Genomic DNA, 41,224 nt, shown 5'->3' on the forward strand with positions numbered 1-41,224 from the left:
TCGCCCTCACGGGCATGCTGGCTGCGGGTGAGTTCGGTCCAGGCCATCGTGGTCTCCGTTCAGTGTCGTACCCGAACAGAAACACAACCTCCTGAACTCACTCAATTAGTTTCAAATCGGGCTCTGACACCAATGGCCGAGGATGGCCCTGACGTTCAGCAGGTCGAAGTGCCGATGCGCGACATGAACCGGGTGATGGCAGAGCTGAAACCCAGCGTGCTGATCTGCGATATCGAGGGCGCCGAGGCAGAGCTGTTGCCAAAGATGGACCTGTCCTCGCTGCGTGCGGTGCTGATCGAAACCCATCCGCAATGGATCGGCAAGGCAGGCATCCGCAAGGTCTTTCAATGCCTTGATGCCGCGGGTCTGGTGTTCTTCCCGCGCTGGTCGCATGGCAAGGTCGCCGTGTTCCGGTCCGACTGGTAGGACCATGCGGTATCTGGCCATCCTGACCCTGCGAAACGAAGGTGCCTTTCTGCTCGAATGGCTGGCCCATCACCGCGCCGTGGGGTTCACTGATTTCCTTGTCTTTTCAAACGACTGCCAGGATGGCACCGACAGGATGCTGGACCGGCTCGATGACCTTGGCCACCTGACCCATGTGCGCAACGACGGCCCCTACGGCAAGGGTGGCATCCAGTTCAGCGCCCTGAAGCTGGCGGACCGGCACCGGCTGGTGAAAAAGGCCGACTGGATCATGGCGCTGGATATCGACGAGTTCGTCAATATTCACGCGGGCCGTGGTCAGTTGGGCGACCTCTTGGAAGCGCTGCCAGAGGCCGACGCCATCCCCCTGACATGGCGGCTGTTCGGTAGTGGCGACACCCTGCGCTATGAGGACACGCCGGTGACGGAGCAGTTCACCCGCTGCGCCCCCGAGGTGATCCACTGGCCCTGGCGCGCGGCGATGTTCAAGACGCTTTATCGCAACGACGGCACCTATCGCAAAACCGGGGTGCACCGCCCGCGCGGGGTAGAGGACGACAGTGCGCTGGAACAGTTCCGCTGGTTCGATTGCGAAGGGCGAGAACTGGGGCCGCAGTTCAAGACCCGCCGCCTGTTTTCCGACTACGGCCAGCCCAACCACCGGCTGGCGCAGCTGAACCACTATGCGCTTGGCGCGATGGAAAGTTTCGTCCTGAAGGCAGACCGAGGCCGCGCGGTGCATTCGGATCATATGCTCGATGTGGATTACTGGGTCGAACGCAACTTCAACACCGATGAAGATACCTCCATTGCCCGCTACAGCGAGGCGCGCGCCGCCATTCAGGCGCTGCTGCTGGAGGATGGCAAACTCGCCCGCCTGCACGAAAAAGCCGTGGCCTGGCGTCACGCCCGGTTCCGCGAGCTGATGTTGCAGGAACCGTTTCGCGCCCTCTTTGCCCGGCTATTGATGACCCCGCCCTCGCGCCCGATCAACGCCGTCACCGCGCGCACCCTGGCCGGGTTCGCAACATTGGGACGCTGGGCCGAACAGGCACTCAGCGACCCCGCGCCACAAGCGCCCCCGGAGCAGTCGGCAGACCGGGCCAACGGAGAGGCCGAGCCGCCCGGAGGAAACGGCACGGACTGACCCGCGCGGAGCCGGAAAACTGGCATGAGTTTTTCTCAATTTTGCCGCATTCCACCCCTAGTTTCAGACCCAACTACCGGTCCGTCAAAGGCCCGGAGGCAGAGGATCATGGGCATGCAGGACGGTTCAGACGCGCTTGAGACAGATCTTTCCGGGCTGAAACCGGCCCAGTGGAAAGAGCGGCTTGCTATGCTCAGCGAGGAACTGGGTATGTTCCAGCCTCTGGGCGCGCGCCACTGCGCCGCCTTCATCGATCAGGGCAACACGCTTCTTGTGAGCTTTGAAACCATCCAAGGCATCCAGAGCCTGTCCGAACTGGCGCAACCGCTGGGCTTTGATCTGGTCCGCAATCTTGGCTGGTCGCATCTGTGCATGATTTCGGATGGCGACACCTGGTTCCGCGACGAACAGGTCTTTGGCTTTGTCGACCAGCTGATCGACGACGGGTTTTTCGAGGAATTCGACAATGTCGTATTCTACGGCGCCGGCCCCTGCGGCTATGCGGCCAGCGCCTTTTCGGTGGCGGCCCCCGGCGCAACCGTGGTGGCGATCCAGCCGCAGGCGACGCTGGATCCGCGCATGACCGAATGGGATGAACGGTTTATCGAGATGCGCCGCACCTCCTTCACCGACCGCTATGGCTACGCGCCCGATATGCTGGACGCCGTCGATCATGCCTTTGTCCTGTATGATCCGCGCGAACATCTGGATGCGATGCACGCCGCCTTGTTTGCCCGCCCCAATGTCACCCGCCGCCGTCTGCCGGATTTTGGCGAGGCGGTGCAGACGCGGCTGATCGAAATGGATGTGCTCTATCAGATCCTGTCGATGGCTGGTTCGGGCAAGCTGACCGATCTGGCTTTGTCACGCGTTCTGCGCGCCCGGCGCAACAACACGGCCTATCTGCGCAACGTCATGGCACACCTCGACAAACGCGACCGGCCTTATCTGATGACCCTGCTGTGCCGCAACGTGACCGCGCGCCTGCGCGCGCCGCGGTTCCGGCAACGGCTGCAGAACCTGCGCAAACGCGCCGCCGAGGGCGATTTCACCCTGCCGCCGGAGCGCTGATCCCAACGCGCCCCTCGCCGTCTGATAGAATAGTTATGCCCAGCACTCGGCACCGGTGACAGATCGTCCTGTGGCGGGCTTCTTTCTTCCCCTTTCTGCGTGCCTGTGCTAACGCGGCGCCATGACACAGACCACGCCCCAGACGCTGACCCTCACCCGCCCCGATGACTGGCATCTGCACCTGCGCGACGGCGCCATGCTGCAGGCCGTGCTGCCGGAAACTGCGCGCCATTTCGGCCGCGCCATCATCATGCCCAATCTGGTGCCGCCGGTGGTAACCGGGGCGCAGGCCGCCGCTTATCGCGATCGCATCCTGGCCGCGCTGCCAGGCGACATGTCCTTTGAGCCGCTGATGACGCTCTATCTGACCGAGGACACAGATCCCGGCGATATGGCTGCGGCCCATGCCAGCGGGTTGATCAAGGCGGTGAAACTCTACCCCGCCGGGGCCACCACCAATTCGGCTTCGGGCGTGCGTGATTTCGACAAGGTGCGTCCGGTGCTGGAGAAAATGGCCGAAATCGGCTTGCCGCTCTGTGTGCATGGCGAGGTGACCGACAGCGACATCGACATCTTCGACCGCGAAGCCGTGTTCATCGACCGGGTGCTGGACCCGGTGCGCCGCGCCACACCGGGCCTGCGCGTCGTGATGGAGCATATCACCACCGCCAACGGCGTGGACTATGTGAAGGCTAACGCGGCGGACCTCGGCGCGACCATCACCACCCATCACCTGATCATCAACCGCAACCACATCCTGGTTGGCGGCATCAAACCGCATTATTACTGCCTGCCGGTGGCCAAGCGCGAAGAACACCGCCTAGCCCTGCGTGCGGCGGCGACCTCGGGCGATGCGCGGTTCTTCCTCGGCACGGATTCGGCGCCGCACACCGATCCCAACAAGGAAAGCGCCTGCGGCTGCGCCGGCTGTTTCACCGCCACCAACACCATGGCGCTGCTCGCCCATGTGTTCGAAGAGGATGGCGCGCTGGACAAGCTGGAAGGCTTTGCCTCGAAAAACGGCCCGGCCTTTTATCGCCTGCCGGAAAACGACAGCACCATCACCCTGGTCAAACAGGACGCCCCCGCCGCCTTCCCCGAGAAGATCGAAAGCGGCGAAGGCCCGGTGACCGTGTTCGATCCCGGCTTCCCGGTGCATTGGACGGTTCAGGCGTGAGCGCTGGCCTGACCCATGCCAAAATTCCCCGGACCGCATGCGGTCCGGTTCGCGCCCGACCCGTCCCCAATGGCGGGCGCGCAAACCTGCGTGGCATCGCGGCTGCGCATGGGGAAAGACATTCAATTTGCGGAGCTGCCACATGATCCCCTCCTCCTACCCCTCTGCCGAAGAAATCGCCCGCCTCTCTGCCAGGATGCTGCTGGAAATCGGCGCGGTGAACTTCAACACCGATACGCCCTACACGCTGGCCTCCGGCCTGCCCTCGCCCAGCTATATCGATTGCCGCAAGCTGATCTCCTTCCCGCGCATCCGCTCCACGCTGATGGACTTCATGACCGTCACCGTGATGCGCAATGCAGGCTTTGAAGCCTTCGACAATATCGCGGGTGGTGAAACGGCCGGCATTCCCTTTGCCGCGCTGGTGGCCGAGCGTATGGCGCTGCCGATGACCTATGTGCGCAAAAAGCCCAAAGGGTACGGCCGCAACGCCCGCATCGAAGGCGCGATGAGCGAAGGCGAGCGGGTGCTGCTGGTCGAGGATCTGACCACCGATGGCGGTTCGAAACTGTCCTTTGTCGATGCGATCCGCGAAACCGGCGCCACCTGCGGCCACACGGCGGTGATCTTCTACTACGACATCTTCCCGGAAACGACCAAGACGCTGGGCGATCACGGGGTCGAGCTGCATTACCTCTGCTCCTGGTGGGACGTTCTGGCCGAAGCCCGCGCGCAAGAAGCCTTCAGCACCGAAACGCTGGATGAGGTGGAGAAGTTCCTCAAGGACCCGCGTGCCTGGCAGGATGCGCATAAATCCGCCTAAAACGCGCAGGCAGGCCTGGCCTGCCGTTTAAGCCCTGATCCAGCACGCCAGTTCGAAAGAACAAACCTCGCGTGCTGGATACTTTATTTGGGCGCGCAACCGTGCCATGCTACCCGATATTGCGCCTCCCCCTGCGGGCGCCTTAAACGCTCCCCAGGGGCGGACAGCTATCCACAGGATGTCCACAGGGATTTCCAGATGGCTTTGCGACACCAAATCGACCTATCTATCCGGACCGAACGAAGAGAGCCGTGATGAACGAACTGACCCCTTTTGATGGCGACCAGCCCCCCGCGCCCATGCCCGAGCCTGATGCTCCGCAGCAGGCCAGCGGCATGGAGGCCAACGAGCTGCCCCATTCGGTCGAAGCCGAACAGCAGCTTCTGGGGGCGATCCTGACCAACAACGACGTCTACGACCGCGTGGCGTCGATCATCAATTCCACCCATTTCTACGACCCGGTTCACACCCGCATCTATGAAATCGCCGCGGCGCGGATCTCCAAGAACGCGCTGGCCTCTCCGGTGACGCTGAAAGCCTTCATGGAAGATGATGAAGGGCTGAAGGAGCTGGGCGGCCCGGCCTATCTGGCAAAACTGGCCGGGGCCTCGATCTCGGCCTATGCGGTGCGCGACTATGCGCAGATGATCTATGATCTGGCGATCCGGCGCGAACTGATCGCGCTGGGGCAGTCGATCTCTGACAAGGCGCGCCGGGTGGATGTGTCGTCAGAGCCGAAAGAACAGATCGTCGAAGCCGAACAATCGCTCTATCAGCTGGCCGAACAGGGCCAGACCGAAAGCGGCTTCAAATCCTTCCTGAAAGCGGTGACAGAGGCGGTCAACGTCACCAACGAAGCCTATCAGCGCGGCGGCGGCATGGCCGGGATTTCCACCGGTCTTGATGATCTCGACAAACAGCTTGGCGGTCTGCACCCGTCGGACCTTCTGATCCTCGCGGGACGTCCCTCGATGGGCAAAACCTCGCTTGCGACCAACATCGCCTTCAACGTCGCCAAGGCCTATAAACGCGGGGTGAAACCCGATGGCAACGAAGGCGCCGTCGATGGCGGCGTGGTCGGCTTCTTCTCACTCGAGATGAGCGCCGAACAGCTGGCGGGCCGTATCCTTGCCGAAGCATCCGAGATTTCCAGCCACAAGATCCGTCAGGGTGACATGACCGAAGGCGAATTCCGCCGCTTCGTGCAGGCCGCCAAGGATCTTGAAAGCTGCCCATTGTTCATCGACGACACCCCCGCCCTGCCGATTTCGCAGCTGGCCGCCCGCGCCCGCCGCCTGAAGCGGACCCACGGGCTGGACCTTCTGGTGATCGACTACCTGCAGCTTTGCCGCGGCATGTCCGACAACCGGGTGAACGAGATTGCCGAAATCTCGATGGGGATGAAGGCCATCGCGAAAGAGCTGAACATTCCGGTGGTGGCCCTGTCGCAGCTGTCACGTCAGGTCGAAAGCCGCGACGACAAACGCCCGCAGCTGTCGGACCTTCGGGAATCGGGATCGATCGAACAGGATGCCGACGTGGTGATGTTCGTGTTCCGCGAAGAATACTACAAGGAACGGGAAAAACCCGGCGATCACGAGCTGGACAAGATGGAAGAGTGGAAACAGGCGATGGAGCGTCTGCACGCCAAGGCCGAGGTCATCGTCGGTAAGCAGCGTCACGGTCCCATCGGCACGGTCGAATTGTCGTTTGAGGCGCAGTTCACCCGCTTTGGCAACCTCGCCAAATCCTGGCAGCAGCAGCCGGACGGCTACGAATAAAGCAGGCTTTCCCAAAACAGCACAGCCAGAGGACACCCAATGCGCATCCATGATTTCATGCAGGCCTACAAACAGGTCTGGGAGGCGCAGGATTCCGATGGCTTTGCTGCGTTATTCACCCCCGACGGGCAATATTGGAACACGCCCTTTCAGGTGCAGACCGGCCCCAACGAGTTGGCCCGTTACTGGGATCGGATCAAGCTGCAACAGGGTATATGCCTGACACCCTCGGTTCTGGCCGAAACGCCCACCGGGGGCATCGGCCACTGGAACGTCACCTATCAGGTCGCCAGCGAGGAATTGTTCCAGATCTGGGCAAAATCCACTGGCACCGGCCTGCCCGACCGCCAGCCCGGCGATCCCCTGCCCCGGATGGAGCTGGACGGCACCCTGGTTGCCGATCTGAACGAGCAAGGGCTTGCCACCTGTGTGCGGATTTTCTGGCACTCCAACGCCTCCATGCGGACAGCGGCAAAAGACCGCGACTGACCGCCTGAATGCCCTGCCACAGGCGGGAGCACGCCAAGGAGGCCGCGCCTAGGCCAAAGCAGGGCGAATTCCACTTGACCCCTGCGGCGCGCATGTCATGAACGGGGCATGAGCACGGCAAGACTGACAATCAATCTGGATGCGCTGGTGACAAACTGGCGGAACCTGAACACCAAGACCAACTGCGAGACCGCCGCAGTGGTCAAGGCAAATGGATACGGCCTCGATTCAGGCCGCGTCGCCACCGCTCTGGCCAAGGCCGGAGCGCGCAATTTCTTTGTGGCCATCGCCGAGGAAGGCGTCGCCCTGCGCCGCGCCCTGGGCCCCGGTCCGGGGATCTCGGTCTTTTCCGGTCATATGGAGGGCGATGCAAAACTCCTGCGCGACTTCCAACTGACTCCAATGCTGAATTCGCTCGATCAGATGCTGCGCCATTTCGAGGCGCTGCCCGGCCACCCGTTCGGTGTGCAGCTGGACTGCGGCATGAACCGGCTGGGCATGGAGCCCGGCGAATGGGGCGCCGTGCGTGATATCGCGCTGGGGCAGAACCCGGTGCTGCTGATGTCGCACCTTGCCTGCGCGGATGAGCCGGACCACCCGATGAACCCGCAGCAATTGAAAGCCTTCCAGGAGATGACCGACGGTATCGAAGTGCCCCGGTCCCTGTCGGCTACCGGCGGCATGCTGCTGGGCCGTGATTACCATTTCGATCTCTGCCGCCCCGGTATCGGTCTTTACGGCGGTCGCCCATTTGGCGATGCCCTGCCCGTGGTACAACTGGACCTGCCGGTCATCCAGATCCGCGACCTGATGCCCGGTGAGACCGTCGGCTATGGCAACACCTGGACCGCGCCGCGCCAATGCCGCATCGCAACCGTCGCGGCGGGCTATGCAGATGGTCTGCTGCGCCGGATGACCGATGGCGACATCAAGGCCTACGCCGGAGCCACGCCCTGCCCCGTTGTGGGCCGCATTTCCATGGATCTGATCACCATCGACGTCACCGATCTGTCCGAGGATCCCGCCGTTCTGACCCTTCTGAACGAGCAGCAGACCGTCGACGCGCTGGCCGATGCAGCCGGTACCATCGGGTATGAGATCCTGACCTCTCTTGGCGCGCGCTACGCACGGACCTACCAAGGATGAGCCCGCTCGCCCTTCTTGCCCGTATCGGTCGCCTGGTTCTGCACATGCTCGCAGTTGTCGGCCGGGTCGCGCTTTTTGGGCTCTCGACGCTCAGCCACATGATCCGCCCGCCGTTCTACGGCAAGGAAACGCTGCAGGCGCTTCTGCACATCGGCTGGCTGTCGCTGCCGGTGGTTGGGCTCACCGCGATCTTTACCGGCGGCGCGCTGGCGCTGCAGATCTACGCAGGTGGCGCGCGCTTCAATGCCGAGGCCGTGGTGCCCCAGATCGTCGCCATCGGCATGGTACGCGAACTTGGCCCGGTGTTGGTCGGCCTGATGATCGCTGCCCGCGTCACCTCCTCCATCGCGGCGGAGATCGCCACCATGAAGGTGACCGAGCAGATCGACGCACTGGTGACGCTCTCAACCAATCCGATGCAATACCTCGTTGCCCCCCGCGTGCTGGCGGCCTTCCTGACCGTGCCATTGCTGGTGGGTATCGGCGACATCATCGGTATCGCTGGTGGTTACGCGGTGGCGGTGCACAATCTCGATTTCAACGCGGCGGCTTACCTCAAGAACACCGTGGATTTCCTGGAAACGCTCGACATCGTCTCATCGCTGGTCAAAGGCGCGGCCTTCGGCACCATCGCAGCGCTGATGGGCTGCTATTACGGCATGCAATCGGGCCGCGGCGCCCAGGGCGTCGGCAGCGCCACCAAAGGATCGGTCGAGGCTGCTGCCATCCTGATCCTGGCCGCCAACTTCCTGCTGACGGGGGTCTTCTTCTCGGTATGATCAAGCTCGACAACGTCCACAAGGCCTTCGGCTCCAACCAGGTTCTGCGCGGTATGACGCTGGAGGTTCCCAAAGGCACCTCAATGGTGATCATCGGCGGCTCCGGCACCGGCAAATCGGTGGCGCTGAAATGCGTTCTCGGCCTTATCAACCCCGACAGCGGCAGCATCCTGGTCGATGGCAAACCGGCGGATGCAGGCGACCGCGATGCCTTCCTCGCCCGCTTTGGCATGCTGTTTCAGGGTGGTGCGCTGTTTGACTCCCTGCCCGTCTGGCAGAACGTCGCCTTCCGCCTGATGCGCGGCGCGCTGAAACGCCCCGCAGAGGAAGCCCGCGAGATCGCCGTCGAGAAACTGCGCCGCGTCGGCCTCAAACCCGATGTCGCCGACCGCCTGCCGGCCGAACTCTCGGGCGGCATGCAGAAACGCGTCGGCCTCGCCCGCGCCATCGCCGCCGAGCCCGAGATCATCTTCTTTGATGAGCCCACCACCGGCCTTGATCCCATCATGGCAGGCGTCATCAACGATCTGATCCGTGAAATCGTGGTCGAAATGGGCGCCACCGCCATGACCATCACCCACGACATGACCTCGGTGCGTGCGATTGCCGACAATATCGCGATGCTGCATGACGGGGTGATCAAGTGGACCGGCCCCGTTGGCCAGATGGATGACAGCGGCGATCCCTACCTCGACCAGTTCATCCACGGCCGCGCCGAGGGTCCGATCGAGGCCGTGCGCTGAACATCCCCGCCGAAAGATATTCTCTCCAATCAAGGCCAGCGCCTGCCCCTGGGTGGGCGCAATAAGCGCCCTCCCGTGGGGAGGGTCGGGCGCTGGCCGGGCCACAGGTGCCCCGGCCGGGGAACGCTCAACACCTTTCCCCTTCCAAATCGGCGGCAAAGGGCACACATCTAGGCAAAGCCACCGAACCGGACCCACATGATCCTGCGCCTTACCACCCTCTCGCTCCTGATCCTCTACCCCATCGCCTGGTTTGCGCCCCTGATGCGCGCGGGCCTCTTGCCGATGTTCGGCCTATCCGAAATCAGCGTCATCACCGGCCTGCAATCCCTCTGGGGCAGCGACGTGATACTGGCGCTGCTGGTGACCTTCTTTGCCATCTTCGCGCCCTACCTCAAGACCATCGGCCTTGCGCTGGTGCAATGGGACCTGCTCGACCCCCGCGCCCAGCCGGTGCTGCATGTCCTGGGGAAGCTCGCGATGGCCGATATCTTCCTCATCGCGCTCTATATCACCATTGCCAAAGGCATCGGCTATGTCACGATAGAGACCGGCTGGGGCCTCTACATGTTCTCCGCCTGCATCCTCGCCTCCATCGCCCTCGGCCTCCTCACCGAACGCCACCTCCGATCAGATCCGGGTCAATGACGGCGCCCCGCGCCGCCTTGCGCAGCAAGGTCGCAGATCATTGACGCGGATCTGATCACTCACACACTCGAAATCGCGCCTTCAGGGCAGACCTGCCCCTGAAGCGCTTCCCCAGCAAATCTTTCGCGCCGCGACAGCGGCGCCCCCTTACCCAACGGCACCGCTGCCGCGGTGCATTCCCGATCCGATGGCACCGCTACCGCGGTGCCGTGCCCAACCGGAGCGGATCCCCAAAGGGGATCGCGCGACGGGCGGGAGCACCGCCTTCCAGGCTTGAACAAACCCTGAACATGAGGCAGAACAGCCGCATGGCAAAATCATCTTCCTTCTCCTGCTCGGCCTGTGGCGCCAGCTTCTCCAAATGGTCCGGCCGCTGCGAAGGCTGCGGCGAATGGAACACCATCACCGAGGACAAAGGCCTTTCCTCCGGCGGCCCGGCCAAGAAATCTCTCGGCATGCGGCGCGGCAGGACCATCCCCCTCACCGATCTCGCGACCGAGGAAACCCCGCCCCCGCGCAGCCATTCCGGCGTTGGCGAACTCGACCGGGTGCTGGGCGGCGGGCTGGTCGCGGCCTCTGCCATTCTGGTCGGCGGTGATCCCGGCATCGGCAAGTCGACCCTGCTCCTTCAGGCCGCCGCGCGTTTTGCCGAGGCAGGCGTCAAAACCGTCTATGTCAGCGGCGAGGAAGCCAGCGCCCAGGTACGTATGCGCGCGCAGCGCCTTGGTTTGGCGCAGGCGCCGGTGAAACTGGCTGCGGAAACCAACCTGCGCGATATCCTGACCACGCTGGAGGCGGAACGTCCGCAGCTCGCCATCATCGATTCCATTCAGACCATGTGGGCCGACCACGTCGACAGCGCGCCGGGATCGGTCAGCCAGGTCCGCGCCGCCGCGCATGAGCTGACCACCTTTGCCAAATCCAACGGCATCTCGATCATCATGGTCGGCCATGTCACCAAGGAAGGCCAGATCGCCGGCCCGCGCGTGGTCGAACATATGGTCGATACCGTGCTTTATTTCGAAGGCGAGCGTGGTCATCAGTTCCGCATCCTGCGCGCGGTGAAGAACCGCTTTGGCCCCGCGGATGAGATCGGCGTCTTTGAAATGACCGGTGCGGGCCTTTCGGAGGTGATCAACCCCTCGGCTCTGTTCCTTTCCGAACGGGGCCAACCCTCACCCGGCTCAGTCGTCTTTGCCGGCATCGAAGGCACCCGCCCCGTGCTGGTAGAGCTTCAAGCGCTTGTTGCCCCCTCGCCGCATTCACAGCCGCGCCGCGCCGTAGTGGGCTGGGACTCATCGCGACTTGCCATGATCCTTGCCGTGCTGGAGGCGCGCTGCGGCATCCCCTTTGCCGGATTGGACGTCTATCTGAACGTCGCGGGCGGCATGAAGATCTCGGAACCCGCTGCCGATCTGGCGGTGGCAGCAGCCTTGCTCAGTGCCCGCGAGGATACGCCACTTCCCGCCGATACCGCAATATTCGGAGAAATCTCACTATCTGGTGCCCTCAGACCGGCGCCTCAGACCGAAAACCGGTTGAAAGAGGCGCAAAAACTTGGTTTCACCTCAGCCATTGCCCCCGGCGGCGGCAAATCCGTATCCGTGAACGGCCTTTCCCAGCGCAAGGTCAGTGACCTGACCGGTTTTGTTGGCGAATTCTTCGGGGCCGGCTAAAGTCGCCGAAAGAATTAAATTACGGGCTAACGGGCGAGGGACATGGAAGGTTTCACCATTATCGACGGGGTCGTGGCCCTGGTCATCATCGTATCGGCACTGCTGGCCTATTCACGCGGGCTGGTGCGCGAGGCGATGGCAATCGCGGGATGGGTCGCCGCTGGCGTGCTGGCCTTCATGTTTGCGCCGCAGGTCGAACCGCTGATGGCGGAAATCCCGGTTCTGGGTGAATTCATCGCCGACAGTTGCGAACTCTCGATCATCGCAGCCTTTGCCGCCGTCTTTGCCCTGGCGCTGATTGTCGCCGCCTTCTTTACTCCGCTCTTTGCCTCGCTGGTACAACGTTCGGCCCTAGGTGGGCTGGATCAGGGTGCAGGCTTCTTCTTCGGGGTGCTGCGCGGCATCGTTTTGGTGGCCATCGCCTTCTTCCTCTATAATGTGGTGATGACCGGTCAGAGCTTTACCATTGTTGACGAAAGCCGCTCTGCCGTGGTTTTCGAACGCATGATCGGCAAGATCGAAGCGCGCAATCCCGAGCAGGCTCTGGGTTGGGTGACCCAGCAGTACGAAGCCCTGATCGGCGCTTGCGAAGGCTGACACGCGACCATCGCAGCACTGTGAACAGGTTTGAAAAGGCGCCTTAGGGGCGCCTTTTTTGTTTATTATCAGATCTGTAAGCCACCCACCCAAACACAGATTGCGCCGTCGGCCCATCTTGCCCGCCCGTACGCGACTCGATTCGAGTGTAACCGTGGCCGCAGGAATCACGCCCCAGTCACATTTTCGAATTTCACCCGCTGACAAGGGCTAAACGTTAACAAAACCTGTCTCCTCACGGGTAATTCGTTAACAATCCCGCCCAAAATCTCGGTTTTGTCCCCAGAAAATCGTTCAAATTCTAAATTGGCCGCACCCTTGCCCCATTTTCGGCCCAATTCGGGGGCCACATAGGCTCAACGACAGGCAGAAAGCCACTATCACTCAGAAGGGACACGACATGTTTCTGGATCATTTCAACTCTTTCGCTGACTACCAGCCGGTGGACATGCTGTTGGATTTTCCGATGTTCCAGAGCGCGCCCCTGCAGGACACCCCGGCCCAGAGCCGCAGCGGCGGTTTCCTGCCCTCGACCCTGGTTGAAACCGACCGTGGCTTCGTTCAGGCCCGCGACGTGAAGCCCGGCGACATGATCTACACCTATGATGGTGGCGCGCAGGAAGTGAAAGACGTGAGCCACGCGGTGCCGCGCCTCACCACCCTGATGCATGTGCCCGCTGGCGCCCTTGGCAATGACACCGACCTTCTTCTGCCGGCCGATCTGACCGTTGCGCTGGAACTGGACGCGGCCGAGCGCCTGTTCGGTGTGCCGCTCATCACGGCCAAGCTGATCTCCCTGTCCGGCCACAAAGGCATCAAGGCAGCCGCGCCGGAAAGCATCGGCCGCATTCACATCACCTGCGACGAAGAAGAACTGCTCTGGGCCGAAAGCGGCATGCTGGTTCTGGCCGGTGACGGTGGCTTTGACGGCGCCTTCTGCGAACTGTCGCTCAGCGAAGTGCGCCAGGTTCTGGCCAGCGAAGACGGCCGCGCCCTGGCCCTGACCGGCATGGGCAGCGAAGACGCACGCTTTCCCGCGCCCTTCGACGATATTTTTTCCCCAGCTCTGGCGGCCTAAAGCGCCAGTGTTACCCCGGCTTTCGACCACAGGATGCTGCGGTTTGCCACGGATGTCGCCCCAGACTTCGCCTTTTATCCGGGCAGTAACCGGGCGCGACAAATAAAGCTTTGCCGAATTCAATTGTGATCCTTTGATGACATCCGCTGCCTAAGGCACTATGTGAGGGCCATCACTCAATCCCGGATTCGGAGCCACACGCCTTGCCGATGCCGCAGATGCCACCCGCACACCCCTTTGATGACGACAAACTCCGCGAAGAATGCGGTGTGTTTGGCGTCGTAGGCGTTCAGGACGCCGCCAATTTTGTCGCCCTCGGCCTGCACGCCCTGCAGCACCGCGGCCAGGAGGCAGGCGGGATCGTCTCCCATGATCCTGTCGAGGGCTTTAACAGCGTCCGCCGCTTTGGCTATGTGCGCGACAACTTCACCTCGCAGGATGTGATGGCCACGGTGCCCGGCCCGCTGGCCATCGGCCACGTGCGCTACTCCACCGCCGGCTCCAAAGGCCAGACCGCGATCCGCGACGTGCAGCCCTTCTTTGGCGAATTCGCCATGGGCGGCGCCGCCATTGCCCATAACGGCAATATCACCAACGCGAACGCCCTGCGCCGCGAGCTGATCGAGCGGGGCTCGATCTTCCAGAGCTCCTCGGACAGCGAATGCATCATCCACCTGATGGCGCGCTCCATGGGGCGGTCGATCCCCGACCGCATGGAAGAAGCCCTGCGCAAGGTCGAAGGCGCCTTTTCCGTCGTCGCCATGACCCGCACCAAGCTGATTGGTGTGCGCGACCCGCTGGGCGTGCGCCCGCTGGTCCTCGGCAAGATTGGTGATGGCTACGCGCTCAGCTCGGAAACCTGCGCGCTGGATATCATCGGTGCCGAGTTCATCCGCGAGATCAAGCCGGGTGAGATGGTGGTGATCAACGACGAGGGTGTGCAAAGCCACTTCCCCTTCCGTCCCCAGCCGTCGAAGTTCTGCATCTTCGAACATGTCTACTTCTCGCGCCCCGATTCGATTCTCGGTGGCCGTTCGGTCTATGAAACCCGCGAGGCGATTGGGCGGGAACTTGCCAAGGAAAACCCGGTCGACGCCGACCTCGTCTGCCCGGTGCCCGACAGCGGCACACCGGCGGCAATCGGCTATTCGCTGGAATCGGGGATCCCCTATGCGATGGGGATCATCCGCAACCAGTACATGGGCCGGACCTTCATCGAGCCGACCGAACAGATCCGCAATATGGGCGTGCGTCTGAAGCTAAACGTCAACCGCGCCCTGATCGAGGGCAAGCGGGTCATCCTGGTGGACGATTCCGTCGTGCGCGGCACAACATCGCGTAAGATCAAGGAGATGATCCTGGATGCCGGCGCCAAGGAGGTGCACTTCCGCATCGCCTCTCCGCCCACTGCGTGGCCCTGTTTCTACGGTGTCGACACCCCGGACCGGGACAAGCTGCTCGCTGCCTCGATGAGCGAGGAACAGATGGCCGAGCACCTGGCCGTGGACAGTCTCAAGTTCATTTCGCTGGATGGTCTGTACCGCGCCGTCGGTCAGTTCCAGGGCCGCGACAAAGCATGCCCGCAATACTGCGACGCCTGCTTCTCGGGTGAATACCCGGTCACCCCGTCGGATATGATCGACCGGGGGTTTGAAATGAAGCCCGCAGCAGAGTAAGAGAGCCGCGAACAAATAATGGGGGGGCGCTGATCCGTGTGATCGGCGCCCTTTCCTATGGTCCCGGACAACCGTCCGGACGGCACAAGCCGAATACCACGACCCGAAGACCACGAAAGGCCATTCCTTGGACGCCCATCTTGCCCGAATGCTGACCTCTGCGCGCCAGTGCCGTTGTTGCGGCGCCACCTTTGCGCAATTGCTGAGCCTCAGTTGCGACCGGCCGGACGTCTGCCCCGATGATCTGGTGGTACAGGACAACTCCGCGGTGCTGGAAGAACGCGGCGATGTGCTGACCGAGGATTTCTGCCGCTATGGCAAACTACGCTTTGTGCGCGCCGTTCTGGCCCTGCCGCTGGCCGACAGCCGTGGCGCCGAATTCCTGCTGGGCACATGGGCCAGCCTCAACGAGGATGACTTTGACGCCTATCTCGACCTGTTCGACATGCGCGAAACCGAAAGCATGGGCAGCCGCCCGGCCTGGCTTGCCAATGCCATTCCGCCCGAAAGCGGCGCCCCGGTGGCCTGCATGCTGCATATGCGCCCCGAAGGCGAATACCCCGAACTGCAAGTCTCGGAGTCCAACAACGCTCTGGCCCGGCTGCAGCAGACTGGCGTACAGCTCGAAGAACTGTTGGAGCTTCTCTACGCCTATGGCCACGACCTGCCCTCTCTCGTCTATGACTCCTGATCCCTGATACCCCCCGTGGGGCGGCCCAGCACCACGACGCGGCCATCCGCCGTTACTGGCCCGCTGCCCGGACCCATGCCGGGTCCATCCGGGCGGACGACTTCCACCAAGCTTGCAAAGCAAACACTCCGAATGACAAAGACACGTACATCGACACCGGCCCAGGTGGCCGCAACCGCAACGCAGCACGTAGAGGCCCCCGAGGGCCGCATCGCCCTCCTTGGTATTTTCGGCTCCGAAGACAATCTGTCGGCGCTGGTGCAGTTTCCCGGTGGGCGCACCCGCAAGGTGACCACAGGGCAGCGCCTCGGTCGGTCCGAGATCATCGCCATCGACAAGCGCGGCCTGCTAATCCGCTCCGGCAATACCACGGTGCAGATGACCATGCCCGGCAGCTAATCTGCCGCGCATCAGCCCCTTGACCCGATGCCTCAACAGGCCCAAAAGGCGGACATGACACAGAAACTTGCTCTTATCACCGGCGCATCGCGCGGCCTTGGCGCCGCTCTGGCCGAGGCGCTTGCCCCGACGCATCACATCGTTGCCGTGGCCCGCACCACCGGCGCTCTGGAAGAGCTAGACGACCGGATCAAGGCCAAGGACGGTAGCGCCACGCTGGCGCCGATGGACATCACCGTCCCCGAGGCCATGGCGACTCTCTGCCGCGGCATCCACGACCGTTGGGGCCAGTTGGGCCTTTGGCTGCATACCGCCATCCACGCAGCCCCGCTCAGCCCGGCGCCCTTTGTAGCGCCCAAGGACTGGGAAAAATCCGTTGCGGTGAACGCTACCGCAACCTCGGTGCTGATCCCCTATGTGGCACCGCTGCTGGGCCCGACCGGGCGGGCGGTATTCTTTGACGATCCGCGCGGTGGCGAGAAATTCTTTGGCGCCTATGGCGCAACCAAGACCGCGCAGATGGCGCTGGCACGCAGTTGGCAGGCCGAAAGCGTCAAAACTGGTCCGCGGGTCGAGATCTTGCAGCCGCAGCCGATGCCCACCGCCCTGCGCGCGCGTTTCTTCCCCGGTGAAGATCGCGAGGCGCTGACACCAGTACAGGACGAGGCCGCACGCCTGCTGCCCCTGATCCTGAACGATAACTAAGCGACAGCATCAGCGGGAACCAGCCACAGCGCGGCTCCCGCCCCGCTCTCTCATATCACAGATATTCGGATCGGCGTTGGGCCGTGCGCCGCGGCGCGGTTGCGCATGATCGCGTCCGCTCCTCCTGCCCCGCAGGCGTCAGCCTGCCGGGCCCAACTGTGCGGGGGAATTCGCAGAATGCTCCCAAAGCAGGCGGGAGCGCCCCCTTTGCGGATCAAACCAGACCTATCCAACGGCAAGCTGTGGCGCCTTTGCCCCGCTCTTCGGTTAGCGCACAGGCCTCCAGTGAAAGGCTTGCCCCCTCATTCCCCACGTCTTATTCAGATCAAAACCAAGACAGGGGAACGTGATGCGCATTCTGGTTACCAACGACGACGGGATCAACGCTCCGGGGCTGACGGTTCTGGAAGCCATTGCGCATGAGGTTGCCGGACCAGATGGGGAAGTCTGGACCGTTGCCCCCGCGTTCGAGCAATCCGGTGTCGGTCACTGCATCAGCTACACCCGCCCCTCGATGCTGAGCCAGCTGGGCGAGCGCCGCTTTGCCACCGAAGGCTCTCCCGCCGACTGCGTACTGGCTGGTGTGCACGTGGCGATGGAAGATGTGATGCCGGATCTGGTCCTGTCGGGGATCAACCGCGGCAACAATTCCGCCGAGAACGCGCTTTATTCAGGCACCCTTGGCGGCGCGATGGAAGCAGCCTTGCAGGGCATTCCGGCGATGGCGCTATCGCAGTATTTCGGGCCGCATAATGCGCAGCTCGACAATCCTTTCGAAGCCTCTGCCGAACATGGCGCCGCGCTGATCCGCGACATTCTGAAGGCCAGCCCGCAGGAGCCCACCGAAGGCTACCGGCTGTTTTACAACATCAACTTCCCGCCGGTGCCCGCCGCCGCCGTCAAAGGCGCCCGCGCCGTGGCCCAGGGCATGCGCCATGGCACCCGGTTTTCGGCCCAGGAGCAGCAATCGCCGAACGGGCGGCGCTATGTCTGGATCAAGGGCGGCGATCAGCACGTGCACACCGCGCCGGACACCGATGCTTCGGTCAATCTGGACGGCTATATCTCGGTCACCCCGATGCGCGCGGACCTGACCGCCCATGACGCCCTCCACGCGCTCAAGGTTCTGGAATGACCGCACCCGATCCCGAAACCAAGATGCAGTTCCTTTTTGCGCTCCGCTCGCGCGGGGTCACCGATAGTCAGGTCCTTGAGGCCATGGAACAGATCGACCGTGGCCCTTTTGTGCGCGGGATCTTTGCCGAACGCGCCTATGAGGACATGCCTCTGCCGATCGCCTGCGGCCAGACGATTTCGCAGCCGTCGGTTGTTGGACTGATGACGCAGGCGGCGCAGATTTCGCCGCGTGACACGGTTTTGGAGGTCGGCACCGGCTCTGGTTATCAGGCGGCAATCCTGTCAAAACTGGCGCGCCGGGTCTATACCATCGACCGCCACGCCCGGCTGGTGCGCGAAGCCCGGGCCCTGTTTGATGCGCTGCACCTGCCCAATATCACCTCGCTGGTGGGCGACGGCAGCCACGGTCTGCCGGATCAGGCGCCGTTTGACCGCATCATCGTCACCGCCGCCGCCGAGGATCCGCCCGGCCCGCTGCTGGCGCAGCTGAAACCCGGTGGCATCATGATCGTTCCGGTGGGCCAGTCGGACACGGTGCAAACGCTGATCCGGGTGCGCAAGTCCGAAACCGGCCTTGAATATGACGAATTGCGCCCGGTTCGCTTCGTGCCCCTTCTTGAGGGCCTGGGAAAAGACACGTAGATAGAGGAAAAGCCACCGCATCAGGGCAATGCCTCCTTTCCCGGATCCTGCTCTGTCGCAGTGAACAACAAAAGACGCCGACGTTGCGGCCCTGCCCGGAGCTTCCTGATCCGAACCGGCACGGGCGCCAGCTCCAAATGACGTGTTCCGAGGAGAGCGAGATGACACAGAACGCCCCCATCCTGTCCCGACGCGTGGCAAAGACCCTGGCGATATTGCCAGTCGCTGCCCTACTTGCCGCCTGTGATGGGCCGCTGGATTATGACCTGAGGGGGCAGATCGGCGCCTTCAACACCACTTCAGCAGCCAAAAGCGCCACCAGCGACCGCCCGGCTCCGGATGCGCGCGGGTTGATCACCTATCCCTCCTATCAAGTGGCCGTCGCCCAGCGCGGCGATACGGTGGCTGATGTGGCAACCCGGATCGGCCTGCCCAGCGGTGAAGTGGCACGCTTCAACGGCATGCAGCCCGGCGATACCCTGCGCAAAGGCGAGGTTCTGGCCTTGCCGCGCCGCGCGCCCGATGCGCCGGTAACGGCAGGAACCGCCCAGCCCGGCGGCGTCGACATCGCCTCGCTGGCTGGACAGGCCATCGACCAGGCCCCCGAAACATCGCCCAACCCCGGATCGGTCACCACGACCGAGCTGAAACCGACGCCCCGCCCGGCCCCGACCGAGGTGCAGGACGGCCCCGAGCCGGTGCGTCACAAGGTGGTGCGCGGTGAAACCGCCTATACGATCTCGCGCCTTTATCAGGTGCCGGTCAAGGCGCTGGCCGAATGGAACGGTCTGGGCAGTGATTTCTCCATCCGCGAAGGTCAGTATCTGCTGATCCCGCTGAAGGATCAGAGCGCGCCGACACAGCCTGCCGCAGAAACCACCCTGCCCGGCGCAGGCAGCGCCACGCCAACACCGCCGAGCGCCACCAAACCGCTACCGGATGAGGATATCGCCCCGGCTGCGGAAGAGGTCGCCCCGCTGCCCAAGGTCGAGGTGCCGGAGCCGACGCGCAAGAATGACGCCGCCATGGCCTATCCCCTGCAGGGCAAGATCATCTCGACCTACTCCAAGGGGCGCAACGAAGGCATCGATATCGCCGGGGCGCCGGGCGCTGCGGTCATGGCTGCAGATGCCGGTACCGTCGCCGCGATCACCAAGGATTCAAAGAACATCCCGATCATCGTGGTGCGTCACTCCAACAAGCTGCTGACGCTCTATGTGAATGTCACGGATATCTCGGTGAAGAAGGGCGACAAGGTCACCCGTGGCCAGCCCATCGCCAAACTGCGCGATGGCGACGATGCCTTCCTGCATTTCGAGGTCCGCAATGGCTATGAAAGCCTGGATCCGCTGCCTTATCTGAACTGACTCCTGTCCCGCCGCGTCAGCCCCTGCGCGGTCAGTCTTCTTCGGACTGACCGTCCTCCCGGTTGCCCGCGAAGCGCTGCATCTGCGCAAACTCAGGCAGCCAGCTTTCCCGGCGCCGGGTCCAGAGCTCATACTCCGGCACCAGTTGATCCGGCGCGTCCAGCGCGCCGAGATGCAGCTCAATCTCATCATCCGTGCGGGCAAAGACGGATGAGCCGCAGCGCGGGCAGAAATGGCGCCCCTCATAGGCGTGGGTCTCTCCGGTGACAGACACCGCTTCTTCAGGAAATACGGCGGCCGCATAGAACAGCGCGCCGTGGTGTTTGCGGCAATCAAGGCAATGGCAGATCCCCACCCCGCGCGGCCTGCCCCGCGCGGTGATACGCACCGCGCCGCACAGGCACCCGGCGGAAAACTCTGCCTGCGCCCCCGCCACGGCTCAGCTCAGCGTGACGCCATGACGCCCGGCCAGATCGGTGAAATACTGCCAGGCCACCCGCCCCGAGCGCGCACCGCGCGTCGCCTGCCATTCGATGGCCTCAGCGCGGATCACCTCGGGATCGGCGGTGACCCCATAGGCGGTGCAGTAGCCTTCGATCATTTCAAGGTATTCATCCTGATCACACGGGTGGAAGCCCAGCCACAGTCCGAACCGATCGCTGAGCGAGACCTTTTCCTCCACCGCTTCGGAGGGGTTGATGGCGCTGGAGCGTTCGTTTTCGATCATGTCGCGCGGCATCAGGTGACGCCGGTTCGATGTCGCGTAGAACACCACATTCTCCGGGCGCCCTTCGATACCGCCATCCAGCACAGCCTTCAGGCTTTTGTAGTGCTGATCATCATGACTGAACGACAGATCATCGCAGAACAGCACAAAACGTTTCGAGGAGCCGCGCAGATGGTTCAACAGCCGCGCCACTGAAGGCAGATCCTCGCGCTGCAATTCCACCAGTTTCAGATCCGGGTGTTCCGCGACAAGGCTGCCATGTATCGCTTTGACAAGGCTGGATTTTCCCATACCCCGCGCGCCCCACAACAGGGCGTTATTGGCGGCGGAACCTTGTGCGAAGCGGCGGGTGTTTTCCAGCAGCGTATCGCGCGAACGGTTGATCCCCACCAGAAGATCCAGATCGACGCGGTTCACCGTTTCGACCGGCGCCAGACGGTCCGGGGCCACGTGCCAGACAAAGGCCGGAGCGGCATCGAAGTCCGGGGCCGCCAGCGGTGCGGGCGACATCCGCTCCAAAGCCTCGGCAATGCGCGTCAATGCATCCTCGTTCATCGGGTCCTCCGTATCGATTGTTGCGCATGACAAACCATGTTCCGCCCCTAGCAACAAGATGCTTTGCCGGGTGGCGGCGCGGTAAAGGGGGCGACACATGCGCGCCGCCCCCTCTCTTCTCTCGGTTCTGGTGCCCATTTCGGGCTTCTTACCTGCTGCCACGCTGCCTCATGCTCGCCCAGCCTCTTACGGTGCGGCCGTTGTTTCAGGCCGCCTCGGCTTTTTCCATTTCCTCGGAAAAGCTCTTGAAGAACTTGGCAGCCAGCTTCTTGGCCGTGCTCTGGATCAGGCGACTGCCGAGCTGTGCCAGCTTGCCGCCGATATCGGCCTTGGCGGTATAGGTCAGCAGGGTGCCGCCATCCTGTTCGGTCAGCACCACCTCGGCACTGCCCTTGGCAAAGCCCGCCGCTCCGCCATTGCCCTGACCTGTCAGCGAGAACCGCTCGGGCGGGGCATCGGGGGAGAGTGTCACTTGCCCTGAGAACTTCGCCTTCACCGGTCCGATCTTCAGCACCACCTTGGCCTCCAGCTCGGTATCGGAATGTTTGATCAGCTCCTCGCAGCCGGGGATCGCCTTTTGCAGCACCTCAGGGTCATTGAGGGCCGCGTAGACCTCATCTCGCGGGGCGTTGATGAAGATTTCGTCGCTCAGTTCCATGCTCGTTTTCCTTCTAGCAACAAGGGAATTTGACGCTGGCCAGAAGTCTGGCCTGCGCGTCACTCAATTCAGGGAAAAGACGCCGCCACAGGCTGCGGATCAAATCACGCATCGTTCACCTCCCCGCGCTGCAGCGCCCGGCGGCGCTGCACCAGTTCGGCCAATATCGACAGCGCGATCTCATCCGGGGTGATGGCGTGGATGTCGACGCCTGCGGGCGCCTTTACCGTGGCAAGCGCCTCTTCGGACACGCCCTTGTCCTGCAATCGCTGCGACAGGGTGGCGAACTTGCGGCGGCTGCCGACAAAGCCGATATAGCGCGCCTTTTGCATCAGCGCGCGGCGGAGCGCCGCCTCGTCCCCGCGCCCCTGGGTTGCGACCACCACAAAGGGCGCGCTGTCCCAGATCGGGTGTTCGTCGAAATGCTCCACCACCCGGTCAGGCATGGGCAGGTCGCTTTCCTGTGGGCCGGGCAGGCACAGGGTGCGGTCGAATTCGAACCGCGCCGACAGTTCCACCAGCGCCTGCGCCACCGGGCCGGAGCCGCAGACCACCAGCGCAGGCAGCGGCAGCACGGGTTCCACGAAGATGTCCAGCACCCCCTTGCTGGGGCAGCCGTTGCGGGCGTATTTGATGCCGTCGCGTTCCTCGCCCGCGCTGACGCCTGCCTCGGCCAAGAGGTCCTCGGGGCCGATCGACAAAAGCTGCGGCGCGCCGCTCTCGATCGCCTCGCGCGCGGCGCGGGCCACGGCACCGCGCACGCAGCCCCCGCCCAGGAAACCGACGACGATCTCACCCTGCGCATCGATCAGCGCCTTGGCGCCCGGTTTGGCCGAGGTCGCCGCCACGGTGCGTACCACAGTCGCCATGGCAAAGGGTTCGCCGGCGCTGCGCCGTGCCTCGGTTTCGCGCGCCAGATCCTGTTCCAGGCGCGGTCCCAGTGATGAATGTCCTGCCATGATGAAACTCATATCGCCCCCAGTTTTTGATCGAGGCTGGCCAGTGCCTCCAGCGTGTTGGACGCCTCGAACAGATCCAAATACGGCAGCGCCGCTGCCATGCCGCGCGCAATGGGTTCGTAGCCCTTCCAGCCCTTCAGCGGGTTGAGCCAGACGATCCGGCAACCGCGCCGCTTCAGCGCCTCCAGCGCCGCCGCGATGTGTTCGGGCGGGTCGCTGTCGTAGCCATCCGACAGGATGATCACCACTGATCGCCCATCCACGAACCGGCGTGCATAGGTCGCCGCGAAGTGCTGGAGCGCGCCGCCGATGCAGCTGCCGCCGCCGATGCCCTCGGCCATCAGCGTCACCCGGTTGAGCGCGCGCATCGGGTCCTCTTCGCGCAAAGCCTCGGCAATGCGCACAAGGCGGGTGTGAAACAGGTAAGCGTCCGAATGCACATCCGCCCGCATCAGCCCGGCCAGAAATGCCAGAAAGGGCCGCGCATAGACCAGCATCGATCCCGACACATCACACAGGGCAACGATCTTCACAGGCCTATCGGGACGGGTCCGCCGGGCCAGCCGCAGGGGCACGCCACCGGTGGCCACCGCCTTGCGGATGGTGCGGCGGAAATCCACCGCCCTGCCCCGCCGTGCTGCCTTGCGCCTGCGGGAGCGTCTGTCGCGCAGGGCCTGCCCCAGCCGCAGGGCAACCGCTTCGGCCCTGCGGATGTCTTCAGGATCCACAAGATCGCGCAGGTCCTTCTTCATCAGGTTCTTCACATCCGAGGCAACCAGCCGCCCCGTGCCGTCGCTTTCCGCCTCCCCGCCGCCGCTGCCACCGGGGGCATGAATTGTGCCTGCACCCTCTGCCTCTGTCTCGCCCGCGTCCTTGCGCGAGGAGCGCATGTCCTCATTCCTGTGTGTCCTGTCGCTCGGCACGGTCTTCTGCCGCACGCGGCCCGCATCCATCCAGAAACTGTCAAAGAGCGCATCAAAGCGGTCCACATCCTCGGCGCGGCCTGCGCAGACGGCACGCAGGGCGGCGCGGGCCTCTGACGGATCGCTCGCCTTTACTGCGCCAAGGGCCGCCAGCGCGGTGCCGGTTTCCGCCACGCCCAGCGCAAAGCCATGGGCACGCAGATGCGCCATGAAGCCCGCAATCCGCGCACCGGGGCCGGGATCGCGGCCCGCGAATTTGGTCACCCGGCTCATGCGGCGCGCCCCGCCAGCCGCTGGGCGACCTCTGCCGGAACCGCGCCGCGGTCGGCCTCGGTCTTCAGCAAGGTTGCCATGGCCGCCATCACGGCGGCGGGGTCTTCGGTGAGGTCACCAACCCCAAGCCCAGCTAGGGCAGCGGCGAAATCCAGCATCTCGGCCACGCCGGGTTTCTTCACCAGATCTTCCTTGCGCAGATCCTGCACAAAGCCAACGATCTGCCCTGCAAGATGGGCACTCAGCCCCGGACAGCGCGCGTCCAGAATGGCGAGTTCCGTCTTGCGGTCGGGATAGTCCACATGGGCGTAAAGGCAACGTCGGCGCAGCGCGTCCGACAGATCGCGGGTGCCATTTGCCGTCAGGATCACCAGCGGGCGGCTTTTAGCCGTGATGGTGCCAAGCTCCGGCACGGTGATCTGGAAATCGGCGAGAACCTCCAGAAGGTAGGCCTCGAATTCTTCATCGGCGCGGTCGATTTCGTCAATCAGCAGCACCGGCGGCGTGTCTTGCCGGATCGCCTGCAACAGCGGGCGTTCGAGCAGGTAGTCTTCGGAGAAGATCTGCGCCTCGGCCTCCTTGCCTGTCTTGCCAGACGCCTGGATCGCCAAGAGCTGGCGCTGGTAATTCCACTCATAGATCGCCTGAGCCGCGTCCAGCCCTTCATAGCATTGCAGCCGGATCAGGCGCGTGTCGCGCGCCGCAGCCAGGGCGCGGGCGACCTCGGTCTTGCCGACACCAGCAGCCCCTTCAAGAAGCAGGGGACGGCCCAGTGTCACCGCAAGATGCAGCGCCATCGCCAGATCATCGGAGGCGACATAGCCCTGTTCGGCAAGGTCTTTCTGAAGGTCGAGATAAGTCATGATGTGATAGGAGGGCCGCCAGAACGGCCCCCCATTCTCCGTTTAGCCGTGCAAACCCAGATCATTGGCGATCTTCCAGATCCGCCAGTGATCGTGGGGCATATGGCTTTGGCGCAGGCCAAAGGCCCGGAAAGCATCATGCACCGCGTTGGAGAAGGCCGGAACACCGCCCACATTGGGGCTTTCGCCCACGCCCTTTGCGCCGATCGGGTGATGCGGGCTGGGGGTTTCGGTGTGGTCGGTGGTGTAATGGGGCGTTTCAACAGCGGTCGGGATGAAGAAATCCATCAAGGTGCCGGTCTTGCAGTTGCCCATATCGTCATAGGCGATCTCTTGCCCCATGGCGATGGCGAGCGCCTCGGTCAGGCCGCCGTGGACCTGGCCTTCGATGACCATCGGGTTGATGCGGGTGCCGCAATCGTCCAGCGCGTAGAACTGGCGGATTTCATGCTCACCGGTGTCAACGTCCACCTCCATGACGCAGATATAGGCGCCAAAGGGATAGGTCATGTTGGGCGGATCGTAGTAGCTGACCGCCTCCAGCCCCGGCTCAACCCCCGGAATGGCCTGGTTGTAGGCCGCATAGGCGATGTCCTTCATGGTCTTGAACCGCTCGGGCGCGCCCTTGACCACGAACCGGTCCACGTCCCATTCCAGATCGTTGTCGTGAACCTCCAGAAGGTAGGCCGCGATCATCTGCGCCTTGGCGCGGATCTTGCGCCCCGCCATGGCGGTGGCAGCACCGGCAACGGGTGTGGAACGCGAACCATAAGTACCCAGACCATAGGGCGCGGTGTCGGTGTCGCCCTCCTCGATGGTGATACTGTCAGCCGAGAGACCGATTTCCGAGGCCAGGATCTGCGCGAATGTGGTCGCGTGCCCCTGCCCCTGGCTGATGGTGCCAAGGCGCGCGATGGCCGAGCCCGTTGGGTGGATGCGGATTTCGCAGCTGTCGAACATTCCCATGCCAAGGATATCGCAGTTCTTCACCGGACCCGCGCCGACGATCTCGGTGAAATGCGTCAGACCAATGCCCAGAAGCTTGCGCGTCTTTCCGGCCTTGAAGTCCTCCACCCGCTGCGCCTGCTCGGCGCGCAGATCGTCATAGCCGACAGCGGCCAGAGCCTTGTCCCAGGCGGTGTGGTAATCGCCAGAGTCATATTCCCAACCCAGCGCGGACTGATAGGGGAACTGATCGGCCTTGATGAAGTTGATGCGGCGCAGTTCGGCTGCGTCCATGTTCAACTCCATCGCCAAGACCTCGATCATGCGCTCGATGAAATAGGCGGCCTCCGTCACCCTAAAGGAGCAGCGATAGGCCACGCCGCCCGGCGCCTTGTTGGTATAGACGCCATCGACCCCCACATAGGCGACCGGAATGTCGTAGGATCCGGTGCAGATGTGGAAGAAACCAGCCGGGAATTTGGTCGGGTCGGCGCAGGCATCAAATGCGCCGTGGTCGGCGGTCACATGGCATTGCAGCCCGGTGATCTTGCCCTCCTTGGTGGCGCTGATCTTGCCCTTCATCCAGTAATCGCGGGCAAAGGCGGTGGCCATCAGGTTTTCCATCCGGTCCTCGATCCACTTCACCGGCTGGCCGGTGACGATGGAGGCCACGATGGAGCAGACATAGCCCGGATAGACGCCCACCTTGTTGCCAAAGCCGCCGCCGATATCGGGCGAGATCACGCGGATATTGTGCTCTTCGATGCCCGACAGAAGGCTGGCCACGGTGCGCACCACATGCGGCGCCTGGAAGGTGCCCCAGAGGGTCAGTTTGCCGTTGATCTTGTCCATGCTTGCGACCGAGCCGCAGGGCTCCAGCGGGCATGGGTGGGTGCGGTGGTAATAGACCATCTCTTCGGCCACCACTTCGGCCTCATCAATGACCTGCTCGGTGGCGGCCTTGTCGCCCTCTTCCCACAGGAAAATGTGGTTGTGATGGCGGCGGGGGCCATGGGCGCCCTCTTTTTCGTCCTTGATGTCTTCGCGCAGGACGACATCGGATTGCAGCGCCTCGAAGGGATCCACCAGAACCGGCAGCTCCTCGTAGTCCACCTCGACCAGCTCCACCGCGTCGGCAGCGATATAGCGGTCCTTGGCCACTACAAAAGCGACCTCCTGCCCTTGGAACAGTACCTTGCCATCGGCCAGCACCATCTGCTTGTCCCCCGCAAGGGTCGGCATCCAGTGTAAGGAAAGCGGTTCAAGATCCTTGGCGGTCAGCACCGCGATCACGCCATCCAGCGCCATGGCGGCATCGATATTGATCGATTTAACCCGCGCGTGGGCATAGGGCGAGCGCACGAAATCCCCGTGCAGCATGCCCGGCAGATTGACGTCATCGACGTAGTTGCCCTTGCCCTGGGTGAACCGGGCATCCTCGACCCGCTTGCGTGAGCAGCCCATGCCCTTGAGATTGTCGATCCGTTCCTGACGGTCCTCCAGATCCTTCATTGTGCGGCCTCCTTGGATGCGTTGAGTTCAGCCGCAGCGGCGAGGATCGCCTTGACGATGTTCTGATAGCCGGTGCAGCGGCAAAGGTTGCCGGCGATGCCGAAACGGACTTCTTCCTCGGTGGGGTTGGGGTTTTCCTGCAGCAGACGATAGGCCCGCGTGATCATGCCGGGGGTGCAGAAACCGCACTGAAGCCCGTGATGTTCGCGGAACATTTCCTGCAAGACATGCATGCCGTCGGGCGCGGCGATACCTTCGATGGTGGTGATCTCGGCGCCATCCGCTTGTGCTGCAAACATGGTGCAGGATTTCACCGACTTACCGTCGATATCGACGGTGCAGGCGCCGCAATGCGAGGTCTCGCAGCCGACATGCGGGCCAGTGAGGTTCAGCCTCTCGCGCAGGGTGTGCACCAAGAGCTCGCGCGGCTCGGCGGCGACTTCGTGCTTTTCGCCGTTCACCGTCAGGGTGATGATCTGTTTTCCCATGGTCTCCTCCCTCAGGCCCGCGACCAGGCGCGTTCGATGGCGCGGCGCAGGATGACGCCAGCCACGTGTTTCTTGAACTCGACCGGTCCGCGGTTGTCCTCGGTCGGGTCGATGTCGCCCAGCATGGCACTGACCGCATCCGAGACCACATCGGCACTGCAGTCACTGCCCACCAGTGCCGCGCCTGCATCGGCGGAAAACACCGGTGTATCGCTGAGGTTGGTCATCGCGATCGAAGCGGAGGCGACCTTGCCGTCCGCCTTTTCCAGGATCACAGCCGCCGCTGCCGTGGCGTAGTCGCCTATCTTGCGCTTTTGCTTTTCATAGGCCTGCCCGCCCTTCGGCGCGGCAAAGGAGATCTCGGTCAGGATCTCGTCATCCTCGCGGTCGGTCATATAGGCCGCCTCGTAAAAGTCGCGCGCCTGAACCTCGCGGGTGCCATTCGGGCCTTGCAGGGTGAAGGTCGCATCTAGGCACTGCATCAGCCCCGGCATGTCGTTGCCAGGATCGCCATTGGCCACATTGCCGCCGATGGTACCCACATAGCGCACCTGGGGATCGGCGATCAGCAGGGCCGCCTCCCGCATGATCGGGGCTGCTCTAACCAGATCATCATTGGTGATCAGCTCGTGCTGGGTGGTCATTGCTCCGATTGTTACGGTTCCACCATCCACCGCGATGCCTTTCAGCTCGGCGATGGATTGCAGGTCGATCAGATGCGGTACATCGGCCATGCGCAGTTTCATCATCGGGATCAGGCTGTGCCCGCCTGCCATGACACGGGCATCGTCGCCGTGTTCCTGCAATACCGCCAGGGCCGCGTCGATACTGCCGGGCCGGTGGTATTCAAACTCTGAGGGTATCATCCGTTTCCTCCCTGAATTCCGGATTGCGGATAGTAAAGGCGCCGCTGCCGCCCCGGGGCGAGGCTGCGGGAACGACCGCCGAGGTTGCGTTCACGAAATGCGAATGGGCTGCACGAGTTGCGAAAGCCCCGTCAGACATGGAGTTTCGCCGCCAGGCACAACCAGAACATGCAGCACGAGTCGCGGCAGCAAATCGCAGATGTCCGGCGCAATAAGCAGAGCCCCGTTAAGGCCCATTCGGGAGTGTCAGATAGGGAGGTGTTGGGCTGCGCTGCGACGCCCAATGGTTCCGGGCCCAAAAGTCGGCCAATGAAAAGCCGCCAGAGCCGTCCGGGGATTGGAGGGGGCTGGAGGATGCAGGCAGAACCGCAGGCGCCCTGCCCTGCCCTCCGCTACATGCCCAGCTTTGCCCGCACCTCGCTCAGGCGGGAGCGGCTGACAGGCACCTTGGGCAGCGCAGGGGTTTCATCGAAGTAACACACGCCATTGTCCTTCTTGCGCTCGAAACTGGTGACATGCGCCAGATTCACCAGATAGCTGCGGTGGGTGCGGATGAAACTGCCGGTGGCGGTGCGAGTTTCGGCCTCTGAGATTGACCAGGGACAGAATAGCTTCGCCTCGCCGCTGTAGAGCACGGTGTAGTGACCTTCGGCGCGGATGGCCGACACGCTGTCCGGGCTGATGAAATGGGTGCGCGCATCGGATTCGTAAGGTATACGCGCCTCCTGCGAGATCTCGGCGGCCTCCGCTTCTGGCCCGGTCGCCGCCGGATCGATTTCCTCAGCCACAGGCGGCTGCACGTCAGCCTGCCCGGTCTGCGCAGTTCCCTCCCCGCTCAGCCGGGTGGCGAAAGTGGCGCCGCTGAGCAGGAAACTGCCCGAGAGCACAAAGGCCGACAGGGTGACCCCAAAGGCCAGCACGCCCCGGCTCATCGGCGGTACAAAGGTGGTGTATTCGGCAGATTGGGTGAAACCCGTGCCCGCCATGGCGATGAAATGCACGGCAAAAACGGCGATGCCAAAGCCAAAGGTGCCCAGAACGATATTGCGGGCGCTGCGGTGGCCATAGGAGACCTGAAACGACGCCATGCTAAGCGCGATGGAGGCGGCAAAAGCCATGGCAATCTGCGCCGGAGTATAGCTTGGCACGCACAGTTCCATCCCCGACATGCCGATGTAATGCATCGCCGCGATGCCGCTGCCCATGATGACCCCGGCCAGCATGATCTTGCCTCGTGTCCGGGTGCCGAAATGCACGATCAGCAGCGCCAGCCCCATGAACAGGATCGCCGTCAGGGCCGAAATCAGTGTCACCAGCGGATCAAAGTAATAGGCCACCGGAAGCTCCAGCCCCAGCATGGCCACGAAATGCATCGACCAGATGCCGCTGCCCAGGATCACCGACGCCGCCGAGACCACGATCTTGCGCACCGGCGCCGACATCTGCGAGGCGCCCTGCGTCAGCGACAGGCCGGAAAACCCCGCGATCAGGGCAATGGCCAAAGATGCCAGAACAAACAGGCTGTTATGACTGTAGTCGAGCAAAAGGGCCTCCCTTCCCCATGCAGCACTGCGTCAGCATATCCGCAAAATTTCACCCACGCATAGAAAAAGACGCACCCCAGGGGGCGCGCCTTGATGTTCTGTCAGTTGATCACTTGTCGTCGTCTTCGTCGAACTCGGCCATCAGAGGATCCTCTTCATCCTCGTCATCGTAATAGCCTTCTTCGCGCAGCTGCTCTTCGCGTTTCTTCTCGACCCGGCTCACCAGGAAGATCGAAATCTCGTAAAGCCCATAGACAACCGTGAACAGGATCAGCTGGGTGATCACATCCGGCGGCGTCACCAGCGCGGCCAATACCAGAATGGCCACAACCGCGTATTTGCGCACCGATCCCAGACCTTCGGCGCTGACCAGTCCGGCCTTACCCATCAGGGTCAGCAGCACCGGCAGCTGGAAGCACAGGCCAAAGGCCATGATGAACTTCAGCGTGATGTCCAGCGACTCGTTCACCTTACCAAAGAAGGTGATGCGCACGCCATCAGCCGTTTCCGGCACCACCGCCGCATCCGTCGGCAGGTCATTGACCGTTCCGGACAGAAGGTTGGCAAAGATCGACGACACATCCGCAAAGCCAAGGAAAAAGGCCATCGCCAGCGGGGTGACGACGAAATGCGCAAATGATGCGCCCAAAAGAAACATCACCGGCGCCGCGATCAGGAACGGCAAAAAGGCGTTCTTCTCGGTCTTGTAAAGGCCGGGTGCCACGAACCGCCACAATTGGAAGCCGATCACCGGAAAGGACAAGGCAAAGCCGAAGACCATCGAGATCCGGAACAGCGTGAACAGGTATTCCTGCGGGCTGGTATATTGCAGCGTCGGCGACGGGTCGCCCAGCTCGCGCAGGGTGGCCTCGATCGGCCCCAGCAGGAACTGCAGGATCGGCTCAGCCACGGTAAAGGCCAGCACGATCCCGACGATAAAGGCCCCCACCGCCCGGATCAGGCGGGTGCGCAGCTCTGCCAGATGCTCGATCAGCGGCGCTGTGGAGTCCTCGATATCATCCGTTTGACTCATGATTTGGTCTCTTTGTCTTGATCCGGCTCCCCGGCACCTGCCTTGGCCGCCTCCGCTGCCGCTGCGGCCTCTTCGGCCTCACGAGCCTGGCGGTCAGATGCGGCGCGGGCGGTGGCCTCCTGGATCTTCTTGGCATCGGCGGCGCGTTCGGCGGCCAGCTTTCCGGTTTCGCTGTCCGGATCGAATTTGGTCGGGTCAATCGATTTGGCCATATCCTGCGCCGCCTCTTTGACACCGTCCATGGCCGTGCCAACTGGATTGGTCGCTGCCTTCAGCCCCTGCGCCATATCCTTGACGCCCGCCTCATCGGCGGCGTCATTCATCGCGCGGCTGAATTCACGGGCCATGCCCTTGGCCTTGCCCACGAAGCGGCCGACGTTGCGGAACAGCACGGGCAGATCCTTGGGACCGACCACGATCAGCGCAACGATCCCGACCACCATGAGTTCGGTCCACCCAAGATCGAACATGGCGGATTACGCCTTGTCTTTTTCGGTCTCGGGGGTGATGTCCTTGGCGTCGGCAGCGGCGTCCTGCTCCAGTTCCTCGGTGCTGTCTTTCACGCCTTTCTTGAAGGCGGTGATGCCTTTGCCCACTTCGCCCATCAGCGAGGAAATCTTGCCGCGGCCAAACAGGACCAGAACCACGACGGCGATCAGCAGAATGCCCGGAAGGCCGATATTGTTAAGCATGTGAGTGTCTCCTTCTTGTCCGGTGCCCATCCGCACCGGTTTTGTCTGTCATCCCCATTTTTACGGACGCGCCGCGCTGCCGGATAGATCTGGCAGGCTGTCGGGGGGCTCAGGCAGGGCAAAAATCACTGAAATCCGCATCCGCTCAAACACAACTGACAGGTTTATGTCAGTTGCTCCCTGCTAGGTCCATCCTGTCACATCAATAAGGAGACACCGATATGACAGACACTCAGACCACTCCGGTTGCCGAAATCGTCACTTTCACCCTGGCGAGCGGAATCACCCCCGAGGCCTTTGTCGCGATCAGTCAGCAAAGCGAAGCCTTCGTGCGGGCGCAGCCGGGGTTCATGTTCCGCCGTCTCAGCTGCGGCGCCGACGGCCGCTGGAGCGATCACGTGGTCTGGCGCGATCACGCGGCGGCCATGGCGGCAGCAGAGGCCTTTCCCAAGCAGCCCTTTGCCGCGGCGCTGATGCAGGCGATTGAGCCCGGCAGCATCGACATGCGCCACGAAGACATCCTGTGGCAGATGGCGGCTTGACCTAACGGTGCGGCGCAGGCCAAGGCTAGGGTCATGCGCCGTACCGACCGCCTTTTCGAAATCATCCAGATCCTGCGCGATGGGAAGTTGCACCGCGCGCAGGACATCGCGGCGCGGTTGGAGGTCTCTACCCGCACCATATACCGCGACATGGACACGTTAGTCGCCTCAGGCGTGCCGGTCGAAGGGGAGCGCGGCGTCGGCTACATGGTGCGCGAAGCGATCACCCTGCCGCCCCTCACGCTAACCCCCGAGGAACTGGAGGCGCTGAACCTTGGCATGGCCATCGTCGCCGAGGCCGCCGATCCGGACCTCAAATCCGCCGCGCAGTCCCTGGCGGCCAAGGTGGACGCGGTGCTGCCTGCCGAGACCATCGCCGAGGCGGATGCCTGGAAGTTCGCCGTCTACCCCTTTGCCGATGCGGCGCGGGGCTTTGCCCAGATGCCCACCCTGCGGGCAGCGATCAAGGCGCGCCAGAAGCTGCAGATCACCTATCGCCGCATCGATGGCGAAATGACGCGGCGCAAAATCCGCCCGCTGCACATGGAATACTGGGGCCGTGTCTGGACCCTCACCGCCTGGTGCGAAGCGCGCGAGGATTTCCGTGTCTTCCGCGTTGATCTGATCGAAGAGGCCACCGCCCTGCCCGAGTTGTTCGTCGATGAGCCGGGCAAGCGGCTGTCGGATTACGATCCCTACCGCGACAAGGAGGAGAGCTGATCACTCACCTTTGTCCTGCTTTCTGCCGCGGCGGCGGATAAGCACATAGATGCCGCTGCCCAGCGCCCCGCCGATGGCCGCAGCCAGCGCAACATGCAACATCAGCGCGCCAAGGGTCAGCGGAAACAGGGCAAGCGTCATGATCATCGCCTCGGCAAAGCCGCCCGGCCCCTGATAGGAGGCAAGGGAGAACAGCGAATAGCAAACCCAGACGACCGACAGCAGGCCAGCGCCCGAAAGCGCAGCCCATAGCCTGCCCGCATCCTTTGGCTCGGCAACCGAAACAGCGGGCACCAGCACCGCGAGGACATACTCTCGCCACTTGCTTTTGCGCCCGCGGATTGCCGCCTTGCAGGCCGAAATCTCCACAAGGGCGAGCACGATCAGCGGCACGGCGTGAAACAACGCGACGGGTATGAACAGGGACACGCCCCGCGACCAGGACACCATGGACACCCCGGCGTTCTGCAGCGTGATCCAGACCAGGCCCCCTGTTGCATAGATCGCCCCAAGGCCTCCCAGCCAAGTGAGATGGGCAATCAGGCGCACCCCACGCAAATTTCTGGCAGCCCCTGGCGGGATCTCTGGTTCGGTCTCTGGCTCTTCCGGCATGTTCTGTGCCTCCCGTGCCCGAGTATGAGACAACAGTAGGAACATCGGTTCAAGACGTCACTCCTTGGGGCGGCTCGGCCTGCCGGTGCACGCGCTTCACGGGAAAGTCACCTCTGCCCCGCCCGCCCGTATATTGCAGCCTTGCATCTGTTCCCTTAGCGTTTGCCCAGTTCATCACGCGGGAAGGCGTATCACATGGTCCAGGGAAGCTGCTGTTGCGGCGCGGTACAATTTCAACTGACTGTGCAACCGCCGATGATGGGCACCTGCCATTGCTCCCGCTGCCGCAAGGTCGGCACCAGCGCCATCGTGCTTGTGCGGCCCGGAGACGTGCAATGGATCAAGGGCAAGGATCAGGTCACCACCTACACGCCTGAGCCGCCCTTCAAATTCATCCGCTGTTTCTGCAAGATCTGCGGCACCTCGCTGGGGGAAATCCTGGCCGAGGACGAGCGTATCGCAATCGCGGCAAGCGCGCTGGATGGCGATATCGGCGTCAGAAACCAGTTTCACGAGTTCGTCGCTGACAAGGCCGATTGGTACGAGATTTGCGACGATGCCCCGCAATACGACGGTGCACCGACATAACGCCAAGGACGGAGTGGTTCCCTATCCCTTTGGGAAGACGAAACACCGGTTGCGCGGCACGGTGAGCCAGAGGACGCGGCCCACTTCGGGCAGGAACACGTTAGGTACCGTCACCTTCAGGAGCGATCCGTCAAAATCCATGCGGAACTCGACCAGGCTTTCATGGCCAAGAAAGCGCGCCCGTTCGACCACGCCGCGCGCCGGGACGCCGTCGCTGGGGGTCGGCAAGGGACCTTTGCCCGCGCGGTCGAAATCAATGCGCACGTGCTGCGGGCGAAAGACGATCTCCACATCGGTACCATCGGGCACGCCCGGAGCCAGGAACTGGCCGAATGGCGTCTGCGCCAGCGCGCCGTTCACCTGTGCATCCAGAACGTTGACGTCGCTGAAAAAGGCCACCGCCGCCTTATCGACCGGGCGGGTATAGACGTTATAGGGCGCGCCCTGCTGTACGATCCGCCCGCCCCGCATCAGGGCGATCTCATCGGCCATGCGCATGGCTTCTTCGGGCTCGTGCGTCACCAGAAGGACTGCCGTGTCCTCTTCGCGCAAGAGCGTCAGCGTCTCGTCGCGGATGCCATCGCGCAGACGGTTATCAAGACCGGAGAAGGGTTCATCCATCAGCATGATACGCGGACGCGGCGCCAGGGCGCGGGCCAGTGCGACGCGCTGTTGTTCGCCGCCCGACAGCTGGTGCGGGTAATCGTCGATGTATTTCGACAGCGACACCTTGGCGAGCAGCTCCTCGACCCGCGCGCGTTTCTGATCCTTCGGCCCTTTCAGACCAAAGGCGACGTTATCCGCGACGCTCAGGTGCGGGAACAGGGCAAAGTCCTGAAACATCAGGCCGATCTCGCGCCGCTCGGGCGGGACACGGAACACCGTGTCGCAGATCAGCTTGCCATCCACATAGATTTCGCCCTCGTCCTGCATCTCCACCCCTGCGATCATGCGCAGAGTGGTGGATTTGCCGCAGCCCGAGGGACCCAGCAGGCAGGTCACCTGTCCCGCCTGAATTTGCAGGGACACATCGTCGACCACCGGGCGCCCGTCGAAGAACCGCTTGATATTGCGGATTTCCAGCCGTGGCGGGGCCATGGTGCTGAGCATTTCGGCAGGGGCAGTGTTCATGCGGCCTCGGAGCTGTTTCCGACGCTTTCCATCGGGTTTGGCGCAGATGTAGCAGCCCCCCTGTCAGGCTTCAACCCTGCGGCTGCCGCGCGCCACTGCGGCAAAGCCGACCACCAGCACGATCACGCAGATCTGCAAAAGCTGCTCGTATTTGTGCCCATCATAAAGCAGCGCCGAGATGCCGGGTGCATCGCGGAACATATAGGCCGCCGCGCCAAGTATGGCAGAGCCAAAGCTGACCAGATAAGCCCAGATTGCCACCTGACGTTTACCGAGAAGTCCCGCTACCAGCACCGGGGTCAGGAACATCGAGGCGGTACCGGATACAGCCACGGCATCAAACATCGTCTTGTTGCCCCAAAGCGTCAGCGCGCCACCAGCAGCGGCAAAGACCACCATGGCGATGCGGCCGCCCATCAGGCTGCGCGGCGCAAGGCGCAGTTCTTCGACCACCAGACGCGCGGCCGAGCTGAGCGCGGAATCCAGCGTCGAGAGCGCCGAAACCAGCAGCGACACGATCAGCATGACGAAAACCCAGCCCGGCAGCATCGTCGCCCATGTCCCCAACAGCTGGCCTTCGTATTCCGCGCCCTCAAGGGAAGCCTGAATGCCGAAAAAGCCAAAGGCGATGATGCAAAGCGCCGAAGTCCAGAAGGCATGCGAAAAGCTTTTGCGGGTGGTTGCGGGATCGGCAAGAAAGCCGCGGTCCATCATCACCGGATCATGCACCGGGTAAGAGAAGACCTGCAGCGCGGCCACCACCAGCAGCACCCAGCCGTCATGGGCGCCCGCCGCCCCCGGCGCGGTCATCACCGCAGAGATCTCAAAGCCCGGGCGCAGGATCAGCGCGACAAAGGCGGCGCCAAAGACCACGAGGAACAGCGACATCTGGATCACATCGGTGCGCAGCGCCGCCGACAGCCCGCCCCATGCGGAATAGGCCAGCGCCAGCACACCAACCACCAGAATGGCAGTCGTCTCGGCCCCTGCCACATCCGGCAGGGCGGCGGCAAAGATCAGCCCGACCACCAGCAGGTTGGCAAAAACTTCGGACAACAGGCGCAGTGCGATCACCAGATTATAGGCGGTGGTGCCCGTGGCGCCGAAACGCTCCGCCAGCCAGGATTGCACCGATGTCGCACCCTGTGCGCGCATCCGGCCAACGATATAGCCGCCGGTCAGAAAGGAGCCGTAATAGGCCGCATAGGCCAGAGTTCCCGCGATGCCGTAGTAAAAGCCCAAGATCGCCGCGTTCATCAACGAGCGCGCGAAGATCCACGTGGTCACCTGTGACAGCACCAGCGTCCACAGGGTCGGCGCCTCTCCTCGGTCGGACTGACCGCCGAAGAACCCGCCCACCGTGGCCTTGCGCGGCGCATAGTAGAGGCTGAGCAATATGATAGCGGCAAAGATGGTGGTTATGGCGATGGCCTGCATGATCGTTATCCCCGTTTTGATGGGCTCGGCGTAGCAGGCAGGCCCTTACCGCACCATATTGCCCACAGGAATGTGAAGCGGTGTCAGGGACAAACTGGGTGACCTGCGCGCAAAACAGGCACCCTCGGCCTCCCGAGCGCCGGATATTCAATCGTCCCAGCTGTTGCCGATTATTCCCCCGCTGGCAGCAGGTCGAACGCAGCCTCCGCCCGCACATTGCCATTGACCAGCAGCTCCAGCCGATGCGGCCCGGGCACCAGTTTGAACGTGGTGGCATCCCCTTTCAGCTTATGTGCCTTGCTGAGCTTCAGAGCACCACGCACTAGCTTTGCCTGTTTCAGCTTGAACACCTTGGCCGAAGCTTTGCCGCCGGGGCGCTGAAAATGCAGCCGGTAATCGACCAGCACCGGCTGCTCCGCTGGCCCCGCCAGATCGACAGAGAAGGACAGTGCATCGCCGATGGGAACCGCTGCGCTTTGCAGCGTGATCCTGGCCTCCACCGGCGCCTCCGGATCATATCCCAGAAGGCCCAGTGCGCCTGGGTGCCCTGCCTTCACCAGTCCACGGCAGGCGTGGCGGGTGATCCAGTCCATTTCCTTGCCCGTCTGTTGTCCGGCCTCGCCCCAGCGGCGCAGGGTCTCGACCACCAGATCCGGCTCTTTCTTGGCGATGTCGTTCAGGTGGTTGGCGACCGAGCGGGTGACAAAGCGCGTGCCATCCCGGTGCAGCTGGTCCAGCAGCGGAAGCGGCGCCCGCAGATCAAGCCCGATCCCAAGGCCCCAAGGCAGACGCGGGCGCGTGCCCTCGCTGACCAGCCGCCGCACGTGGTAATGGTCGTGCCCGGCCCAGTCCTGCATCCGTTCCAGCGTCAAATCCGGCCAGCGGTTCAGGAAGGGTCGAATGGCGAATTCCATGGAGAACCGCTGTGTCAGCGCCTCCAGCAGATCCAGTGATAGATCCGGGTGCGCTTCCAACCCCTTGGACACCACGAATTCACCCAATGGGGCAAAGATGAAGTCGCCGAAATCATCGTCGCTTTTGCCCGGGTCCAGCGGCGGCGGCAGGGCCGCGCGCAGCAGTGGCGCGAATTCGGGCAAGGGCGCAGCGTAATGCTGACCCAAAACCTCGGCGATCCAGTCGATCCTCTGTTTCAGCTCCAGCTCCGGCAGGCAGGCGTTCACCTGCGCCTCGAACCCCGGCGCGTCGAAACCGGGGTCACAGGCAGCAAAAAGACCCGCCAGATAGCGGGTCTTTTCCGGATTAAACAGCTGGTCCTTCAGGGAAAAACCGCTGGCCATCGCCTTACAGCGTCATATTGGTGGCGCCGCCATCCAGCAGGATGTTCTGCCCCACGATAAAGCCCGCATGCTGCGAGCAGAGGAAGGCACAGGCCGCGCCAAATTCCTGCCGGGTACCATAGCGGCCCGCCGGGATGGTTGCTTCGCGCTGAGTGCGGGCCTCTTCGATGGAAATGCCCTTTTGCCCGGCCACACCGGTGTCCAGCGACACGGCACGGTCGGTTGCGTGAATGCCCGGCAGCAGATTGTTGATGGTGACACCGCTGCCTGCGACCTGCCGCGAAGTGCCCGCGACATAGCCGGTGAGACCGGCACGCGCCGAATTCGACAGGCCCAGCACTGCAATCGGCGCCTTCACCGATTGCGAGGTGATATTGACCACCCGGCCCCAGCCGCGCTCCATCATGCCGGGCAGCAGCGCCTTCATCAGCGCAATCGGCGCCAGCATATTGGCATCCAGCGCCTTGATGAAATCGTCGCGCTCCCAGTCCGACCACATGCCGGGGGGCGGGCCGCCTGCGTTGGTGACCAGAATGTCGGCCGCGCCTGCGGCCTCCAGCACCTTTTGCTGGCCTTCGGCGGTCGTCACGTCTGCCACCACGGTCTCGACCTCGACGCCATAGGTGTCACGGATGGTCTGCGCCGCCGCCAGCAGCGCCTCTTCTCCGCGTGCGTTCATCACCAGATTGACCCCGGCTTCGGCCAGCGCCTCGGCACAGCCAAGCCCCAGACCCTTGCTGCTGGCACAGACCAATGCGCGCTTGCCTGCAATTCCCAGTTCCATGTTCGTCCTCCATCTGGATTCTTCGTTTCCGGCGCAGACTGTGCACTCTGCGCCCGCCGTTGACCAGCCTTCCCGCCCCCGCCATGATCACCTATGTCGTGATCACGGGTCAGAAATTCTGTCCGTTGTCGTCTGTTTCGTGCCATATTTCCCGGATAGGTTAAACCAACCGCTGGCGCCCGCGCCGCCCCCTCTTTGCACAGACGAGCCATACCGTGACAGCCGACCGCACCGCGATCCGATCCATCCCGGCCCATGCCGCCGCCGCCTTTTTGGTGGAGACCGGCGCCAATATGGGCGATCCGCTGGGGGTGCTGGAGGATCTGGTGCTGGACGATGTCTATATGCTCGCCCCCGGCGCCGCAGCCCCGCAACGCCTGTCGGTGGCCAGCGGCAGCGATGGCAGCTTCACCCTCGCCGAAGACAGCGAGCTGGGCCAGCCCGGCGCCGCGCTGCATCTTGACTGCGCGCTCACCCTGATGGCCGAGGTCGGCCCCAATGTGGATGCGCTGGTGATGGTGGAGGTCGATGCCGAAGGGCTGATCGCCGCAGTCTACCTGGTGCCGATGGCGCCGCTGATGCCGCAGACCGGATATACGCTTCTGAAGGCCGAGCGCGCGCCGGCCCGGGCGCGGCTGGCGCAGATGGCCTCGATCGCCTTTACCCGGGGCACTCATATTACCCTCGCCACCGGCGCCCAGAAGCCCATCGAGGATCTGCGCCCCGGGGACCGCATCCTGACCCGCGATGACGGTGTGCAGGAGTTGCGCTGGATCGGCCAGACCACCAGCCGCGCCACCGGCGCCATGGCCCCGATCCTGATCCGCAAGGGTACGCTCAACAACGCCCGCGACCTGCTGGTCAGCCCCGATCACCGGCTGATGGTCTACCAACGCCACGATGCGCTGGGGGCGGGCACGCCCGAATTGCTGGTCGCCGCCCGCCATCTGGTGAACGGAGACAGCGTAGTGGTGCAGGACGGCGGGTTCGTGGATTATTTCCAGCTGCTGTTCGACCGCCATCACATCGTCTATGCCGAGGGCATCGCCGCCGAAAGCCTGTTCCTGGACCCGGTGACCGAACCCGCCCTTCCCCCAGGCCTGCTGCAGCGGATCGCAGACGGGTCCATCCCGCCCCAGCGCCGCGACAGCCACGGGCTGGACGTGCCAAGCCCGCTCTTGGACCGGCCGGATCTGGTGGAGCTGCTGAAGCGGGCGTCGCTGCGGTAGCCGTCCGGCATGGTCAGCCGTGCTAAGCTAGCCACAGTTGCAAACTTCGACGACCCGGCCCAAACCTGTCATTGATCGCCCCCCTCTGGTGCTGCACTGCGGTCCGTCGAAGAAGACATCTGTTGAAACTGCTGTATAGGCGGTGCTCAGATGGCGGACGCTGATGTTAGACACTTCGTTTCTCCAAAAACCATGGCACCAACGTCGTGACGGACTTCACCGATGGAGAAGGCTTTATTCGGCTGTTTGGAACCACCGCAATCGACATAAACGATCTTGCGATCACGCAAACTTTGGAGGGTGTTGAGTTCACGGTTGATGGCACCAGCATCTTGCTTGCAGGCGCTGATCTAGCCACTCTGTCCAACGCAGGTTTTGAGTTTGTGTAGAACCATTGCATCGTCGTTTTAAACGGCAGTGCTTTCTCTAAAATTGCAAGAATAATCTACCTATGCGTGTTTAAATATGAGTGATTTTTTAAACCTCCCGAGGCCAGAATGGCTCAATGCTTTGAGACATTTAGGAACGTCTGAACAACGTCTTCGGCTGCGCCGATGTTGCCGCTTGAGGGCAGTTTGGGGCGGTTGAGGCGTCATTTCCAGCGATTTTCGCCCCGTATTGGCCGCCTGAGCGGCGGTTTGGCCGAT

At 63.1% G+C, this 41,224-nt stretch carries 44 protein-coding genes; 26 read left to right on the forward strand and 18 right to left on the reverse strand.

Features of this window, described 5'->3' with window-relative positions; translation table 11 throughout:
* The first annotated feature begins 132 nt into the window (after positions 1 to 132).
* From AAFO90_RS15745 to AAFO90_RS15845, 21 genes are all read left to right on the forward strand, one after another.
* Complete coding sequence (locus tag AAFO90_RS15745; RefSeq protein WP_347509975.1) at positions 133 to 426, forward strand: hypothetical protein; 294 nt, start codon at positions 133 to 135, stop codon at positions 424 to 426.
* Between the two features lie 4 nt (positions 427 to 430).
* On the forward strand, positions 431 to 1,573 hold the full coding sequence (locus AAFO90_RS15750; RefSeq protein WP_347509976.1) for a glycosyltransferase family 2 protein: 1,143 nt from the start codon (positions 431 to 433) through the stop codon (positions 1,571 to 1,573).
* Positions 1,574 to 1,687: 114 nt separating this feature from the next.
* Positions 1,688 to 2,644, forward strand: a complete 957-nt coding sequence (locus AAFO90_RS15755) for a phosphoadenosine phosphosulfate reductase (protein ID WP_347509977.1) — start codon at positions 1,688 to 1,690, stop codon at positions 2,642 to 2,644.
* A 121-nt stretch (positions 2,645 to 2,765) separates the two neighbouring features.
* The gene (pyrC, locus tag AAFO90_RS15760; RefSeq protein WP_347509978.1) at positions 2,766 to 3,821 is read left to right on the forward strand and encodes a dihydroorotase; all 1,056 of its coding nucleotides are present in this window, start codon (positions 2,766 to 2,768) and stop codon (positions 3,819 to 3,821) included.
* 142 nt (positions 3,822 to 3,963) lie between these two features.
* Complete coding sequence (locus AAFO90_RS15765) at positions 3,964 to 4,644, forward strand: orotate phosphoribosyltransferase (protein ID WP_347509979.1); 681 nt, start codon at positions 3,964 to 3,966, stop codon at positions 4,642 to 4,644.
* 254 nt (positions 4,645 to 4,898) lie between these two features.
* The gene (locus AAFO90_RS15770) at positions 4,899 to 6,425 is read left to right on the forward strand and encodes a replicative DNA helicase (RefSeq protein WP_347509980.1); all 1,527 of its coding nucleotides are present in this window, start codon (positions 4,899 to 4,901) and stop codon (positions 6,423 to 6,425) included.
* Positions 6,426 to 6,464: 39 nt separating this feature from the next.
* The gene (locus AAFO90_RS15775) at positions 6,465 to 6,914 is read left to right on the forward strand and encodes a nuclear transport factor 2 family protein (RefSeq protein ID WP_347509981.1); all 450 of its coding nucleotides are present in this window, start codon (positions 6,465 to 6,467) and stop codon (positions 6,912 to 6,914) included.
* Between the two features lie 108 nt (positions 6,915 to 7,022).
* Positions 7,023 to 8,060, forward strand: a complete 1,038-nt coding sequence (alr, locus tag AAFO90_RS15780; RefSeq protein ID WP_347509982.1) for an alanine racemase — start codon at positions 7,023 to 7,025, stop codon at positions 8,058 to 8,060.
* Entirely contained in the window at positions 8,057 to 8,839 is a 783-nt protein-coding gene (locus AAFO90_RS15785; protein WP_065273172.1) for an ABC transporter permease, read from the forward strand. The genes alr and AAFO90_RS15785 overlap by 4 nt, the downstream gene beginning before the upstream one ends.
* Positions 8,836 to 9,582: an ATP-binding cassette domain-containing protein gene (locus tag AAFO90_RS15790; RefSeq protein ID WP_347509983.1), complete on the forward strand. Its 747-nt coding sequence runs from the start codon at positions 8,836 to 8,838 to the stop codon at positions 9,580 to 9,582. Before AAFO90_RS15785 ends, AAFO90_RS15790 begins: the two co-directional genes overlap by 4 nt.
* 198 nt (positions 9,583 to 9,780) lie before the next feature.
* The gene (locus tag AAFO90_RS15795) at positions 9,781 to 10,230 is read left to right on the forward strand and encodes a paraquat-inducible protein A (RefSeq protein ID WP_347509984.1); all 450 of its coding nucleotides are present in this window, start codon (positions 9,781 to 9,783) and stop codon (positions 10,228 to 10,230) included.
* A gap of 308 nt (positions 10,231 to 10,538) precedes the next feature.
* On the forward strand, positions 10,539 to 11,906 hold the full coding sequence (radA, locus tag AAFO90_RS15800; protein ID WP_274828739.1) for a DNA repair protein RadA: 1,368 nt from the start codon (positions 10,539 to 10,541) through the stop codon (positions 11,904 to 11,906).
* 42 nt (positions 11,907 to 11,948) lie between these two features.
* The gene (locus AAFO90_RS15805) at positions 11,949 to 12,503 is read left to right on the forward strand and encodes a CvpA family protein (RefSeq protein ID WP_347509985.1); all 555 of its coding nucleotides are present in this window, start codon (positions 11,949 to 11,951) and stop codon (positions 12,501 to 12,503) included.
* A 400-nt stretch (positions 12,504 to 12,903) separates the two neighbouring features.
* Positions 12,904 to 13,581, forward strand: coding sequence for a Hint domain-containing protein (locus tag AAFO90_RS15810; RefSeq protein WP_347509986.1), 678 nt, complete (start codon positions 12,904 to 12,906; stop codon positions 13,579 to 13,581).
* A 209-nt stretch (positions 13,582 to 13,790) separates the two neighbouring features.
* Positions 13,791 to 15,257, forward strand: coding sequence for an amidophosphoribosyltransferase (purF, locus tag AAFO90_RS15815; RefSeq protein ID WP_274828741.1), 1,467 nt, complete (start codon positions 13,791 to 13,793; stop codon positions 15,255 to 15,257).
* Between the two features lie 148 nt (positions 15,258 to 15,405).
* Positions 15,406 to 15,948: a DUF2199 domain-containing protein gene (locus AAFO90_RS15820; protein ID WP_274839377.1), complete on the forward strand. Its 543-nt coding sequence runs from the start codon at positions 15,406 to 15,408 to the stop codon at positions 15,946 to 15,948.
* A gap of 132 nt (positions 15,949 to 16,080) precedes the next feature.
* The gene (locus AAFO90_RS15825; RefSeq protein ID WP_065273165.1) at positions 16,081 to 16,347 is read left to right on the forward strand and encodes a hypothetical protein; all 267 of its coding nucleotides are present in this window, start codon (positions 16,081 to 16,083) and stop codon (positions 16,345 to 16,347) included.
* A gap of 54 nt (positions 16,348 to 16,401) precedes the next feature.
* On the forward strand, positions 16,402 to 17,052 hold the full coding sequence (locus AAFO90_RS15830) for an SDR family NAD(P)-dependent oxidoreductase (RefSeq protein WP_347509987.1): 651 nt from the start codon (positions 16,402 to 16,404) through the stop codon (positions 17,050 to 17,052).
* Positions 17,053 to 17,401: 349 nt separating this feature from the next.
* Positions 17,402 to 18,187: a 5'/3'-nucleotidase SurE gene (gene surE, locus AAFO90_RS15835; RefSeq protein WP_065273164.1), complete on the forward strand. Its 786-nt coding sequence runs from the start codon at positions 17,402 to 17,404 to the stop codon at positions 18,185 to 18,187.
* Complete coding sequence (locus AAFO90_RS15840; protein ID WP_065273163.1) at positions 18,184 to 18,831, forward strand: protein-L-isoaspartate(D-aspartate) O-methyltransferase; 648 nt, start codon at positions 18,184 to 18,186, stop codon at positions 18,829 to 18,831. The genes surE and AAFO90_RS15840 overlap by 4 nt, the downstream gene beginning before the upstream one ends.
* A gap of 161 nt (positions 18,832 to 18,992) precedes the next feature.
* Positions 18,993 to 20,198, forward strand: coding sequence for a peptidoglycan DD-metalloendopeptidase family protein (locus AAFO90_RS15845; RefSeq protein ID WP_347509988.1), 1,206 nt, complete (start codon positions 18,993 to 18,995; stop codon positions 20,196 to 20,198).
* A 31-nt stretch (positions 20,199 to 20,229) separates the two neighbouring features.
* Here AAFO90_RS15845 and AAFO90_RS15850 read toward each other — a convergent pair whose 3' ends face one another.
* From AAFO90_RS15850 to AAFO90_RS15910, 13 genes are all read right to left on the reverse strand, one after another.
* Positions 20,230 to 20,634 carry a GFA family protein gene (locus tag AAFO90_RS15850; protein WP_347509989.1) on the reverse strand — a complete coding sequence of 135 codons (405 nt, stop codon included), beginning with the start codon at positions 20,632 to 20,634 and terminating at the stop codon, positions 20,230 to 20,232.
* Between the two features lie 3 nt (positions 20,635 to 20,637).
* Positions 20,638 to 21,480, reverse strand: a complete 843-nt coding sequence (locus AAFO90_RS15855) for an ATP-binding protein (protein ID WP_347509990.1) — start codon at positions 21,478 to 21,480, stop codon at positions 20,638 to 20,640.
* A gap of 205 nt (positions 21,481 to 21,685) precedes the next feature.
* A complete protein-coding gene (locus AAFO90_RS15860; RefSeq protein WP_347509991.1) occupies positions 21,686 to 22,138 on the reverse strand; it encodes a carbon monoxide dehydrogenase subunit G in 453 nt (150 codons plus the stop codon).
* A gap of 104 nt (positions 22,139 to 22,242) precedes the next feature.
* Positions 22,243 to 23,097, reverse strand: a complete 855-nt coding sequence (locus AAFO90_RS15865; protein ID WP_347509992.1) for an XdhC/CoxI family protein — start codon at positions 23,095 to 23,097, stop codon at positions 22,243 to 22,245.
* Positions 23,098 to 23,105: 8 nt separating this feature from the next.
* Positions 23,106 to 24,293 carry a VWA domain-containing protein gene (locus AAFO90_RS15870; protein WP_347509993.1) on the reverse strand — a complete coding sequence of 396 codons (1,188 nt, stop codon included), beginning with the start codon at positions 24,291 to 24,293 and terminating at the stop codon, positions 23,106 to 23,108.
* A complete protein-coding gene (locus AAFO90_RS15875) occupies positions 24,290 to 25,156 on the reverse strand; it encodes a MoxR family ATPase (protein WP_347509994.1) in 867 nt (288 codons plus the stop codon). The genes AAFO90_RS15870 and AAFO90_RS15875 overlap by 4 nt, the downstream gene beginning before the upstream one ends.
* A 42-nt stretch (positions 25,157 to 25,198) precedes the next feature.
* Positions 25,199 to 27,613, reverse strand: a complete 2,415-nt coding sequence (locus AAFO90_RS15880) for an aerobic carbon-monoxide dehydrogenase large subunit (protein ID WP_347509995.1) — start codon at positions 27,611 to 27,613, stop codon at positions 25,199 to 25,201.
* The gene (locus AAFO90_RS15885; RefSeq protein WP_274828756.1) at positions 27,610 to 28,101 is read right to left on the reverse strand and encodes a (2Fe-2S)-binding protein; all 492 of its coding nucleotides are present in this window, start codon (positions 28,099 to 28,101) and stop codon (positions 27,610 to 27,612) included. The genes AAFO90_RS15880 and AAFO90_RS15885 overlap by 4 nt, the downstream gene beginning before the upstream one ends.
* 11 nt (positions 28,102 to 28,112) lie before the next feature.
* The gene (locus AAFO90_RS15890; protein WP_347509996.1) at positions 28,113 to 28,967 is read right to left on the reverse strand and encodes a xanthine dehydrogenase family protein subunit M; all 855 of its coding nucleotides are present in this window, start codon (positions 28,965 to 28,967) and stop codon (positions 28,113 to 28,115) included.
* Positions 28,968 to 29,359: 392 nt separating this feature from the next.
* Entirely contained in the window at positions 29,360 to 30,511 is a 1,152-nt protein-coding gene (locus AAFO90_RS15895; protein WP_347509997.1) for an MHYT domain-containing protein, read from the reverse strand.
* 109 nt (positions 30,512 to 30,620) lie between these two features.
* A complete protein-coding gene (locus AAFO90_RS15900) occupies positions 30,621 to 31,544 on the reverse strand; it encodes a twin-arginine translocase subunit TatC (protein WP_274833583.1) in 924 nt (307 codons plus the stop codon).
* The gene (gene tatB / locus AAFO90_RS15905; RefSeq protein ID WP_274831848.1) at positions 31,541 to 32,014 is read right to left on the reverse strand and encodes a Sec-independent protein translocase protein TatB; all 474 of its coding nucleotides are present in this window, start codon (positions 32,012 to 32,014) and stop codon (positions 31,541 to 31,543) included. Before tatB ends, AAFO90_RS15900 begins: the two co-directional genes overlap by 4 nt.
* 6 nt (positions 32,015 to 32,020) lie before the next feature.
* Positions 32,021 to 32,236: a twin-arginine translocase TatA/TatE family subunit gene (locus AAFO90_RS15910; RefSeq protein ID WP_274828764.1), complete on the reverse strand. Its 216-nt coding sequence runs from the start codon at positions 32,234 to 32,236 to the stop codon at positions 32,021 to 32,023.
* Between the two features lie 221 nt (positions 32,237 to 32,457).
* Here AAFO90_RS15910 and AAFO90_RS15915 point away from each other — a divergent pair, with 221 nt between their 5' ends.
* Together AAFO90_RS15915 and AAFO90_RS15920 are read left to right on the forward strand one after the other, a co-directional pair.
* Positions 32,458 to 32,778 (forward strand): hypothetical protein, encoded by a 321-nt coding sequence (locus AAFO90_RS15915; protein WP_347509998.1) that lies wholly within the window; start codon positions 32,458 to 32,460, stop codon positions 32,776 to 32,778.
* 33 nt (positions 32,779 to 32,811) lie between these two features.
* Positions 32,812 to 33,498: a YafY family protein gene (locus AAFO90_RS15920; protein ID WP_065273147.1), complete on the forward strand. Its 687-nt coding sequence runs from the start codon at positions 32,812 to 32,814 to the stop codon at positions 33,496 to 33,498.
* On the opposite strand, the gene AAFO90_RS15925 is transcribed toward AAFO90_RS15920, so the two are convergent.
* Positions 33,499 to 34,110 carry a hypothetical protein gene (locus tag AAFO90_RS15925; RefSeq protein WP_347509999.1) on the reverse strand — a complete coding sequence of 204 codons (612 nt, stop codon included), beginning with the start codon at positions 34,108 to 34,110 and terminating at the stop codon, positions 33,499 to 33,501.
* Between the two features lie 195 nt (positions 34,111 to 34,305).
* Between AAFO90_RS15925 and AAFO90_RS15930 the strand changes: the two genes are divergently transcribed.
* Entirely contained in the window at positions 34,306 to 34,698 is a 393-nt protein-coding gene (locus AAFO90_RS15930) for a GFA family protein (protein ID WP_274831844.1), read from the forward strand.
* A 21-nt stretch (positions 34,699 to 34,719) separates the two neighbouring features.
* Here the strand turns inward: AAFO90_RS15930 and AAFO90_RS15935 are convergent, their stop codons facing one another.
* The 4 genes from AAFO90_RS15935 to AAFO90_RS15950 form a co-directional block, all read right to left on the reverse strand.
* Positions 34,720 to 35,829, reverse strand: a complete 1,110-nt coding sequence (locus tag AAFO90_RS15935; protein ID WP_274828773.1) for an ABC transporter ATP-binding protein — start codon at positions 35,827 to 35,829, stop codon at positions 34,720 to 34,722.
* 63 nt (positions 35,830 to 35,892) lie between these two features.
* Positions 35,893 to 37,266: a sodium:proline symporter gene (locus AAFO90_RS15940; RefSeq protein WP_347510000.1), complete on the reverse strand. Its 1,374-nt coding sequence runs from the start codon at positions 37,264 to 37,266 to the stop codon at positions 35,893 to 35,895.
* A 170-nt stretch (positions 37,267 to 37,436) separates the two neighbouring features.
* Positions 37,437 to 38,564, reverse strand: a complete 1,128-nt coding sequence (locus AAFO90_RS15945) for a hypothetical protein (RefSeq protein ID WP_347510001.1) — start codon at positions 38,562 to 38,564, stop codon at positions 37,437 to 37,439.
* Positions 38,565 to 38,568: 4 nt separating this feature from the next.
* Positions 38,569 to 39,348: an SDR family oxidoreductase gene (locus AAFO90_RS15950; protein ID WP_274828779.1), complete on the reverse strand. Its 780-nt coding sequence runs from the start codon at positions 39,346 to 39,348 to the stop codon at positions 38,569 to 38,571.
* Between the two features lie 215 nt (positions 39,349 to 39,563).
* On the opposite strand from AAFO90_RS15950, the gene AAFO90_RS15955 reads away from it, so the two are divergent.
* Together AAFO90_RS15955 and AAFO90_RS15960 are read left to right on the forward strand one after the other, a co-directional pair.
* On the forward strand, positions 39,564 to 40,577 hold the full coding sequence (locus tag AAFO90_RS15955) for a Hint domain-containing protein (RefSeq protein WP_347510002.1): 1,014 nt from the start codon (positions 39,564 to 39,566) through the stop codon (positions 40,575 to 40,577).
* A gap of 206 nt (positions 40,578 to 40,783) precedes the next feature.
* Positions 40,784 to 40,966, forward strand: a complete 183-nt coding sequence (locus tag AAFO90_RS15960) for a hypothetical protein (protein WP_347510003.1) — start codon at positions 40,784 to 40,786, stop codon at positions 40,964 to 40,966.
* Positions 40,967 to 41,224: the final 258 nt, after the last annotated feature.

It is taken from the genome of Phaeobacter sp. CAU 1743, assembly GCF_039839315.1.
GTDB lineage: Bacteria > Pseudomonadota > Alphaproteobacteria > Rhodobacterales > Rhodobacteraceae > Phycobacter > Phycobacter gallaeciensis_A.

Excerpts from the sequence above, each read along its gene's own strand:
- AAFO90_RS15950 (WP_274828779.1), bottom strand. The coding sequence starts at position 39,348 with ATGGAACTGGGAATTGCAGGCAAGCGCGCATTGGTCTGTGCCAGCAGC.
- AAFO90_RS15870 (WP_347509993.1), bottom strand. The coding sequence starts at position 24,293 with ATGAGCCGGGTGACCAAATTCGCGGGCCGCGATCCCGGCCCCGGTGCG.
- alr (WP_347509982.1), top strand. The coding sequence starts at position 7,023 with ATGAGCACGGCAAGACTGACAATCAATCTGGATGCGCTGGTGACAAAC.
- AAFO90_RS15865 (WP_347509992.1), bottom strand. The coding sequence starts at position 23,097 with ATGGCAGGACATTCATCACTGGGACCGCGCCTGGAACAGGATCTGGCG.
- pyrC (WP_347509978.1), top strand. The coding sequence starts at position 2,766 with ATGACACAGACCACGCCCCAGACGCTGACCCTCACCCGCCCCGATGAC.
- AAFO90_RS15880 (WP_347509995.1), bottom strand. The coding sequence starts at position 27,613 with ATGAAGGATCTGGAGGACCGTCAGGAACGGATCGACAATCTCAAGGGC.
- AAFO90_RS15925 (WP_347509999.1), bottom strand. The coding sequence starts at position 34,110 with ATGCCGGAAGAGCCAGAGACCGAACCAGAGATCCCGCCAGGGGCTGCC.
- AAFO90_RS15945 (WP_347510001.1), bottom strand. The coding sequence starts at position 38,564 with ATGGCCAGCGGTTTTTCCCTGAAGGACCAGCTGTTTAATCCGGAAAAG.
- AAFO90_RS15930 (WP_274831844.1), top strand. The coding sequence starts at position 34,306 with ATGGTCCAGGGAAGCTGCTGTTGCGGCGCGGTACAATTTCAACTGACT.
- tatB (WP_274831848.1), bottom strand. The coding sequence starts at position 32,014 with ATGTTCGATCTTGGGTGGACCGAACTCATGGTGGTCGGGATCGTTGCG.
- AAFO90_RS15860 (WP_347509991.1), bottom strand. The coding sequence starts at position 22,138 with ATGGAACTGAGCGACGAAATCTTCATCAACGCCCCGCGAGATGAGGTC.
- surE (WP_065273164.1), top strand. The coding sequence starts at position 17,402 with ATGCGCATTCTGGTTACCAACGACGACGGGATCAACGCTCCGGGGCTG.
- AAFO90_RS15900 (WP_274833583.1), bottom strand. The coding sequence starts at position 31,544 with ATGAGTCAAACGGATGATATCGAGGACTCCACAGCGCCGCTGATCGAG.
- AAFO90_RS15770 (WP_347509980.1), top strand. The coding sequence starts at position 4,899 with ATGAACGAACTGACCCCTTTTGATGGCGACCAGCCCCCCGCGCCCATG.
- AAFO90_RS15765 (WP_347509979.1), top strand. The coding sequence starts at position 3,964 with ATGATCCCCTCCTCCTACCCCTCTGCCGAAGAAATCGCCCGCCTCTCT.
- AAFO90_RS15830 (WP_347509987.1), top strand. The coding sequence starts at position 16,402 with ATGACACAGAAACTTGCTCTTATCACCGGCGCATCGCGCGGCCTTGGC.
- radA (WP_274828739.1), top strand. The coding sequence starts at position 10,539 with ATGGCAAAATCATCTTCCTTCTCCTGCTCGGCCTGTGGCGCCAGCTTC.
- AAFO90_RS15840 (WP_065273163.1), top strand. The coding sequence starts at position 18,184 with ATGACCGCACCCGATCCCGAAACCAAGATGCAGTTCCTTTTTGCGCTC.
- AAFO90_RS15820 (WP_274839377.1), top strand. The coding sequence starts at position 15,406 with ATGCTGACCTCTGCGCGCCAGTGCCGTTGTTGCGGCGCCACCTTTGCG.
- AAFO90_RS15845 (WP_347509988.1), top strand. The coding sequence starts at position 18,993 with ATGACACAGAACGCCCCCATCCTGTCCCGACGCGTGGCAAAGACCCTG.
- AAFO90_RS15935 (WP_274828773.1), bottom strand. The coding sequence starts at position 35,829 with ATGAACACTGCCCCTGCCGAAATGCTCAGCACCATGGCCCCGCCACGG.
- AAFO90_RS15885 (WP_274828756.1), bottom strand. The coding sequence starts at position 28,101 with ATGGGAAAACAGATCATCACCCTGACGGTGAACGGCGAAAAGCACGAA.
- AAFO90_RS15790 (WP_347509983.1), top strand. The coding sequence starts at position 8,836 with ATGATCAAGCTCGACAACGTCCACAAGGCCTTCGGCTCCAACCAGGTT.
- AAFO90_RS15910 (WP_274828764.1), bottom strand. The coding sequence starts at position 32,236 with ATGCTTAACAATATCGGCCTTCCGGGCATTCTGCTGATCGCCGTCGTG.
- AAFO90_RS15750 (WP_347509976.1), top strand. The coding sequence starts at position 431 with ATGCGGTATCTGGCCATCCTGACCCTGCGAAACGAAGGTGCCTTTCTG.
- AAFO90_RS15855 (WP_347509990.1), bottom strand. The coding sequence starts at position 21,480 with ATGAACGAGGATGCATTGACGCGCATTGCCGAGGCTTTGGAGCGGATG.
- AAFO90_RS15805 (WP_347509985.1), top strand. The coding sequence starts at position 11,949 with ATGGAAGGTTTCACCATTATCGACGGGGTCGTGGCCCTGGTCATCATC.
- AAFO90_RS15940 (WP_347510000.1), bottom strand. The coding sequence starts at position 37,266 with ATGCAGGCCATCGCCATAACCACCATCTTTGCCGCTATCATATTGCTC.
- AAFO90_RS15745 (WP_347509975.1), top strand. The coding sequence starts at position 133 with ATGGCCGAGGATGGCCCTGACGTTCAGCAGGTCGAAGTGCCGATGCGC.
- AAFO90_RS15795 (WP_347509984.1), top strand. The coding sequence starts at position 9,781 with ATGATCCTGCGCCTTACCACCCTCTCGCTCCTGATCCTCTACCCCATC.
- AAFO90_RS15785 (WP_065273172.1), top strand. The coding sequence starts at position 8,057 with ATGAGCCCGCTCGCCCTTCTTGCCCGTATCGGTCGCCTGGTTCTGCAC.
- purF (WP_274828741.1), top strand. The coding sequence starts at position 13,791 with ATGCCGCAGATGCCACCCGCACACCCCTTTGATGACGACAAACTCCGC.
- AAFO90_RS15875 (WP_347509994.1), bottom strand. The coding sequence starts at position 25,156 with ATGACTTATCTCGACCTTCAGAAAGACCTTGCCGAACAGGGCTATGTC.
- AAFO90_RS15810 (WP_347509986.1), top strand. The coding sequence starts at position 12,904 with ATGTTTCTGGATCATTTCAACTCTTTCGCTGACTACCAGCCGGTGGAC.
- AAFO90_RS15890 (WP_347509996.1), bottom strand. The coding sequence starts at position 28,967 with ATGATACCCTCAGAGTTTGAATACCACCGGCCCGGCAGTATCGACGCG.
- AAFO90_RS15775 (WP_347509981.1), top strand. The coding sequence starts at position 6,465 with ATGCGCATCCATGATTTCATGCAGGCCTACAAACAGGTCTGGGAGGCG.
- AAFO90_RS15825 (WP_065273165.1), top strand. The coding sequence starts at position 16,081 with ATGACAAAGACACGTACATCGACACCGGCCCAGGTGGCCGCAACCGCA.
- AAFO90_RS15920 (WP_065273147.1), top strand. The coding sequence starts at position 32,812 with ATGCGCCGTACCGACCGCCTTTTCGAAATCATCCAGATCCTGCGCGAT.
- AAFO90_RS15915 (WP_347509998.1), top strand. The coding sequence starts at position 32,458 with ATGACAGACACTCAGACCACTCCGGTTGCCGAAATCGTCACTTTCACC.
- AAFO90_RS15755 (WP_347509977.1), top strand. The coding sequence starts at position 1,688 with ATGCAGGACGGTTCAGACGCGCTTGAGACAGATCTTTCCGGGCTGAAA.